This window comes from Micromonospora sp. DT53, assembly GCF_049841535.1.
GTDB lineage: Bacteria > Actinomycetota > Actinomycetes > Mycobacteriales > Micromonosporaceae > Micromonospora.
Genome location: NZ_JBNCKM010000004.1, coordinates 1 through 56,219, shown reverse-complemented (window position 1 = coordinate 56,219; position 56,219 = coordinate 1). Strand labels below are relative to the sequence as shown.

Here is a 56,219-nt window from a genome sequence, read left to right as displayed (position 1 = left end):
ACCCACCGTGTCGGCGATGTGCCGGACCACCGCCAGGTCGTGCGCGATGATCAGGTACGTCAGGCCGCGCTCGTTCTGAAGATCCTCCAGCAGGTTGAGCACCTGGGCCTGGATCGACACGTCAAGCGCGGAGACCGGCTCGTCGGCGACGATCAGGTCCGGGTTGAGCACCAGCGCCCGGGCGATGCCGATCCGCTGGCGCTGGCCGCCGGAGAACTCGTGCGGGTACTTGCTGAGGGCCGACGCCGGCAGGCCGACCGCCTCCAGCGTCTCGCGCAACCGTCGGTTGGTCTCCACCTTGTCGCCGGCCAACCCGTGTGCCTTGAGGCCCTCCACCAGCAGCGACTCCACCGACTGTCGGGGGTCCAGGCTGGAGAGTGGGTCCTGGAAGATCATCTGCATGCGGCGGCGGGCGTGCCGCATCGCCTCGCCCTTCAGCGCACGGACGTCGGTGCCGTCAAAGATGATCTCACCGTCGGTGGGCTCGACGAGCCGCAACAACCCCCGACCCAACGTCGACTTGCCGCAGCCCGACTCGCCGACCAGCCCGTAGGTCTCGCCCTTGCGGATGCTCAGCGACACGCCGTCCACGGCGTAGACATAGCCGACGGTCCGGTCGAAGAGCAGGCCACTCTTGATCGGAAAGTGGACCTTGATGTCGCGCAGTTCGATCAGGGGTTCGGTCTGTTCGGTCATCGGACCGCCACCTCCTCGGAGACGGGGTTGTTGCAGCGGAGGTCGCCGCCGGCGGCGGTGGGTTCGAGCGGCGGAGGCCCTTCCAGGCACGCGTCCACGACGTTGTCGCAGCGCGGCGCGAACGCACACCCCTCGGCCCACGGGATGTTGTCGGAGACCGACCCACGGATGGCGTGCAGCCGCTCACCCCGGGGTGAGTCGAGCCGGGGCACCGAACTGAGCAGCCCGTGCGTGTACGGGTGCCGGGCGTGCGCGAACAGTTGGTGCCGCCGCTCCCGCTCGACGACCTTTCCGCCGTAGAGCACGTTGACGGTGTCACAGAGTCCGGCCACCACGCCCAGGTCGTGAGTGATCATGACGAGCGCGGTGCCGGTCTCGTCCACCAACTGCTTGAGCAGGGTGAGGATCTGCGCCTGGATGGTCACGTCGAGCGCGGTGGTCGGCTCATCGGCGATCAGCAGTCGAGGCTTGCAGGCCAACGCGATGGCGATGAGCGCGCGCTGACGCATCCCGCCGGAGATCTGGTGCGGGTACTCGGAGAGTCGCCGTTGCGGGTCGGGGATACCGACGGCGTCCAGCAGTTCCCGCGACTCCCGCAGCGCCTGCTTGCGGTCCCGGCCCTGGTGGCGCTCCAACACCTCGGCGACCTGGATGCCGATCGGGATGACCGGGTTCAGCGAGGAGAGCGGGTCCTGGAAGATCATGCTGATCTCCCGACCCCGCCGGTCGCGCATGTCGTCCGGCCGCAGCTTCAGCAGGTCGGTGCCCTCGAAGAGCACCTCCCCGGTGACCTTGTTACCCCGTTTGGGCAGCAGGCCCATGATGGCCAGGCTGGTCACGCTCTTGCCACAGCCGGACTCACCGACCAGGCCGACGGTCTGCCCGGGTTCCACGGTGAAGCTGACCTTGTCGACGGCGGTGAAGGGCCGCTCGCCCCGCCGCTGGAACACGACGCTCAGGTCACGGACGTCGAGCAGGCTCATCGGGTCACTTCCTCACTGCTGTGGTCCTTCGCTCGCGAGTGCGGGGCTCGCAAGCTCACTCCTCGCGCTCGCCACGGGCGGGCGCCGGACGTGCTGGTTGCGCGCACCGTGGTCACCGCCGGTTCTTCGGGTCGATCGCCTCGCGCATCGCCTCACCCAGCAGGGTGAAGCCGAGCGCGACCACGACGATGGCGAGCGCGGGGTAGTACGCCAACTCCGGGCGGACCTCGAAATAACGTTGTCCGTCCACGCCGAGCATGAGACCCCACTCGGCCCGGTTGATGTCCGGATCGCCGAGGCCCAGGAAGGACAGCGCCGCCGCGTCCAGGATGGCTACCGCGAAGGTCAGGGTGGCCTGCACGATCACCGCGGTCAGCGAGTTGGGCAGCATGTGCCGCAGCACGATGTTGCGCTCCTTGACGCCGAGCGCACGGGCGGCGAGCACGTGGTCGCTCTCCCGCTGGGCCAGCATCGAGCCACGCAGCAACCGGGCGAAGATCGGCACACTCACGATGGCCACCGCGAAGATGACGGTCCACTGGCTCGACCGGCTGGCCATCGCGACCAGGGTGATCGCGAGCAGCAGGCTCGGCAGGGCCAGCATCACGTCGGTGAGGCGCATCAGGACCACGTCGACCCAGCCGCCGAAGGCGCCGGCGATCGCGCCGATCAGCACACCGAGCGCGAGGCCGATGAGAGTGGCGAGCACGCCCACGAAGAGCGTCTGCCGGGCCCCGTAGATCATGCGGGACAGGAAGTCCCGGCCCAACGGGTCGGAGCCGAACGGGAAGTCACCGCTGGCACCCGGAATGGTGTCCACGGTGAGGTCCTTCGTCAGCTCGTCGAAGCGCTGCACCGGATCGTGCGGCGCGATCAGCGGGGCGAAGATCGCCACCAGGACGAACAGCCCCACGATGACGGCCCCGATGATGGCGACCGGGTTGCGTCGCAACCGGCGTACGGCGTCCCGGACGAGGCTGACTCCGCCCCGATCGGACGCACTCGCCCGGGCCAGTTCGTCCAGCCGCGCCTTCTTGCGGTCGCCGAGCACGCCGATGCTGCGCTCGCTCATGCCGGGGCGTGGCTTGTCGTCCCCGCTGCGGGGGGCCGGCGTACCGGCCTGGGTGGTCGGATCACTCATCGCACACGCACCCTCGGGTCGATGAAGGCGTAGGAGAGGTCGACCAGCAGGTTGACCACCACGAAGACCAGGGCGGCGAGCAGGATGATCGCCTGGAGCACCGGGTAGTCCCGGCCGCCGCTGATCGAGTCGGTGATCAGCGTGCCGATGCCACCCCAGTTGTAGACCTTCTCGGTGAGCACCGCCCCGGAGAGCAGCGCGCCGGTCTGCAGACCGATGGTGGTGACCACCGGCAGCAACGCGTTGCGCAGGATGTGTCGACCACGGATGGTGCGGTGCCGTAGGCCCTTCGCCTCGGCGGTCCGCACATAGTCCTCATTGAGGACGTCGAGCACGCTGGCTCGGGTGATGCGCACGATCACCGCCAGCGGAATGGTCGCGAGCGTGATCGCCGGCAGGATCAGGTGCCACAGCGCGTCGGCGCTGGCATCGAACTCGCGAGTGAGTAGGCCGTCGAGCACGAAGAAGCCGGTGACGTTCGTGTTGTCCAGACCGGTGGTGAGCCGGCCGGACGGCGGGAACCAGTGGATGTTCTGTGTGAAGACATCCTTGAGCAGGTAACCCAGGAAGAAGATCGGGATCGAGATGCCGAGCAGGGTGCCCGCGATGGTGAGGTTGTCCAGCGCCCGTCCGCGCCAGCGGGCGGCGAGGTAGCCGAGCGGCACCCCGAGGCCGACCGCGATGATCATCGCGGCGAGGGCCAGCTCGATGGTGGCCGGGAAGGCGCGGCTGATGACCTCGGTGACCGGGTCACCGGTCCGGATCGAGTTGCCGAAGTCGCCGGTAACCACCCGCTGCATGAACTTGCCGTACTGCACCAGGATCGGCTGGTCGTAGCCGAGCGCCTTGGTCAGCAGGGCCCGGCGCTCGGGCGTGGCCCGCTCACCGAGCAGCGCCTCGACCGGGCCACCGGGCAGGTTCCGCAGCCAGATGAAGATCAGCGCCGACAGCGCTATCAGGGTCACCACCAACTGCAGCAGGCGGCGGACTATGACTCGCAACATCTTTCACACACCAGACTCTCAATGGATCGCGGATCGGCCCGGGCCGGGGAGGAGCCCCGGACCCGGGCCGATCACGCCTACGGCGTCAGCCGACGGAGGTCACTTGCTGATGCTGACCGTGTTGAACCGCTCGTCGGTCAGCGGGCTGGCCACGAGCCCCTTGACGTCCTTGGTGACGACGATGGCCGGCGGGGCGTGCCAGAGCGGCACGGCCGGCAGCCACTTGGCGGCGATGTCCCGGTTGACCTGCTCCCAGGCCGCCTTCTTGCCCGCGTCGTCCACGGTGGCGTCGGCCTTGGTGATGGCCTCGAACATGTCGTTCATCGCCTGGTCGCCGAACTCGGCCTTGCCGCGGCCGAAGAACGTGCCGACGAAGTTGCCCGGGTCGTTGTAGTCACCGGTCCAGCCCAGGATGTGCAGGTCGTGCTTGCCGAACTGCTGCACGTCGTCCTTGAAGCCACCGTTCCACGGGCGAGGCACACCGTTGACCTTGATGCCCACGGCCTGGAGGTCGTTGGCCAGGACGGTGAAGATCTCCTGCGGGTTCGGCATGTACGGCCGGGTGACGTCCGGCGGGTAGTAGAAGTTCAGCGTCAGACCCTCGGCGCCGGCGTCCTTCAGCAGCTGCTTCGCCTTCTCCGGGTTGTAGTCGTACTTCTGCACGTCCGGGGCGTAGCCGAGCACGGTGTCCGGCATGAACTCGTCGGCGACCTTCGCGCCACCCGGGCCCTTGGTCTGCACCAGCTGCTGACGGTTGAGCGCGTAGGCGATCGCCTGGCGCACCCGCAGGTCCTTCAGCTTCGGGTTCTTCTGGTTGATGCCCAGGTAGAGGATGTTGAACGCCGGGCGGTTGACGACCTGGAAGCCCTCACCCTCGAGCGCCTTGCGGTCGGCCGGGGCCGGGAAGTCGATGCCCTGGACGGTGCCGGCACGGAGCTCCTGCTTACGGGTGCTCTCGTCCTTGATGACCTTGATGATCATCTTGTCCACCTTGGCCTTCTCGCCAAAGTAGTCCGGGTTCCGGTTCAGGGTGATCTCGTTCTTGGCCTTGTCCCACCCACCGAAGGTGAACGGACCGGTGCCGACCGGGTGCTCGTTGGCGAACGCGCTGTACGAGAACGAGTCACCGTTCTGCGTGACCGTGTTGCCGTCGTACTTCTTGAGCGCCTCGGGGCTCGCGATCGACAGCGAGGTCAGCGCGAAGGCGCCGGGGAACGCGCCCTTGTACTTGTTGAGGGTCAGGACGGCGGTGCCTTCGTCCGTGGCCTCACACTTGTTGTAGATCGACTCGCCGGCGCCCTCGGCCTCGTTCTTGGCGAACCCGCCGAAGGTGTCCATGTAGTAGATCATCTGGGACTGGGCGGCAGCGCCCTTCATGTTGTACCAGCGGTCGAAGTTGAAGCAGACCGCGGCAGCGTTGAACGGCGTGCCGTCGTGGAACTTCACGCCCTGACGGAGCTTGAACGTCCAGACCTTGCCGGCCGGGTCGTGCTCCCAGCTCTCAGCCAGACCGCCCTGAAGCTCCGCGGTGCCCGGCTTGTGACTCACCAGGGTGTCGAACATCTGCCGAACCGGCCGGAACGACTCACCGTCATCGTTGAAGATCGGATCGAAGTTCTTCGGGTCGCCGGCACCCGCGAAGATGAAGGTGCCGCCAGTCTTGGCCTCGCCAGTGTCACCGTCGCGATCGCTCTCCGCGCAGCCGGCCGCGCCGACCGCCAGAGCGGCAACGGCCGCGATGGCCACAGCCGTTTTAAGCCTTCTCGCCTGCATCTCTCACCTCTGTCATGCGGATGACCACACCGAGTTGTGGCTCGGTCCGTGTGCGGGAGGCTATGACATGTCACACGTGCAGCGGAACGGGCGTTAGGCAATCGCTATCAAGCCGACACCTTGCGCGGGGGTCTGACAGTCGACGGCACGGCGAATACATTGGGCGACACATCGATCCGTGCGGGGCTGGGCACCGCGACGGGGGTGGCATCGTCACGGACGACACCACCCCCGGGGGTACGAATCAGACGGCCCGGCGCCCCTCGAAGGCGCGACCGAGGGTGATCTCGTCGGCATACTCCAGATCGCCGCCGACCGGCAGCCCGCTGGCCAGCCGGGTCACCGAGATGCCCATCGGCTTCACCATCAACGCCAGGTAGGTGGCGGTCGCCTCGCCCTCGGTGTTCGGGTCGGTGGCCAGGATCAGCTCCCGTACCCCGCCACCACCGAGCCGGATCATCAGCTCCCGGATGCGCAGATTGTCGGGGCCGATCCCCTCCAGCGGATTGATCGCGCCGCCCAGCACGTGGTAGCGACCGCGGAACTCACCCGTCCGCTCGACGGCCACCACGTCCTTGGGCTCCTCCACCACGCACAGCACCTCGTCGGTGCGGCGCGGGTCGCGGCAGATCCGGCACTGCTCGGACTCGGCCACGTTGTAACAGGTCGTGCAGAACCGCACCAGCTCCTTGACCTTGCGCAGCGCGCCGGCCAGCCGGTTGACGTCGGCCGGATCCGCCGAGAGAACGTGGAACGCGATCCGCTGAGCGCTCTTCGGACCCACGCCCGGCAGTCGACCCAACTCGTCGATCAGATCCTGGATGGCACCTTCGTACATCTGCCGGCTCAGAAACCGGGCAGGCCGAGGCCGCCCATGCCGCCGGCGACCGGACCCATCTTGCGCTCGGTCAACTCCCGGGCCGCCTCAGCGGCGTTGTGCACGGCCGCGACGACCAGATCCTCAAGCGTCTCCACGTCGTCCGGGTCGACGGCCTTCGGGTCGATCTTGATGGCCTTCAGCTCACCGGAGCCGGAGACGGTCGCGGTGACCAGCCCGCCACCGGCGGTGCCGGTCAGCTCGGCCTCGGCCAGCTCGGCCTGGGCGGCGGCGATCTGCTGCTGCATCTTCTGCGCCTGCTTCAGCATCTGCTGCATGTTCGGCTGTCCACCTGGGCGCACGGGATGGCTCCTTCTCACACTCGTCTGCTCGACCGTCGCTCAGCCTATCCGCTGGGACCGACCTCGCCCCGCCCGGTTCGTCCGCCCACGCGCCGAGCCTCGGGTACGGCTACCCCTACCCCGAACCGGCCATCTGCGGGTAGTGCGCCGGGACCCGCCGCACTGGTCTGCTCATGGCATGAACCTCAACCGCACCGGCCGGGTCGGCGCGCTGTGCTGGCTCGCGGCCGCGCCCGTCTTCCTCGTCGCCAGCCTGATCACCGGGCTGCGGTGGCGCGAGCCCACCTACAGCTGGGCCACCCACAACATCAGCGACCTCGGCAACGCCCACTGCGGCGTCTGGGACACCACCCGCCCCCGCCACGTCTGCTCGCCATGGCATCCACTGATGAACACCGCGATGCTGACCGTCGCCGTACTGCTCGCCGTCGGGCTCCTGCTGACCTGGCGGATCCTCGGCCGTGGCCCGGTGGTGCGCTCGGCCCAGACACTCCTGCTGCTGGCCACCGGCGGATACGCCCTCGCGGCCGTCTACCCGGCCGACGTGGACGAGAACCTGCACGTCCTCGGCGCATTCCTGATCATGGGGATGGGAAACGTCGGCCTGCTCCTCGCCGGCTTCGCCCCACGCTCCACGACGCTCGGCCGGTGGCGACCGCTCACCCTCACCGCCGGGCTCATCGCGCTGGTCGGCACGACACTGTTCTTCGCCCGACAGGGCGTCGGGATCGGCGTAGGAGGCATGGAACGCCTAGCCGTCCTACCCTTCCCCCTCTGGGCCTGCGCCCTGGGAGTCCTCCTAGCCGAAACCCCCACCCCCGCCCCCGCTCGCGTCGATCATGGAGTTGTGGTGCCGGAATAGATCAGCAACGGGCGTTTTGTCACCCACCACAACTCCATGATCGACGGAGGGGCTGTTAGCGGGCGTCGATCTCGTTGATCTTTTCGGCGCCGAAGGTCTCCCGGAGCAGCCGTACCGCCTGCTCCTCGCTGGACTCTCGCGCCGTCTTCTCGTCGATGATCTCGTCCAACGGCTCGTCGCCCGGGTCGAACCCCTCATAGGCCGGGGCCGCCGCCGGTGCCGCGCCGCCGGGCCGGCCGGCCCGCGCCGGGCCGTCGAAGTCCGGGTCGTAGGGCGGCTCGCCGGCCCATTCGGCGTCCGCGACGGGCCGGGCTGCCGCTCCGGTACGCGCACCACGCCCCGCCGCCGCCGCACGAGCTGCGGCGATGGCGCTGCTCACCGGGGCGCCACCGGCTGTCGCCGGCTGCCGGGCCGCCGGTGTCGGGTTACCCCGCCCGCCCGGCTTACCGCCACCGGCCGCCGCCCCGGAACCGCCCGAACCACCCGGTCCCATGCCGTTCGCGCCACCGCCATTGGTGCCGCCACCGTTCGCGGCACTGCCGTTCGAGCCACCGCTGTTGGCGCCGCCACCGTTCGCGGCGCCGCCGTTCGCGCCACCGCCGTTCGCGCCACCGCCGTTCGCGCCACCGCCGTTCGCGCCACCGCCACCGTTCACGGCGCTGCCGTTGGCACCCGTCGACGTCGGCGCGGAGTGGGAGCTCAACTCGTTTCCGGCCGACGCTCCGCCGGGTCGGGCGGGCTCCGGCCAGTCCTCGTCATCCGTCGCCTCGGCGACCGGGGCGCCGCCGCCAGGGCGGGCCGCCTCGGGCCAGTCGCCCTCGTCGTCCGCCGGCGGGGCGGTCGGCCCTGCGCCCTGCCGACCGGCACCGTGACCACCGGAACCCGCGCCGACACCGCCACGCGAAGCCGGGCCGGCCGGGTTCGCCGCGGTCGGCGGGGCGTTCGTCGGATCAGGAGCGGCGGTCGAGGCGTTGGGTGCCGCACTCCCCCACCCGGCGGCGTTCGAGCCGGACGCATCGTTCGAGCCGTGCGCAGCGTTCGAACCGGACGCAACGTTCGAACCGGACGCAACGTTCGAACCGGACGCAACGTTCGAACCGGACGCAACGTTCGAGCCATGCACTGCGTTCGAACCGGACGCAACGTTCGAGCCGTGCGCAGCGTTCGAACCGTGCGCAGCGTTCGAGCCGTGGGCAACGTTCGAACCGTGGGCAACGTTCGAACCGTGCGCAACGTTCGAACCGGACGCATCGTTCGAACCATGTACTGCGTTCGAACCAGACGCATCGTTCGAACCGTGCACTGCGTTCGAGCCGGACGCAGCGCTCGAGCTTTGCGCAGGATTCGAGCCAGACGCGGCGTTCGAGCTTTGCGCAGGGTTCGGGCCCGACGCAGGGTTCGAGTTCGCTGCGGCTGGCGGAGCGCTTGTCGGACCGGCTGCGGCAGTCGGGGTCGCGGCGTTCGCAGCGGGCGGGGTGTCCGGCCCGGAGGACGGCGCGGCGGGTCGGGCGGCGGGCTGCGAGCGCGGTGAGCCGGACAGCGACACGCCACCGCGCTCGCCGGCCACCTCGCACCGGATCTGCCAGCGCCCGCCCAACTCCTCGTAGAGCGCGTCGGTGAGCACCGCCGCGTGGTCGGCCATCATCTTGGCCAGCACTGTGGACTTCACCGTCAGCACCAGCGTGTCGCCGTCGAGTTCGCGGACGACCGCGTCCCGCATCAGGGCGGCGATCCGCTTGTTGGTCCGGTTGACCTTGCCGACTACGTCGGGCCAGACGCGGCGGACCGCGACCGCGTCCAGCGCGGCGGCCGGTGCCCCCGGTCGGGGCGGCGCGGGCGTGGCCGGGTCGGGCAGCACCGCCGACGGTGGTACCACGCGACGCGGGGCCGGCCCGGCGGGCGAGACGGGTATGGCCTGGTCAGCGGGTGCCGACCCGGTCGACGCACCTGGTGACGCCGGGATCGGCGAGTCGGCCGCCGAGACGTACGAGGCCGGCGCGCCGGAGGTCGGTGCGTGCGAGGCGGATGCGCCGGAGGTCGGTGCGTGCGAGACGGGAGCCTCGGTGACCGAAGCGGCCGGGGCGGGAGCGCCCGAGGGCGCGGCGGTCTGGGTCGGGGACGCTGCCGGGTCGACCGCCCACGGCGGTGCGGAGGTCGGGGCGTTCGCGGGTGCCGGGGTGGCGGCAGCCGGGACCGGGGTGGCTGGCTGTGGGCGTACCCCTGGGTTGTTGGTTGGCGCGGAGCCGGCGGCGGCCGGCGGCGCGTCGGTGCCGCTCAGGGTGAGCCGGCGTTCCATCCGCTCCAGGCGCTGGAGGAGGCCGCCGGTGGAGTCGTCGACGCCGGGCAGCAGCATCCGGGCGCAGATCAGCTCCAGCAGCAGGCGGGGCGCGGTGGTGCCGCGCATCTCGACCAGCCCGTTGTGCACGATGTCGGCGCAGCGGGAGAGCGTGGCCGAGCCGAGTTGCGAAGCCTGGGCGGCCATCCGCTCGATCTGGTCGGCGGGGCCGTCGATCAGACCCTTCGCGGCGGCGTCCGGCACCTGCTGGATGACGATCAGGTCGCGCAGCCGCTCCAGCAGGTCGGAGGCGAACCGGCGCATGTCGTGCCCGGCCTCGGCGACCCGGTCGACGGTGGCGTACGCGGCCGCGCCGTCACCGGCGGCCAGCGCGTCGCACATCTCGTCGATCAGCGCCGAGTCGGTGACCCCGAGCAGCGCGACGGCCCGGGCATAGCTGACCCCCTCCGCGCCGGCGCCGGCGATGAGCTGGTCGAGCACGGAGAGGCTGTCCCGCATGCTGCCGCCACCGGCGCGCACCACCAGCGGAAAGACCGCCGGCTCGACGGCGACGCCCTCGGCCTGGGTGAGCTGCTCCAGGTACGGGCGGACCACCTTCGGCGGAAACAGCCGGAACGGGTAGTGGTGGGTCCGCGACCGGATCGTGCCGAGGACCTTCTCCGGCTCGGTGGTGGCGAAGATGAACTTGACGTATTCCGGGGGCTCCTCGACCAGCTTGAGCAGGGCGTTGAAGCCCTGGGTCGAGACCATGTGCGCCTCGTCGATGATGTAGATCTTGAAGCGGCTGCTGGCTGGCGCGAAGAAGGCGCGCTCGCGCAGCTCGCGGGCGTCGTCGACGCCGCCGTGGCTGGCCGCGTCGATCTCGATCACGTCGATCGAGCCGGTGCCGTCGGCGGCCAGCGAGCGGCAGGACTCACACTTGCCGCACGGCTCCGGGGTGGGGCCCTGCTCACAGTTGAGCGAGCGGGCCATGATCCGGGCGCTGGTGGTCTTGCCGCAGCCTCGCGGGCCGGAGAAGAGGTAGGCGTGGTTGAGCCGTCCGCTACGCAGCGCCTGCGACAGCGGCTCGGTCACGTGCTCCTGACCGATGACCTCAGCGAAGGTACGCGGCCGGTACTTGCGGTAGAGCGCCAGCGTCACTCGTCCCGCCTCCTCTCGACCGAGCCATTCTGCGCCGCTCGGGCGCGGGTGACCACCCACCACCCCGGGGCGCCTGGGCCTTCGGGCTTGATCGACTCGGCTATCGGCCTTGATCGACTCGGCTTCCTGGAAACCGCGGTGTCCGCGTGGCCGGGACACCGCGACATCACGGATGTCGAGTGGATCAACCGGCCCACAGACAAAAAGGCCTCCCGTGCACCCGGCAGAGCTCGCTTATCCTTGCTGCCTTCCGGCCCTGGGGAGGTTCACGAGATACCGCCGCACGGGAGGTGACGCCCAGCCTACCCGACCGCCCGTCGATCTTCAGGGGGTGGTGGGGTGGCCCGGCCGACGCGGGCCTGTATCCTGGCTCGCGGAGGATTCGCCTAGAGGCCTAGGGCGCACGCTTGGAAAGCGTGTTGGGTTTACACCCTCACGAGTTCGAATCTCGTATCCTCCGCTCGCCTGAGCAGCACCAACGACAGGGCCGGCCCCAACGGGGACCGGCCCTGAGTCGTCTGCGGGGTGGCGTCAGCCCACCACCTGGACGTGCCCCGCGCCCTGCGCCGAGACCCACCCTTCGAGTTCGGCGCCGCCGAGGGACCGGGTCGCTTCCTCGTCGACGAGGACGGGGCTGACGACGGCACCCTTCGCGCCCTCGAACTGGCAGCCGAGGCGGTGTCGCTTCGCTGGTTCGAGTTGACAGTGCTGCCGGGGTTGCTCCAGACCGAGGCGTACGCCCGGGCGGTGCTGAGCGGCGCGGGCCTGATCCCCCGGGGTGAGCTCGACCGACACCTCACGGTCCGACTCGGCCGGCAGGGTGTGCTCAAGCGGGACGACCCGCCGCAGTTCACGGCGGTGCTCGACGAGGCGGTCATCCGCCGCCCGGTGGGCGGCCGGGCGACGATGCGCGATCAACTGTTGGCCGTGGCGGCGGCGTGCGCCGAGCCGCACATCCGGGTGCACGTCGTGCCCAGCACGGTCGGCGCCTACGCCGGCCTCAACGGACCTTTCGTGATCGCGCACAGCCATGACCACCGGGTCGCCGGCTATCTCGACAACCAACTCCAGGGACAAGTCGCTAGCGACCCCGAGGACATCGCCGCCATGATGGCGGCATGGGAGAACGTGCGCGGGGAGGCGTTGTCCCACTGGCAGTCGGTCGAACTCATCACGGAAGTGGCGGAGTCATGGAGCTGAACGGCGCCCGGTGGCGCAAGAGCAGCCGCAGCAGCGGCAACGGCGGCGCCTGCGTCGAGGTCGCCGACAACCTGCTCGGCGTCATCGGCGTACGGGATTCGAAGGACCCGACCGGCCCGGCGCTCGCCTTCGCGCCCGCGGCCTGGCGCGCGTTCGTCACCCAGCTCGCCCGGCGGGCCTGAACGGCCCCGACGATCCGTCACCCCTCCGGCCGACCGCACGCTCACGGCCGGGACTCGCGCGAACGCCCGGCCGGTCCAACGACAGACCGACCGGGCGTTGCCTCGCACCACTCAGAACAGCGGGCCACCACTTTGCGGCCCAGCGATCCGGAGACCGAAGCGCTGGGGCCAGACGATCTCAGTGCGCGCGGAGAGACCGCTCCACGTCTTGTTCTGCGGCGCCAGCCCGCCGCCAGCACTGTAGAACGGGTTGATGACCCCGGACGCGTATCCGGCGTAGTCGCCCTTCACCTCTTCACCGGGGGACGCCACGACGGCGTCCAACCCAGTGGCGCGGGTGAGGTTCAGCAGTGCGATGGCGGTACCGAACTTGTCGCCGTTCTCGGCCCCGTCCGGGACGGCCGAGTTGTTCTGGTCGAACGCCTGCGCCCCGGCACCCGTCAGCCCACCGGCGGAGCCCTTGAGCAGGGTGATGTTGCCGGCGTCGACCCGCGAGCCGATGTCCTCACCGGGGGCACCGACCAGGACATCCGCTCTACCGTCGCCGGTCACATCACCGACAGCGAGCGCACCACCGAAGCGGTCTTCATCCTCGGGGCTGTCCGGCACGCCGGCCGTACGCTGGGTGATGATCTGCACCGCGCTGCTGGACAGGCCGCCGGAGCGGCCGGCGAAGACCGCGATGAGGCCACCGTTGAGGTGCGGAGTCTGCGCGCCGGGGGCGCCGACGACCACCTCGCCCAGCCCGTCGCCGTTCACGTCGCCGACCGCGAGCGTGTCACCCAGGTACCAGACGTAGGTGCCGGTCCCATCGTTGGGTTCGATTGCCCCACCGGTGACCGAGGTCGCGCCGGTGGATGACACACCACTCGCCGAGCCCCACATCAGGGTGACCATGCCGCTGCCGTCAAAGCTCGTGCCGTCGTTTTCCCGAGGAGCGCCGATGACCAGATCCTGGTAACGGTTGTTGTCGACCTTTCCGATCGCGAGCGTGAAGCCGAACTGGTCGTTGCTCTCGGCCGACCCGGGCACCGCGGCCTGGTCCTGATGAAGGAGCTGAGCCCCGGCGGATGTCAGGCCAGCCGACCCACCGAAGAGGACGGTGACCGCCCCGGCGATCGCCTTGCTTCCGATCGACTCACCCCAGGCGCCGATGGCGAGATCGTCGCGACCATCCCCGTTGATGTCTCCGGCCGCGAGGGCACCACCGAACTGGTCGAATTCCTCCGGACTATCCGGAACACCCGGCGAGTCCTGGTTGAAGTGAATGGCCGAGCCGACAACCAGACCGTTTCGGCCACCCGGAATGACCCAGACCCCGCCGGCGTGGGTCTTGTTCCGGGGATCCGGCTCGTCAGGGCTGCCGATCGCCAGGTCGTCGTAGCTGTCACCGTTGAAGTCCCCGGCCACGAGAGCCATACCGAAAGCGACGGCACCGCCGTCCCCCGGAATGACACCTATCAGGTAGTCGACCTTTGGCGCCGAGGAGTACCGCACGTTGACCACGCCCGCCGGGGACAGCGGCAAGCTGTACTCGAACGGGTCGCCAAAGGCCGCGATGTCGTCGATGCCGTCGCCGTCGAAGTCGGATCGGCCGACACCCGTGCCCCGCAACCGGGGCGTCGCCTTCCGGATGGCCACCGAATGGTGCTGGATTACGACGCCGTCCCGGGTGATGGTCTGGACGCCTTCCGCAGCCTGCGCGGGGGCGCCGACCGCCAGGCTGGCCAGGACAGTTGGAAAAACCAGAAGAGACGCGCTTCTTCGCACAGAGACCCCGTTTCCATAGGCGCCTGGACACGATAGGCGGCCGGCTCGTCCGCCAACATGAGTCGAACGGGCAGTGCAAGCGCAACTGATTCGAGGGCGAGCCCGGACGGCGGGTACCGTCCGGAGACGGCTCGGCAAGTCCGGAGCCGTCGTACACATGTTCTATCCACAGGCTGTGGACGGCGGAGGACTCGATGGCTTACCGGCTCAGCGCGATCGTCGCGGACGCTGAGCTGCTTCGAGAGCAGACCGCCGAGCTGGACCACGCGGTCCTCGGCGAGCTGCGCCAGGACTTCGCGTTACTGCCGGTCACCCCGCAGTTGGTGATCGAGCTGACCGGGTCGTTGCCGGATTTCGCGGCGGACGACCGGAGCGCCGCGCGCCCGTTCGACCTGGTGTTGTCGACGGCGCTGGTCGAGGTGCTGACCCGCTGGTCGCAGTCGGGGCCGGTGGCCTATCTGGAGGCGGAGTTCGGTGGTGGCGTTGGCCACCAGTCGGCGGCGGTGTGGCTGGGCGGGACGCTGTCCTGGGGTCCATGCTTCGACGACGAGTTGGACGCGCCGCGCGAGCGGTGGCCGATCAACGCGGCTCTGACCCGACTCGGCGTCGAGCCCGGCACCTGGATCGACAGGTTCGCCGAACTGGGGTTGCACCTGGAGCGGAACACCGACGGCTGGCTGGCGCACGGGCGACGTCGACTCAGCGCCGACTACTGGGATGAGCTGGTCGAACAGTGGGAAAACCAGTAATTCCGCCACCGGCAGCAACCTGAACGCTCCCGTTCCGTTGGGGACTGGGGGATTCCATGAAATTGCGACAATTTGCGTTTATCACCACGCTGATGGCGGCTGCCTCGATCGCTGGCAGTGGCGTACCGCCAACCGGGCCGATCCCGGATGGCCGGCCCGCCGGCAGCGTGGAGGTCATCGGTCTGAACGGCCTACAGAACATCGAGTTCGGTGCCACCGAGGACGAGCTGACCCGACGCGGCATCCTGCGTACCAGTCTGGATGCCTGCGGGCCGGTGCTGGCCGGCCACGACACGGTCAGCCCGGTGTTCGTCGAGGACAAACTCGTGCTGCTCTGGGTCGGCGACCCGATGCGGACACCGGAGGGCATAACGGCGGGCTCGCCCGTCGACCAGGTCTGGGACCGCTATCCAGAGGTCAGCCGACTTCGTGCTCCACAGGGGACACGCCGCCTCGATGGGCTACTCGCCCGCAGCGGCGACCGCGCGTACCTGTTCCTGCACGACGGGCGCACGGTCCGAAAAACCATCGCCGGGTACGCGGACTGGGCCCGCCGCCTCTTCGACGAGGGTGCGGGCCCGTGCTGACCGGCGCGGTCTGATCAGGGCGACGTGTGGCCGCCACAGTCGAGGTCTCTGGCCGGCAACTGTCCGTCGGCAAGATAGGCGACGACTGCGTCGTCCACGCACCTGTTGCCGTAGTTGCCGAAGACACCGTGGATCCGAGCGTCGCGCAGGGTGAGCAGCCGGGAGCCGGTGAGCGCTCGGTGCATGGCCTGCCCGTGTCGGTAGATCGTGCGGGTGTCGCCAGTGGACTGCACGATCAGCGCTGGCACGTCGTTCTGCACCACCGTCGGCCGTTCCCGGGACTGCCGTGGCCAGAATGCGCACGGGCTGATCGACCTGGTCAACTCCCCGAATCGGGGTTCGCTGCTCCGGTGCTGGCGAATGTCACGCCAATAGTGCTCGGGATCGCGGGGCACCGGCACGTCCCCGCAGAGGATCGCGGCCTGCACGCTGCCGGTCGCCGACTCGGCACCTGTGAACAGAAACGACAGCGTGTCCGCCAATGATGCGGTAGGTGTCGCCGAGCCCGACACCACGGCTTGCCGAAGCACCCTTACCGTCTCCGCGAGGTCGGCCTGGGTCTCGTCCCGGTCGTCGCTGAGCCGATTGAGCAGCAGATACGGCACCGACTGCCGGTCAACCTCATAGCCACCCACCCGGAGCGGGCGGCGCGCTGCCGCTGCGAGAATCCCGTCCACCACGGCCAGCACCTGGCCGCCCGTGCCGCCCAGGCCGTACCGGTCATGGCGGCGGGCCGCCCATTCCGCCCAGTCGCTCAGTGCGACCTCGTTGGCGGGTCCGGCCTCGCGCACCACCCGCGCGCCATACTCGGCGGGGTCGACAGCGCTGTCCAGGACGACCCGATCCGCGCGCCCGGGGAACATCTGCGTGTAGACCGCGCCGAGGTAGGTGCCGTACGAATAGCCGAGGTAGGACAGCTTGTGCTCGCCGAGAACGGCTCGGAGGAGGTCCATGTCGCGGGCCGTATTCCGCGTGGTGACGTGCGGCAGTAGATCGGCATGACGGCGGGCGCACCGGGCAGCCAGGTCCCGTTGGAATGCGGTCAGCTGATCGAAGGTCGCACGGCCTGGCCCCGCGGAGCGGGTCCAGGTGCCGGTGGGCCAGCCGCAATCCAGTGGGGTGCTGCGACCGACGAACCGAGGGTCCAGCCCGATGAGGTCGAACCGCGCCCCGACGTCACCCAGCCACTGTCGGATCGGCAGGACGTCCGACATCCCCGGCGCACCCGGACCGCCGGTGTTCAACAGAAGGACTCCGCGCCGGTGCGCGATGTCGGTCGCCGCCAGCCGGGACAATGCCAGGGTGATGGTGCGGCCGTGCGGACGGGCGTAATCCAGCGGAACGGTCAGCTCGGTGCAGCTCGCGCCGGCCCGATCCAGCTCGGCGCCAGCCGGGTCGGCCGAGCCCCGCTGGCAGGTGTGCCAGTCCAGTCGTTGTCGCTGGGCGCCGGCCACGTCGTCGGCACCAGCCGCGGCCGACACCGGCCCGGCGGCGGTGACGGTGATTGCCAGCGCGGTCAACGCGGCCACCGTTCTCATCGTCGTCGCGGCGCGTCTGTTCCAGGTCATCGTCATCTCCTCGGTTGGGGACTCGGCTCGGTGGCGGATCACCGGGCCGCACACAGGGCGGTGTGCAGAGTCGTGGACAGCGCCTGCCAGCTCTCGTACGACGCCGGCTCGTCGTTCACCACCAACTGGGCCCGGCGACCGTCGGCGGTGACCCCGCCCAGGGTGCGAAAGCCTGGCGTCGTGCCACCGTGGCCCCAGTACAGGGCGCCGCCGCAGCCGGCCAACGGCGTCGAGATGATCCCCAGCCCGTATCGCGCGCCGGGCCACAGCCGGTCCGGATCGGTCGGCACGGTCTGCGTCATCTCGGCAAGGCGGACGGGGCCCAACAGTTGACCGCCGAGCAGCGCGGCGAAGAACCGGTTCTGGTCGGCGAGGGTCGAGACCAGCGCCCCACCAGCGCCGCCGTACGACATGTTGAACTCGGTGACGTCGCGCCGCCGCTCGGCGTCGACCAACGCGTAGCCGCGCGGATGGGCCCCCCGGATCCGCACCGAGTCGCCCGGCCAGTAGGTGTCGTGCAGGCCCAACGGCCCGATGATCCGCCGGGCGATCTCCACGTTGATGTCGTGGCCGGTGACCCGCTCGACGATCAGGCCGGCGAGGACGTAGTTGGTGGTCGAGTAGTGCCAGCTCGTGACGGGTGCCGGCTGGGCCAGTGCCAGCGCGATCAACTCCTCCGGCGCGAAGTGTCGATACCGCCATCGATCTATTCGGTCCCAGTCGAGCGCGTCGACGTGATCGGCCAGCCCGCTGGTGTGCCGCAGCAGATCGCGGACGGTGATCCGTCGGCCGTCGGACCCGTGGCCCCGGACCCGACCCGGCAGGTATCTCTCGATCGGGGCGTCCAGGACGAGCCGGCCCTCCGCGACGAGTTGCAGCACCACGGTCGCGGTGAATGTCTTCGTCGAACTGCCGATCCGGATCCGTTCGTCGACCCGCATCGGCCGGCCCGTTCGCAGGTCGGCCCTTCCGCTGGCAGCAGACCAGCGGCCGCACCGGGGCCCGTCCACCTCGATCGCCGCGCCGACCAGACGATGGGTGCCGGTCAGGTCGTGCAGCGCGGCGCTCGTCACCGGTCGGCCGGAACACGCCGGCCCTGGTTGACGGGCCGCGGCTGGTGCACCCGCGGCGGCGAGGGTGAGCAGGACAACTCCGGCGAGCACGCCGAATGTGTGCCGTCGTGTCGGTCTTCTCATGTCGTCGACGCTAGGGACGGCCCGGCGGAGCCACGAGGGAGTAGAGACCCGGATCAATGGTGTAGCTGGCTACACTGCCCGGCCGCCTCTGTGGACGGAGAATATGACGATGCGGCGGGCATGGTTCGCGACGACGTACCTGGTGACCGGCGGGGCCACTGCGGTGGCGTCGGCGGTCGCGATCGGCGCGCTCGCCGGTGCACTTGGCCTGAGCCTCCTCGTGGTCGGCGTCGCACTGCTGCCGCCAGCCGTGCGTGTCCTCCGCTCGCTCGCTCGCCTGGAACGGCGCCGCGCGGACCGGCTGCTGGGTTTGGCGGCTCCGGCCGAGCCTCGGGTGTCGTGTGCCAGTCGGGCCGCCTGGCTGCGCGTCGCCGCCGGCGATCCGGCCACCTACCGAAGTGCCGTCTGGCTGACCGTGCATGCCGTCGCCGGTGTGCCGCTCGCTGCTGGTGTGTTGCTGCTCTGGCTGCTCGCGCTGGGTGGGTTGGTCGTGCCGTTGATGTGGTGGGCCGTGCCGGTCGAGGCACCGCTCACCTTCGTCGTGCCGATCCGGAGCTGGGCCCAGGCGCTGCTGGTGCCGCCCCTGCTCGGGCTCGCCGCGCTGGCACTTCTCCGGTGGGCCGTCCCGGCCTGTGCCGTGGCGTACGCCCGGGCGGCACGGGTGTCGTTCGCGCCGTCTTCGCGGAGCCGGTTGGAGCGGCGAGTCACGGAGCTCACCGCCACCCGGGCCGGCGCACTCGACGCCCACGCGGCGGAGCTGCGGCGAATCGAGCGCGACCTGCACGACGGCACCCAGGCCCGGTTGGTGGCGATCGCCATCCAGCTCGGCGTCGCGCAACGTCAACGGGCGGCCGACCCGGCGCTGGCGGACCAGCTGGTCGACCGGGCGCGGACGAGCGTCGAGGCAGCGCTGACCGAGCTGCGCGCGGTGGTGCGGGGCATCTACCCGCCGATTCTGGCGGACCGGGGGCTCCCTGGCGCGGTGCACGCGCTCGCCGCCGACTGTCCGGTGCCGCTCACGGTCCAGGTCACCCCGCTGCAACGACTGCCGGCGGCGTTGGAGAGCGCGGCCTACTTCGTCGTGGCGGAAGCGCTGACCAACATCACCCGGCACAGCAGGGCCACCGGTGGTGACCTGCGGGTGGAGCACCGGGCGGGTCAGCTGGTGGTCAACGTGACCGACGACGGCATCGGCGGCGCACAGTCGTCGACCGGCACCGGTCTGACCGGCATCCGGCGCCGGGTCGCGGCACTGGACGGCAGGGTCGAGCTGAGCAGCCCGGTCGGCGGGCCGACCGTGTTACGGGTGGAGTTGCCGTGCGCGTCCTGATCGCCGAGGACAACGTCCTGCTCCAGGAAGGGCTCAGCCTGCTACTCAGCACCGCCGGCTTCGAGGTGACGGCCGCGGTCGACACACCGGACGACGTCATCGCGGCGATCGACCGGCAGCGGCCCGACATCGCCATCATGGACATCCGACTGCCACCGACGTTCCGCGACGAGGGGTTGCAGACCGCGTTGGCCGCCCGCCGGCTGCACCCCGGGCTGCCGGTGCTGCTGCTGTCCCAGTACGTCGAGCGCGCCTACGCGACCGAGCTGCTCACCGACGGGCAAGGCGGCGTCGGCTACCTGCTCAAGGACCGGGTGTCCCGGGTCGAGGAGTTCCTCGACGCGTTGCGCCGGGTCGCCGCCGGCGGCACCGTACTGGACCCGCAGGTCGTGGCCCAACTCGTCACCGCCCGGCGCAACCCGCTCACCGATCTCACCGCCCGCGAACGCGAGGTGCTCGCGCTGATGGCCGGAGGCAGCACCAATACGGGCATCGCCGCCCAGCTCGTGATCACCGAGCGCGCGGTGAGCAAGCACATCGGGAACATCTTCACGAAGCTCGACCTGCTACCCGACAGCGACGTGCATCGCCGGGTCGCCGCCGTGCTCACCTTCCTTAAGGATGCGGGCCGGTGAGCGGGCCGGCCCCACCGAGGACCAGCCCACCCGTGGTGGCCACGAGATCAGTCCAACGACCGCCAGAACTCATACGAGTGGGCGGCCGCGAGGTCCGTCGTGCCCGATCCCCCGGCGAACACCCGCACGTACGGGGCATCAGCGCGCAACCGGGGCCAGCCCGCCCGACCCGTCCGGGCGAAATCGCTCCAGGTCCGGACCATATCGCTGGAGAGCCGCCGCTGAGTCGAGGTGAGCGCCTCGGCGTAGTCGACCGTGAACAGGTACGGCAGTTCGGCGCAGTGGTACGCCCCGACGGGGAAGGTCGGCTCGGGCCCCGCGGTGAAGAACGGGAGCCCGTGCCGTGCCGGCGCAGGGATACGCGCGGCGAAGCGGCGCGCGAGCGATCAGGTGTCCTAGCCGAGTTGATCCCCGCGCGGCTGGTCGGCGCTCGACAGATTGACCGCCATGTCCTCGCTGATGAAGCTCGACGGGTGGGAGTCGCTGTCGCCGGAGTTGCGGGAACAGTTGGCCAGCGTCGACCTGCCGGAATCGCTGCGCCTCGACGAGTACGACCTGTTTCTGCTCGGCCCGGATTTGATTCTTCGGGCTGGCATGTTGCGATTCGGTTACGCCACGGACGGGTTGGGTGGCGAATTCTGCCTTGATCTGGACACGGGTGCCGTGCTCGGCGGGTCATCGAGGAGTGGGACGCGCCGGCGATGATCGACGACAACCACTGGGAATTCCTCTCGCCCGGCCGATCCTCGCGGATCGACCGGGCGTTTCTGCATTTCATGAGCGGTGGCGGAGGGATTTGAACCCTCGGAGGGCGTTAACTTGCCGTCCGCGCTCATCCGATTTAGGTACGGGGTGTCATCGCCCAGCCGCGAAGAGTAGCAAGAACTGTCGATCGGAATGCGGACTCGGCCGTGGCCGCGTCAAGTGCCCCGGCCAGTTCGAGAGTCACGAGTCCGTGCAGGGTCACCCAGATCGAGAGGGCGATAGATGTCGCATCGCCAACAAGCGCGGACGCCGACAAGGCACGACCTATCGCCTCCAGGAGCGGTCGGACGGGGTCGCCCGTACCGACCACGCCCGATGGGTCGAAGGACTGCACGCCACCGAACAACACCGTGTAGAGGTGGCGGTGCTCGCGCCCCCAGTGCCGGTAGGCGACAGCGAGCCCGTAGATGTCGGCAAGGGGCTCGTCGGAGGCTGGCACCGCCGACAGTTCCTGGAACAACCCGGCGACCGCTCTGTTGCGTACCTCGCCGATCAGCGCGTCCTTACTGCCGAACAGCGAGTACACCGCCGCGGTCGCGGTCCCTGCGGCAGCAGCCAGGGCGCGAACAGTGATCGAGTCTCGGGGATGGGTGGCGAACATTTCTGTCGCGGACGCTACAAGACGCTCCTTGACGGCGTCGTCGTTCGTCCTCGGCCTACCCATGGCGACCATCCTAGGCCTGCCTGATACGTTGTTTCGAAACAACGTTTGGAAACTATTGGAGATGCCGTGATGCCACCCTCCATCCGCCTTGCCCGCTTCGCCGGCCGCCTGGGCCTGGCCCTGGCCGTCATCGTGGGACTGCTCGTCCTGTTTCTCGCACTGATCGTCCTGACGGACGGGGCAGGATCGGGGCTCGCCGCATGGCTGACGACCCTCGGAGTTGGGACCGTGGCGACGCTGTGGCGGGGCCGCCGCCAGAGGTGGCCGACCCGACTCGTGCGGCTCCTGCCGGTGGTCGTCGCCTCAGCGCTGGCGGCGTCGGTCTGCATCCCGACCGTATCCACGCAGCGGCGATACCCGACCGATCTACCGTTCGTGGCAACGCAGCATTGGAGCCTGACCACCGGGAGCCGGGTCGCGGTGTACCACTACCCGCCCTCCCCGAACGGCACGGCGTACGCGAGGCCCTTCGTGTACCTCAACGGCGGGCCCGTCCGCAGCATCTCGCTGCTCGACCACCAATTCCTGCAACTCCTGGCACGGCAGGGCTACGACGTCTACGCCTACGAGCAGGCCGGCGGCGGGCGAAGCGACCTGTTACCCATGGACCAATACACCGTCTCCAGGTCGGTCCGCGACCTCGACGCCTTCATCGACCACCTGGGCAAGGGTCCGGTCGACGTCCTCGGATTCTCCTCAGGCGCGGTCGTGCTCACCCAAGCCCTGGCCGACCCGGGCGTCGCCGCAAACATGCACCGAGCGATCATTGGCGAGCCTGGCCCGATGGACGGCCCCACGGCGCGGATCAACGGGCAACAGGGGCGACCATCTGCACGCGGCCTCGCACCGGCCACGAGCGGACCACGGTCGACATATGTCCCCAGGTATGGGGTCGCATTCGGCCTCATGCGCCTCGGGCTCCTCTCACCCGACACCGCCCTGATCGGGCAGGCCGAAGGCGCCAACGCCTTCACGGCCGCCGATCTCGGCAGCGACACCGCGTCCGGCTACTGCGCGCGGGACGCGCACCGCATCCCCACTGAGGACACGGCGCAGAACTTCTCCTTCAGCGCCGCCGCGAGCCTGAACGTCCAGCAGACGATCAAGGACTCGCCCTCCATTGCCCCGCAGCTCAGGCTCTCCCGCACCCCGGCAATGCTGATGATTGCGGAGTGCTCCGCACAGATCCGTCAATGGGCGACCACCGTCCTTGACAACGACCCCGCCATCCAGCGCACCCAGTACATGCCTGGCGTCGGACACCACATGTGGAACGGCCTCGACGACAACAATGAACGGGCCGCCGCCGTCATCACCGCGTTCCTTCAAGACAAGACGGCACCCCTGCCGAATTACCCGACCCGCGCCGAAATCTCCACATTCCTTGATGACCACAAATGACAGCGCCAGAACACCCGCCGTTGCGGCCTTGTCGCCCGTACTGATTCGTGACGGTGAACCGGCGGCCACATTCGTATGGCTGAGAACTATCCGATGCTCGAGATGACGAACATGGACGAAGAGGAGGGCCAACCATGCGGCTGACCGCACTGCGAGCGAGCACTCGGTAAGCCACCGTGCCCACGCGGCCGGCAAGACGTCGCCCATGAACGGTCGAGGCCAACTGCCCCGCGGAGAACACGGAGACCACAGGCGAAACGCTTGGCAGGTCCTTCCGGACCTGCCAAGCGTTCTGCCTGTTCATGAGCGGTGGCGGAGGGATTTGAACCCTCGGAGGGCGTTAACCCTCACACGCTTTCGAGGCGTGCTCCTTAGGCCGCTCGGACACGCCACCGCCGACGAGGGTACAGGACCGCGGGTTCTGACGCCGAACCGGTATCGCCCAAGCCGGCCTGGCAGGATCTTTGCCATGAGTACGCACATCGGCGCGAAGCCGGGCGAGATCGCCGAGCGGGTCCTGATGCCGGGTGACCCCCTGCGGGCCAAGTGGATCGCGGAGACCTACCTCGAGGGCGCTTCCTGCTACTCGACGGTTCGGGGCATGCTGGGCTTCACCGGCCGCTGGAACGGTGTCGAGGTTTCCGTCCAGGGCTCCGGCATGGGCATGCCGTCGGCCTCCATCTACGCCCACGAGTTGATCAACGAGTACGGCGTGAAGACGCTGATCCGGGTCGGCTCCTGTGGTGCCCTCAGCACCGACCTCCAACTGCGGGACGTGGTGGCGGCGATCGGGTCGTCCACCGACTCGAACATGAACCGGATGCGCTTCGACGGGCTGATCGACTACGCCCCGGTGGCCGACTTCGGGCTGCTGCGTACGTCGGTCGAGGTGGCCGAGCGGCGCGGCATCACCATGCACGTCGGGCCGATTCTGGCGGCGGACGCCTTCTACACCGACCGGCCGGACCTGTACGACACCCTCGCCGACTATGGCGTGCTGGCGGTGGAGATGGAGTCGGCGGCGCTGTACACGATCGCCGCCCGGTTCAAGGCCCGCGCGCTTACCGTGTTGACCGTCAGCGACCACATCAAGACCGGTGAGAAGACCACCTCGGAGGAGCGCGAGCAGACCTTCAGTCAGATGGTCGAGATCGCCCTGGACACGATCATCGCCTGAGCCGGCTGACCGGGCGGGCAACACCGCAGAGAGCGTGATGACGGTGGGGCATCAAGATGCCGCACAGTCATCACGCTCTTTAGCGTTCGACCCGCCCGACCCGTCCGCCCGCAAAGGCCGCGGAGGTCAGGCGGCGGCCAGCGCCTCGGTCGGCGCGAGGCGGGCGGCGCGCACGGCGGGGTAGAGGCCCGCGAAGCCGCCGATGACAACTGTCGCGCCCACCCCGCCGAGCATCGCCCAGGCCGGCACCACTGTCGGCCAGTTCTGCGACAGCGCGTAGCCCGAGGTGACCAGGATGCCCAGCACCACCCCACCGATCCCGCCGAACGCGGAGAGCAGCAGCGACTCGGTGAGGAACTGGGTCCGTACCTGACCGCGGGTTGCGCCGAGTGACCGGCGCAGGCCGATCTCGGCGCGGCGTTCCAGCACCGAGATCACCATGGTGTTCGCCACACCGACCCCACCGACCAGCAGGGCGACCGCGCCCAGCCCCAGCAACAGCCCGGTGAACGCGTCGTCGGTCGCCTCGGCGGCGGCCAGCGCGTCCGAGGGCCGGGACACCTCGACCTCGTTCGGCGCCTCCGGGTTGGTGGTCGCGCCGAGCACCGACCGGACCGCCTCGACCTGGGACTCCTGCGCCCGGGTGTAGACGGTGGTCGGGTGGCCGTCGAAGCCCAGGTATTCGGTCGCCGCCGGCCAGCCGATCAACGCCGAGGTGTCCAGTTCCGGGGCGAGTGGTGCGGCGGTGAGGGTTCCGACCACGGTGAACGGCCGTCCGCCCAGCCACACCTGCACCTGTGGGTCCGCCGTGGTGATCCCGAGCCGCTGCGCCGCGGTGGCCCCGAGCACGACCGCCGGGTAGCGGGCGGTCGCATCGTTGAGCCAGGTGCCGGTGGCCACTACTGCCCCCACGGTGTCGAGCAGGTCCAGCCGGGCCGCCCGGGTGGCGATGCCACCGGTCTCCGCCACCGGAATCCGGTCCGAGCGGTACACCTTGGCGTCGGAGACCTGCCCGGTCGCGGACACCTCGGTCACCGGGCCGATCCGCCCGATCATGGCGATCGACTCCTCGGGCAGTTGCGCGTCCGCGCCGAACAGGGTGCTGCCGGGCTCGACGGTGAGCAGGTTGGTGCCGAGCGCGTCGAGCGCCCGGTCCAGCTCGGCCCGGGACGACGAGGAGATGCCGACCACCGCGATCATCGCGGCGATGCCGATCGCGATGCCCAACGCGGAGAGGAACGCCCGTAGCGGACGGGTCCGCAGCCCCACCCCACCAACTCGCAGGACGTCCGCCGGTCCCAGTCGGGCCGGGGTCAGCGTCGCCATCAGCCCACCCCGCCCGAGGCGAGGGCCGAGTCGTGCCGAACCGCGCCGTCGCGCATCCGCACCTGCCGGGGCAGGCTGCCCGCGATCTCCCGGTCGTGGGTGATCACCACGACTGTGGTGCCGGCCCGGTGCAGATCGTGCAGCAGCTCCAACACCCCGGCACCGGAGTGGGAGTCCAGGTTGCCGGTCGGCTCGTCGGCGAGCAGCACCGCGGGCTCGCCGACCACCGCGCGGGCCACGGCCACCCGCTGCCGTTCCCCGCCGGACAGCTCGTGCGGCCGGTGCCCCAACCGGTGGCCCAGGCCGACCCGGACCAGCGCGGCCTCCGCGCGGTCGCGCCGCCGCCGCAGCGGTACGCCGGAGTAGAGCAACCCGTCGGCCACGTTGTCCACAACCCGGACGCCGGGGGCGAGGTGGAACTGCTGGAAGACGAAGCCGATCCGGGTGGCCCGCAGGGCGGACAGCTCCCGGTCGGTCAGCTTCGCCGCGTCGTAACCGTCGATGAGCACGCTGCCCGACGACGGCCGGTCCAGGGTGCCGATCAGGTGCAGCATTGTCGACTTGCCCGATCCGGACGGGCCGACGATCGCCACCAACTCGCCACGGCCGATCCCCAGCGACACGTCGTCCAACGCGACGACACCGCCGGCGTACCGCTTGCTGACCCGGTCGAGCACGATCACCTCGCCGCTCACGTCGGCACCACCACGGTCGTGCCCTCGGTGATGCCCGTACCGGTGACCTCCACCCGGCCGTCGGCGAACAGCCCGGTGGTCACGGCGAGGACCCGGTTCGCGCCGTCGTCGGCGACCTGGACGCCGTAGCCGCCCTCGGCGAGCGCCAACAGCGCCGCCACCGGCACGGTGAGCACGTCGCGGCGCTCCGATACGGTGAACGTGACGTCCGCGCTGGCCTGGTCGAAGTCGGTGAGGGCCTTCGGGTCGGTCACCGCGACGGTCACCTCGATCTTCGTCTCGGGGTCGTCGGACTGCCCGTTGGCGCCGGCCGTGCCGGCCTGGACGACCGTCTCGACAGTGCTGATGGTGCCCGCCTCCGTCCGGCCGTCCGGCAGCCGCACGGTGACCTTCGCGTCGCGCTTGGCCAACCGCTGGTCGTCCATGTCCAGCTCGACGGTGACGACCCGGTTGGTGCCGGAGTAGGCAAGCACAGCCTGGCCGGGCTTCGTGAGATCACCGACGTCGGCCTGGTGGCTCTCCACCCGGACCTCCCGGTCGGCGTACACGATCCGCCCCGGCTCGACCCGACCGGTCTCGGTCAGGCCCAGGTCCTCCTGCCAGTCCCGGACGGCGTCCGCGGTGGCGCCTGTGTACTCGTCGTCGGCGGTGAAGCCGGTGTAGCCCAGCGCTTCGAGGTTCCGCTCGAACTGGGCGACATCGGCACCCTCCATCCCGGGGGCGAGGGTCCGGTACGCGGGCAACGTGCCGTAGAGGAGCACCACTTCCTCGTTGTCGACCAGGTAGAGCGCCTTGCCCCGCCGCACCGTCGACCCGGTCGCCGGCAGGGCGGTGACGGTGCCGCTGACCTTCGCCGTGGCGGTACGCGTCGTGCCGTACCCCAGCTCGCCGTCTGCGGTCTCCGAGTCGGCGAGGGTCTGCCGGGTGACCGTGGCGGTGGCCGGTGGCGCGCTGCCGGCCTGGGCGTGGCCCCCGTCGGCGCCGCCGCCGAAGCCCACCGCGGCGACCACGCCCACGGCGGCGATCAGCAGGACGACGCCTCCGGTGACGGCGGCGCGCAGCCGCGAGCGTCGGATGGTGCCGGTCACCGGCCACCGCCGAACTGCGGCGCGTGCTGCCGGCACTTCTCCAGTGCGGTCTTCATGGCCGGATCGCCGATGTCGATGGCGTTGCCCCCCGTCCCGATCCGGACCCGCCCGTCGGCGTCCGGGTCGGGGAAGTCCGGCACCCCGTTCTCCCGCATGCACTTGGCCAGTGCGCGCATCTGCTCGGCCTGCTCGGGGTTGAGCTGTGGTCCCTGCCCGCCGTTGGGCAGCTTGTCCTGGCATTTCTCCATGGCCGCCTGGACCTTCTGCTGGTCCACGTCCGCGCCGAACCGGAAGCCGGGACGACCGCCCGCCTCCGGGTCGGGCATGTCCACCCCGTTCTCCCGCATGCACCTGGCGAAGGCGAGTTGCCGGTCATGGTCACTGACCGGCGTGCCGCTCGCCGTGGCCTCGGCCTTCGCCCCACCGGCGGTCGCGACCCCACCGCCGTCGTCGCCTCCCCCGCCGCACCCGGACAGCGCCAGGGCGAGCAGGACGGGGATCGCAAGCATCTGTCGTCGCATGGTGTCCGCTTCCGCTCAGGTCCGGCGTGGTTCGCCGAACGTGACACCAAGTGCACGGCAACGGGCGTATCCGTGGCGTTACCGTCGGCGGTTATGCCGCCGTTACCGCACCCCGAGCACCATGGAGGGGTGAGAGTGCTTGTGGTCGAGGACGAGAGTGTGCTGGCGGACGCCATCGCCGAGTGGCTGCGTCGGGAGTCGTTCGCGGTCGACGTGGCATACGACGGGGACGCCGCACTGGAACGGCTCGGCGTCAACGAGTACGCCGTGGTGGTCCTGGACCGGGACCTGCCGGTGGTGCACGGCGACGACGTGTGCCGGGCGATCGTGGACGCGGGCGGGGAGACCCGGGTGCTGATGCTCACCGCGTCGGCGGCGGTCCGGGAGCGGGTGGCGGGGTTGGCGCTCGGCGCCGACGACTACCTGACCAAGCCGTTCGCCCTGGTCGAGCTGTCGGCTCGGGTGCACGCGCTGACCCGCCGGTCCCGTCCGGCGGCACCGCCGACGCTGCGTCGCGCCGGCATCCAGCTCGACCCGGCCCGACACGAGGTACGCCGGGACGACCGGCACGTGGCGCTGTCCCGCAAGGAGTTCGCGGTGCTGGCCGAGCTGCTGCGCGCCGACGGCGCGGTGGTCTCCGCCGAGGATCTGCTGGAACGCGCGTGGGACGAGCACATCGACCCGTTCACAAACGTGGTCCGGGTGACAGTCATGAAGCTGCGCCGCAAACTCGGCGACCCGCCGGTGATCGAGACGGTCCCCGGAGCGGGGTACCAGATCCGATGAAACGCCTGACGATCCGCGCCCGCCTCACCGTCATCTACGGGGGGCTCTTCCTGTTGGCCGGCGTGGTCCTGCTCGCCGTCACGTACGTGCTTGTGGATCAGCGGATGCCGCAGCCGTTCGGGGTGAGCCTGCGGGACCTGCCGAAGATCTCCCCCACCACGCCCAGCGGGCAGAACGTCGACACCCTGCGCGCGCTCATGCAGCAGGTGCAGGACGAGGCGAAGCGCAACGCGTTGGAGTCGCTGCTCACCCAGGGCGGCATCGCGTTGATCGTGGTGTCGACGGTGGCGATCGCGTTCGGCTGGCTGCTCGCCGGCCGGGCGTTGCAGCCGCTGCACCAGATCACCGGCACGGCCCGCCGGATCGCCGGCGCGGACACCGCCGGCCGGGGCCTGCACGAGCGGATCGCGCTGACCGGCCCTCCCGACGAGGTACGTGAACTCGCCGACACGTTCGACGAGATGCTGGAACGGCTGGACCGCTCCTTCGACGGGCAACGCCGGTTCGTGGCGAACGCCTCGCACGAGCTGCGTACGCCGTTGGCGCTCAACCGCGCCCTGGTGGAGCTGGCGGTCACCCGCCCGGACGCGTCGGCCGAGACCCGGCGACTGGGCGAGTCGCTGCTGGCGGTCAACGAACGCCACGAGCGGCTGATCGACGGCCTGCTGACCCTGGCCGACTCGGAGAACGAGCTGACCGAGCGTACGCCTGTCGACCTGGCCGAGGTCTGCGCGCACACGACCGACCAGGCCGGGAAGCAGGCACCCGGGGTGCGGGTTCGGCGGGCCCTGGCCCCGGCGCCGACCAGCGGCGACCCGGTGCTGTTGGAGCGGCTCACGTTCAACCTCGTGGAGAACGCGTTGCGCCACAACCTGCCCGCCGACGGGTGGGTGGAGGTGCGCACCGGGCTGGTCGACGGCTGGCCCACCCTCACGGTGACCAACACCGGCCCGGTCATCCCCGGTTACGACGTCGAGACGATGTTCCAGCCCTTCCGTCGGCTGTCGCGGGAGCGGGTCGCCGGGGCGCGGGGCTTCGGGTTGGGGTTGTCCATCGTCCGCGCGGTGGCCCGGGCCCACGGCGGCACCGCCGAGGCGCAGCCCCGCCCGGCCGGTGGCCTGATCGTCACGGTCACCCTGCCGCCGGCCTGACCGGCGGCCCGGCCTCAGCGGAAGAACGCGCGCAGGACGGTGGCGGTCTCGGCCTCCAACACCCCGCCGTAGACCTCGGGGCGGTGGTTGAGCCGACGGTCCCGCAGCACGTCCCACAGCGACCCGGCCGCGCCGGTCTTGGGCTCCCAGGCGCCGAACACGACTGTGGAGACGCGGGCCAGCACCAGGGCCCCGGCGCACATGGTGCACGGTTCCAGGGTGACCACCAGGGTGCAGCCGTCCAGCCGCCACCGGCCGGTGCGTTCGGCGCCCCGGCGCAGGGCCAGCACCTCGGCGTGGGCGGTGGGGTCGCCTGTCAACTCCCGCTCGTTGCGTCCGGTGGCCAACTCGGTGCCGTCCGGCCCGTAGAGCACCGCCCCCACCGGCACGTCGTCGACGTCGGTGCTGACCGCGTCGTCAACGGGAGGACCCGCGACGGCGATTTCCAGCGCGCGGCGCATCCACAGCTCGTGCCGCTGCCGTCGGCCGACCTCACCCGGGTCGGCGAGGCCCTCGTGGGCGCCGGGTCCGGCGCGGCCCACCGCACCGGGGGTCGGCTGGCCCGGCCGGATCGACTCCAAGGAAGGATCGGTGGCGTCGGCCGGCTCAGACCTCACGCAGCTCCTCGACCTCGTCGACGCAGCCGAGCACCTGGCAGATCTCGGCGGTGACGTCCGCCGGCATCATTCCCTCGTGGCTGCAGAGGGTCAGCAGCTTCTGCGCGGAGATGCCCAGGTTGGCCAGCAGGTCGGCGTCGCCGACCGGGTCGGCTTCCGGGTCGACGACGGGCTGCTCGCTCTCCTCGTCGCCGGTGCTCACCGGGCGTGGCTCGTCGTCACCGTCGAGCCCGGTGACCGAGGTCTTGAGGTCACCGACCAGCAGCGACCCCAGCTGCGACTCCTCGGCGTACGCGGAGTCCGAGCCGAACACCCGCAGGTCCTCGCCCTCGTCGAGACGCAGGATCACCAGGTACGCGTCATCGGCCTCGACGAAGAGCAACGACACGTCGGCCTCCAGGTCGACGTCTCGTAGCCGGTCGGCAACCTCGTCGATGTCGGTGGCGCCACGCAGGCTGACCTCGGCGGCGGTCCAGCCACTGTCGTCGCGCACCACGGCCGCAGCGAAGTACGACACGGTCCCCCCAATAGCCCTCGACACTGCGTCGACTCGTTACGCGTGCACGTTAGCCGGTCGAGTCGGCGGGCGACCCGTCAACGCCCCGAAGGGCGGGTCATTCCTGACAAAGTCGGATCAGCCGACCACTCGACGGCGGGTGGCGATGAGCTGGCGCAGACGCTCGGTGCGCTGCCGCTGCGGTCGGCTGCGCTGGCGGACCGCCCGGGCGCCCGCCAACTCGGCCAGCAACTGCAGGCGACGGCGACTGCGATCGGGATCCTGCCGGGGAGTGGTCCAGGCCATAGCCCCGAGCGTGCCGAGTCTGGGCGGCCACGTCAAGACGGCGTTCGCTACGCAGCCAACCGGGCACACGGTGCAGTCGACGGGGGCCATTTCGGGGCCTGTCCGTGCCGGTCACCACAGCGGCCAGTCACCACCTGTCGCCCAGCGGACCGCCACCACGGCGGCGGCGATGCTCCAGCCACCAGCCGTGACGATGGCGACCCCGGTGGCCACCCCTCGGTCGCCGTAGCGGACCAACACCAGGGCGCTGACCCAGGCCAACAGGCCGGCGATCACCGTCCACCACGCGTAGCTGGCCACGTCGGTGCCGAGCAGGCCGAACAGCAGCAGCCAACCGGCCGCCGCGCCGCCGCCGGCGGCGACACCACCGCCGGTGATCGGGTGCGGCTCACGGTAGGCGGGCCGGGTCGGTGGCCCGGAGGGGAAGAGACCCGACGGGGTACGCGGCACCGGGCGGACGGCACCGAAATCCGGGCCAGGTTCGGGTCGGGCAATGGTCACCGTCGCTGCCCTCCCTCACGCGTGCCGCTCGTGTCCACGGTACCGGCTCTGCCAGGATGACCGGATGTCCTCGCCGACGATCAGCCGCCGCGCTCGTCCGGCGTACCCGGTCCTGCTGCTGCTCGCCCCGGTGCTGGCCGCCGGCTGCGCGACCACCAGGCCGGGGGTGCCCGACGGCGCCGCCCCGACGCCACCGGCGGTCTGGGCGACCGCCGACCAGCCGACGCCGCAGTCGCCCGCGCCGGCGGCGACCGACCCGAGCCCCCCGCCGCCGTCGTCGGCCCGGCCGTCGGCGACGGCGCCCCGCGCCGGGCTGAAGCATGTCTTCCCGGTACGCGCCGACGACGTCGACTACCACCCGACCCACGGGGCGTACCCGGCGACGGACCTCTTCGCCGACTGCGGCGAGTCGTTCGTGGCGGTGACCGACGGGACGGTGCTGGAGGTGAGCCGCGTCGACAGGTACCGCAAGCGTGGGCCACAGGGCCCGGACAACGGCGGCCTGTCGGTTTCGCTGCTCGGCGACGACGGGGTGCGCTACTACGGCTCGCACCTGAGCGTGGTGACCAGCGGCGTCGACGCCGGGGTGCGGGTCCGCGCCGGGCAGCAGCTCGGCAAGGTGGGCCGCACCGGCAACGCGAACAACGTCTGCCACGTGCACTTCGGCATCTCGCCGGCGTGCGCCGACAAGGACGGCTGGTGGATCCGGCGCGGGGTGATCTGGCCGGCGCGGTACCTGGACTCCTGGCGGCGCGGCGGCAATCGCGAACCGGCCGCCGAGGTCACCGCGTGGCAACGCAGGCACGGCTGCCCGAAGGCGCCCTGATCATGGCTCGCGCGAGAGATCCCATCGCCGACCTGCGCCGGATCGCGTTTCTCCTGGAGCGCGCCAACGAGGCCACCTACCGGGTGCGCGCGTTCCGGTCGGCGGCGAAGGCGCTGGCCGGCCTGTCGGCGACCGAGCTGACCGAACGGGCCGGCAACGGGACGCTCACCGAGCTGGCCGGGGTGGGTGACGTCACGGCTCGCTGCGTGGCGGAGTCCCTCGCCGGTGAGGAGCCGGTCTACCTCCGCCGGCTGGTGGCGACCGAGGGCAGCGACCTGGACGCCGAGGCCACGGCGCTGCGCGCCGCCCTGCGCGGCGACTGTCACACCCACTCGGACTGGTCCGACGGCGGCTCGCCCATCGAGGAGATGGCCCTGGCCGCGGTGGAGCTGGGCCACGAGTACCTGGTGCTGACCGACCACTCGCCTCGGCTGACGGTGGCCCGGGGGCTGACCGCGGAACGCCTGCGCCGGCAGCTCGACCATGTGGCGCAGGTCAACGCGGCACTGCCCGAGGGTTTCCGGATCCTCACCGGGATCGAGGTGGACATCCTCGCCGACGGCTCCCTGGACCAGGACGAGGAGCTGCTGGCGCGACTCGATGTGGTGGTCGGGTCGGTGCACAGCGGCCTGAAGGACGAACGGGCGAAGATGACCCGCCGCATGCTGAAGGCGGTCGCCAACCCCCACCTGGACATCCTGGGCCACGTCACCGGCCGGATGGTGTCGTCCCGCCCGGCCGGGGTGACCGGTCCGGGCGATCGGGGGCACCGCGCGCGTACCCGGGCGGAGAGCGACTTCGACGCGGACGCCGTCTTCGCCGCCTGCGCCGAGCACGACACCGCTGTCGAGATCAACTCTCGGCCGGAGCGGCAGGACCCTCCGAAGCGCCTGATCCGCCGTGCGCTGGAGGCTGGCTGCCGGTTCGCCATCAACACCGATGCGCATGCGCCCGGCCAACTCGACTGGCAACGCTTCGGCTGCGAACGCGCCGCCCTCTGCGGCGTCCCCGCCGACCGTGTCATCAACACCTGGTCGGCAGAGCAACTGGTGGCCTGGACGCACCACCGCCCCTGACCAGCCCACCCGCCGCCGCCTCAGCTCGGCGTCGATCACGTGCCCGATGGGTGTGGTGGTCTGTCAGCCGCGGACGGGTTCGGCAACGGGTGTGGCAGGCGCGGCGGGTGCGCTGACGCCGCCGACCGGGCTGGTCCGACGGCGACCGAACATCCCCTGCGAGACCGCGACCCCGAGCAGCACGATCAGCGCGCCGACCGGTTGGTGCCAGTTGAGGCGTTCGTCGAGCGCCACGGCACCGATCAGCACCGCGAAGATCGGGATCAGGTACGTGACGGTGGACGCCGTGCTCGCGCCGGCCAGCCGGATGTTGCGCATGTTGATCACGAACGCGAGGCCGGTGCCGAGCGCGCCGAGGGTCAGCACACTTGCCACCACCCCCGTGGACAGCTCGGTGGGCAGCGGCGGCAGGCCGGCGACGAAGGGCGTGACGATGGCCAACTGCGCGGCGGCGAGCAGCAGTTGCGCGGTGGAGAGCGACAGACCCGAGTACGAGCTGCCGGCGACGAATCGCTTCTGGTACGGGATGGCCACGCCGTAACAGGCCGCCGCACCGAAGCACATGAGCTGGCCGGTGAAGTGCGCCCCGCCGATGCCCTCCCAGACCCCGAGCACCACAAGCACCCCGACGAAGCCCAGCCCGAGCCCGACCGCCCGGCGCGGGGTGAGCCGCTCGGTGCGGAAGACCAGCACCGCCAGCGGCAGCACGATCAACGGCGTGGTGGCGTTCCAGATGCCGGCCAGCATCGACTCGACCCGCTGCTCGCCGTAGCCGAAGAGGGTGAACGGCACGGCCACGCCGAAGGCGGCGACGACTGTCAGGTGCGCCCAGACCCGGGGCTCGCGGGGCAGCCGGTCGCGCAGCACGGCGAGCACCACCAGCAGGGTCAAGGCGCCGGCGACGACCCGGTAGAGGGTGAGTTGAACCGGGTGCAGCTCGGCCACCCCGACCTTGATGAACAGGAAGCTGGAACCCCAGATCGCGGCGAGGGCGACGAAGCCGGGCAACCAGGCGCGGACCGGCGCTCTGTCAGGAGTGGTATCGGTGGTCACCCCTGACACTCTGCCGCATCCGTACGACAAAGTCGCGCGCGTTTGGCCCGTCGCCGCGTGCCCGAACCCGCAGCTCCAACACGACAAACGTCGGCGACAACGGGGTGGGGTGGTCACGTAGGGTCGCAGCGTGGGACGAATTGATGAACTCGCCAATCGCTACGTGGCCGAGTGGGCGCCGTTGAGCCCCACCGGCGCGACCTTCGTCGGCATCGCCGGCCATGACGACCAGCTCGACGATCTGTCGCCCGACGGCTACGCGGCGCGCGCGGATCTCACCCGCCGGACCCTCGCCGGGCTGGAGGTGATCGAGCCGGAGACCGAGTCGGAACGGACCGCCAAGGAAGCCATGCAGGAACGGCTCGGCCTGGACCTCGCCCGGTACGACGCCGGCGAGGTGACAAGCGAGGTCAGTGTGATCACCAGCGGGCTGCACGAGATCCGCATGGTGTTCGACCTGATGCCCATGGCGACCAGCGACGATCAGGCCAACATCGCTGCTCGGCTCAACGGTTTCAGCGCCGCACTGGAGGGCTACAAGACCACGCTGCGTGAGGCGCTCGCCGCCGGCGATGTCAGCTCGAAGGTGCAGCTGGTCGAGGTGGCCAAGCAGTGCGACATCTGGGTCGACCCGACCGGGGACAACTTCTTCCACGGGCTGGTCGAGCGGTTGGGGGCGGAGGGCACGCTCGGCGCGGAGCTGCGCCGGGGCGCGGCGGCGGCGACCGCGGCGACCGCCGAGTTCGGTCAGTTCCTGCGGACCGAGCTGGCCCCGCACGGGCGGGACAAGCAGGCCGCCGGCCGGGAGCGCTACGAGCTCGCCTCGCAGTACTTCCTCGGCGCCAAGATCGACCTGGACGAGACGTACGCCTGGGGCTTCGCGGAGCTGGCCCGCCTGGAGGCGGAGATGCGGGTCGTGGCGGGGCGAATCTCCGGCTCCGGTGCCACGGTCGACGAGGCCGTGGCCACGTTGGACGCCGACCCGGCCCGGACCATCCAGGGCAAGGAGGCATTCCGGGACTGGATGCAGGCGCTGGCCGACAAGGCGATCGCCGAGCTGCACGGCACCCACTTCGACATCCCGGAGCAGGTCCGCCGCATCGAGTGCTGCCTCGCCCCGACCAGCGACGGCGCCATCTACTACACCGGCCCGAGTGAGGACTTCTCCCGTCCGGGTCGAATGTGGTGGGCGGTGCCGCAGGGCATCAGCGACTTCTCCACCTGGCGAGAGGTGACCACGGTCTACCACGAGGGCGTGCCGGGTCACCATCTCCAGGTGGCGCAGACCGCCGTCCGGGCCGACCTGCTCAACCGCTGGCAGCGGCTGCTCTGCTGGGTCTCCGGGCACGGCGAGGGCTGGGCGCTCTACTCGGAGCGGCTGATGGACGAGCTGGGTTACCTGGAGGACCCGGGCGACAAGCTGGGCATGCTCGACGGCCAGGCGATGCGCGCCGCCCGGGTGATCGTGGACATCGGCTTGCACCTGGAGCTGGAGATCCCGAAGGACAACCCCTTCGGCTTCCGCCCGGGCGAGCGGTGGACGCCCGAGCTGGGCTGGGAGTTCATGCGGGCGCACTGCCGGGTTCCGGACGAGAACCTGCGCTTCGAGCTGAACCGCTACCTGGGTTGGCCGGGGCAGGCGCCGTCGTACAAGGTGGGTGAGCGGATCTGGCTCCAGGCCCGCGAGGACGCCAAGGCCCGCAAGGGCGCCGATTTCGACCTACGGGAGTTCCACCGGCAGGCGTTGGACCTGGGCGCGCTGGGTCTCGACCCGCTGCGCCGGGCGCTGGCCCGGCTCTGACCTGGTCACGGTTGCGCGCGCCGACGGTACGGCGAGTCCGTCGCCGCGCGCAGCCACGCCCTCGCGCGGCTGTGGCTCAGCCGAGGGTGAGCGCCAACGCCGGGCGGGCGGTAAGCGTGTCGCTTGTGACGTAGGCCAGGTCGATGGCCGGGTCGGTGAACGTGATCGGGATGGGCGAGGTGACCGGAAGGCCGTCCGGTAGCGGCAGGTCCGGAGTCAACGTGATCTTGATGCCGAGTAGTCGCCCGACGAACCGGGTCGCGTAGAAGGCCACGTCTCCCCGGACGGTCAGCTGATTCGTCGCGTACCGCTGATTGCGCCCTGCGGGGCCGTCGGCGCGCAGCAGGAAGTCGCTGGTCACCGCCTCCCGCATGCTGAACTTCAGCACCTTGAGGTCGCCCCGCACGGTGTGCAGGTCGGTGACTCCCTCGAAGCGCAGCCCGGTCATCCGCACCGACGACCCGGTGAGCTTCGACGGCGTCTGGGCCACCGTCGGCAGGGCCGGGTCGGCGGCGATGCGTGGCAGGGGCTTGCCCGGCTGCGCCGTTTCCGGCGTGTCGGGTGCCGTCGTGCCGGGCCTGCCCGGGGTCGGCGTGCTCGGCGACTGCGGCGGGCAGTCGGCGGGGCCGGGGCGGGGCGTCGCCGTGCTGGTCGGCCGGCTTGCCGGTGTGGCGGCGGGGGGAACCGAGGGCGCGGGGTCCTTCCCGCCTCCGAGGCCGAGCAGATCGCCGATTCCGTCCAGGATGTCCGTGATCACGTTGCCGTCCCGCTCCGGGCTCGGGGTGGGCGTCGGCGTGGTCGCGCCGCGGCTGGGTGACGGGGTGACGGGCCGGGGCGACGTGGGACAGCCGGTCGGAGTCGGCCGGCTGGGCGCGGCCTGCACCGCTCGGGGCTGGCCGGCCAGGCCGACGGCCGCCAAGCCGAGGACCACGAGAGCGATGGCGAAGGCGCGCGGATCGGCGGCTCGGCCCGGCGGCTCGGGCGGCACACCCTCGTCGGCCGCCCGGACCGCCGGATCGGCCGGCTCGACGCCGTCCTGGTCGACACCGTCCTGGTCGACGCCGTCCTGGTCGACACTGCTCAGGCCAAGGGCGTCCTGCTCGATCTCGGCCGGTCGTTGGGCGGGTGGTGCCTGGCGGATCGGCGTCCAGGCGAAGGCGAGCGCGCTGCCGACGATGCCGAGCAGCAGACCGACGAAGAAGCCGCCGAGGTTGAGCCCGATCAGCGAATAGATCGCGGTGACCGCCGCGACCACCGAGTAGAACAGCCGCTGTGCCGGGGTGAACCAGAGCAGCAGACCACAGGTCACCAGGATGATCGGGATCAGCAGCGAGAGCAGGCCGGTCGCGCCGCTGTGGAAGCTGAGTCCGTTGAGGGTCATCCGGGTGGAGGCGAACATCTCCAGCCCGGCCAGGGCGACGAGCAGACCGCCCCAGAACGGCCGGCTGCGCCGCCAGCGGCGGAAGAGCAGCCACGCCTGAGCCGGACCACCGGGCCGGGCGTGGGACGGATTCGCGGTTGTCACGTACTCCTCCTGGCCGAGCGGGGACGGGGACGTGAGCCCGCAGCCCGCGGTGCCGACCACCGCGGGCCACGGCTCACCTCAGAAGCACTCCTTGCCCTTGGCGTCGTCACCCACGTTGACCTTGAGCCGGAGGCCGACCAGGTTGAACGTGGCCGCCGTGGTGTAGCGGGACACCTGTTGCAGGTTGGTGATGGTGACGTGGTCGGAGTTCTGGCCGAACGAGCCGGCCTGGGCGGTCGGGTTCAGGTCGGTGGCGTCCCGACCGATCCTGATGTTGGTGAAGGTCGCGTTGCCGTTCAACGAGTCCATCGCGATCAGCAGGTCCTTGGCGCGGGCGGGTTCCTTGCCCTCGCCGGCGTTGATGGTGAGCACCACCGGCAGGCCCGGCAGGTCGGCGCGGACGGACTGGCAGAGGCTGTACAGCTCGGCGCTGCTGATCTCGGAGAGCGCGATCGGGTGGACCTGGCCGGACTTCCCGTCCTTGCCCTTCTCGCGGACGACGCCTCCGTACTGCTTGAAACCGTCGCCCTCCAGGCGGTCGGCGCCAATCTTGAACGTCTGCCCGGAGACCGTGATGTCTGACGCGATCGCGCCTGTCGACATTCCGAAAAGGATCGCGCCGGCGGCCGCCGTGGCGGGCACCATCATGGCGGCGAAACGCCACCATCGGGTACGACCCTCACTGTCAAACCGATCCTGCACGGGTTCCTCCTCGGGTCGATGCGCGCGAGTGGCCGGTCCCGAACGGGCGGCCCGCACCGGGAGCCCGTGGTCTGTTACCGGCTGGTAACCATCGCGCTTGATGGTGCACCCGTTGCGGCGCAGGTCACAACCCCCCGCTTACCTGCCGGTAACGGCCGAGCGACCAGACGGAGGCGCGACATCACGGATCGTCAACGGAGGTGCCGCCGCGATCCTCCGATATGGCCGCAAGGCGGGCATAGTTCCGCCGAGAAGGCAGCCCAGAGTGATGCTACATCGACTAATTACAATCGAGTAACAAATGTAAAGTGAGCCTCTCGCACGGGTGGCACATGGACGAGGGGTGGACCGAGTCACGGTCCACCCCTCGTCGTCCATCCGGTAGTACGCGCGTCAGCGCTGTTCCACCTCGCCCGGAGCCGGGCGCTGGGTCGGCACCGTCGGGTCCTCCGACTTCCAGTTCGTCGAAGCCGGCGGGATCTCGTCGGTCAGTAGCCCGCCGACCGGCTGCGGCCTGGGCTGCTCGACGGTCTCCACGTCACGTACCGGCTCCTGGTCCACCCGGGTCGGAGTCGGGTCGTCGACCGCGGGCTCGGCGCGGTGCCGGGCCGTCCCGCCCTCGGGGCGGGTCACCAACCACACACCGAAGACCACCGCGAGCAGGCCGAGGACACCAGCCACGATCGGGCCCCAGAAACTGATCAGGCCGATCTTGAAGCGGTTGTCCTTGACCGTCTCGACGCTGCGACTGACCGTGTCGTCGGTGTAGTTGAAGTCCGCGTCCAGCAGCACCGTCGGGGTGCCGGTGTTGGGGCGCAACTCCTTGTGCTGCTGCTCCCGCACGTTCACGTAGGAGCCGGTGACCGGGTCCACCCAGAGCGTACGGATGTTGCTGTAGACGATCTGGCCGCTGGTGGCGCCGGGGGCGAACTTGCCGACCAGGGTCTGGAGGCTGCTCTCCGGGGTGGCCAGCACCTCGTTCTCGATCCGCTGCTCGAAGCGGTACGCCTCGATGCCCTTGATCTTCTCGGTGCCGACGAACTTGGCCGGGACGGCCCGCTTCAGGTCACGGTCGAAGACCTGGTAGTCACGCTTGGCGGTGCCGAACGGAAACTTGTAGATCTGGCCGGAGTACTTCACGTTGCCGACCGGAGTCCCGTCCGCGCCGGTCTCGTTGAGCCACTGGTCCTTCCACGAGGCGGCCGCGCCGGAGATCCGATAGAGAGCGAGTTCGGTGCTGTACTGGCTGACCACCACCTCCGGGTTGTCGGCACGCGTGACCGTCTGGTAGACGTCCCAGATGACCGCGTCGCCCTTGAGATCCTTGGGCAGCCGGTCCTTCGTGTCGTCGGCCTGCGGAATGACCTCGACATTGGACCTCAGGTCGCCCTGGAGGACCTCGATGGTCGGCGAATCTCCGACACGGGTGATCTTCAGGAAACTGGCGTTCTTCGCCTCGGCGACGGACGTCGTCGGCTCAAGATCGTAGGGGAGCTTGGTCACGGCGGGGGCCACGTAAAACGGCAGCCCGGCCGCGAAGACCAGCAATAAGACGCCAAGCCCGAAGAGCGCGGCGCCCACGCGAAGCTTCACTCATCCTCCTGTAACCTGCCGCCCTACGACCTGTTGTCCGGGGCACCCGATCCTTAACATGGCGGGAGGTTACTCCCCGGTCACCTTCAAAGCGACCCCCTGGATGTCCAGATGTCCACAGCCGCCGCGCCAACAGTTTCGGAGCCTTCGCTAACCGGCCGACTCCCCGCCCTCGACGCGCTGCGAGCAATCGGCGCGGTGGCGGTCGTCGGTCACCACGTCGGGTTCCAGACCGCCGTCACCATGAACACCACCTGGGGCGGCTGGCTGGCGCGGCTGGATGTCGGCGTCGCCATCTTCTTCGTACTGTCCGGGTTTCTGCTGTTCCGGCCGTGGGCCCTCAACGCCGCGACCGGCCGGGCCCGGCCCCGCGCCAAGCGCTACCTGTGGCGGCGGGCCCTCCGCATCCTGCCCGCCTACTGGTTGGCGGTCGTGGTCTGCCTGATCGTCCTGCCGCAGAACGGGAAGGCGACCGCCGCCGACTGGATCCGCCACCTCACCTTCACCCAGATCTACCAGGCGGGGCAGTTGCGTGCCGGGCTCAGCCAGACCTGGAGTCTCGCCACCGAGGTCGTGTTCTACCTGATCCTGCCGCTGGTCGCGGTGCTCGCCGTCGGTCGGTCCTGGCGTCCTGTCCGGACCATCGTGATCGTCAGCGGGAGCGCGCTACTGACCGCGGCGTGGCTCACCATGATGGGGCTCGGCTGGCTCGACACCGCCCTGCACACCATGTGGTTCCCCTCGTACGCCACCTGGTTCGGCGCGGGCATGGCACTGGCGGCGGCGCACGTCGCCCTGCGCACCGGGACCGCGCCGGCGGTCTTCCGGGTCCTGGACGACCTCGCCTCGGCGCCTGTCACCTGCTGGGCCGCGGCCGTCGGCCTGATGGCGATCGCGACGACGCCCGTCGCCGGCCCCCGCGACCTCACCGAGCCGACGGCCGCCGAGTTCGGCGTCAAGCTGGCCCTGTACCTGGTGATCGCGGCCCTGATTCTGATCCCGGTGGCCTTCGGCGGGCCGAGCCGGGCCAAGGAGATCTTCGGCAGCTCGTCCGCTCGGTGGCTCGGCGCGGTCTCGTACGGACTGTTCCTGTGGCACCCCATGGTCATCGAACTCATCTACCTGGTCGACGACCGACCACTGTTCTCCGGCGGACTGCTCAACACCTTCGCCCTCACCATGGCCTTCGGTCTTGTGTACGCCTCGGTCAGTTACTACGGCGTCGAGCGGCCCCTGCAACTGCTCGGGTCGCAGCGCCGGCGCCGATCAACCGCGCGTGGGCAGGCATCCGGGGCCCCCGCCGCCGAGGTGGCCGCGCCGGCCACCACGCCGCCGACCGTCGCGGCCGGCACGCCGGTGCCCACGGTCGGCGGGTAGCGCCCAGCGCTGGCCCATCGGGGCATTGCCGGCCGGCACACCAGCCCCTAGTGTGACGCGGGTCGCTAAATTACTTGAGAGTAGGGTTCGCGTGGAGCGTCGCTTCGGCATGCCCGGACACGTGTTGTTCCTCAACTGGCGAGACACCCGCAACCCCGAGGGCGGCGGTTCCGAGGTGTACGTCGAGCGGATCGCCGCCGAGCTGGTGGCGCGCGGTTTCCGCGCCACCCTCTTCTGCGCCGCCCACAGCCAGGCTCCCGCCGACGAGGTCAACGAGGCGGGCGTACGGCTGGTCCGGCGCGGCGGTCGACACAGCGTCTACCTCTGGGCGGCCCTCTGTTACGTCGCGGGCGCGCTGGGCATCGGCCCGCTGGCGGCCCGTCGAGGCGGCCGGCCCGATGTCCTGGTCGACGTCTGCAACGGGTTGCCGTTCCTCGCCCCGCTGTGGGCCCGACGCCCGGTGGTCAAGCTGATCCACCACGTGCACCGCGAGCAGTGGCCGGTGGTGCTTCCACAGTGGGCGGCCCGGTTCGGATGGTGGATCGAGTCGTCGCTCGCCATACGCCTCTACCAGCGGTGCCGGTACGTCACCGTCTCCGAGGCGACCCGCCGAGAGTTGGCAGTGCTCGGCGTGCCGCCGGAGCAGGTCTCCGTGGTGCACAACGGCACCCCGGCGCTGCCCCCGACCGACGTCGAGCGGGCGACGTTCCCGCTGCTCGTGACCCTGAACCGGCTGGTGCCCCACAAGCGGGTCGAGGTGGCGCTGCGAGCCGTCGCGGCCCTCGCCGACGAGCTGCCCCAACTACGCCTGGTGGTCGCCGGCCAGGGCTGGTGGGAGTCACACCTGCGGGAACTCGCCGCGGAACTGGACATCACCGAGCGGGTGGACTTTCGAGGCTTCGTGACCGAGGAGGAGAAGGCCGCCCTGCTCGCCTCGGCCTGGGTGGCCCTGACCCCGTCGCTCAAGGAGGGCTGGGGGCTCACCATCGTGGAGGCCGGTTCGGCGGGCACCCCCACCGTCGCGTTCCGGGGAGCGGGCGGAGTCGCCGAAGCGGTCGTCGACGGGCGTACCGGCCTGCTGGCCGACGACATCGACGACTACCTGCTGAAGGTGCGCACGCTTCTGCACCGGGACGAGCTGCGGCGGGAAATGGGCGCACAGGCCCGGGAGCACGCGGCGAGCTTCACCTGGCAGGCTGCGGGTGGACGCTTCGAGGCGATCCTCAAGGGTGTGGAGTCGCCCCGCCCAGTGCAGCGGCGGGGCGAGCCGTCCTACCTGTCGCCGTAGACCGCGGGGGCGTACGGGTCCTTCTTTCCGGCCCGCTTGGCCGCATCCGAGGCGAGCTTGGCCTCGCTTGCGGCCTCCTCGTCGGTGGCGGTCGCGGCGGCCGAGATCCCGCCGAGAGCCAGGATCCCCAGCAACGCCGCCACCAGGCCAGACACGACCAGGGTCAGAGCTCTACGCATGCCAATCCTCCAATGGCGAGACGTGCGAGCGGACGTTACCACGCGGTAGCTCGCCGGTGTAGTGCCGAAACGGCGGCAGCGATGACCACCAGAAGGGCAGCTCCGAGCGCCGCGACGACCGCCAGTCGGGCCGGCCCGGACCCGCCCGGTTCCCGCACGGTCGCCGGGTTGCGGTACAGCGTCAGGGACGGTCCGTCGTGGACCGTCACCAGGCCGCCGAGCACCTGAGGGTCCACCTCGCCGGAGATCTCGTGCTGCACCAGGACCCAGCGCACCCCGGTGGTCCAGACGGGCCGCCCGTCGGCCAGCGCCCGGCGCATCTCGCGCACGCGCGGGTTCTCGCCAGCCACGACGACGTCGCCGACCCGGAGCGTGTCGTCGGTCAGGACCGTCCCCGGCAGGTAGCGGGGCGCCGGGTCCAGGACGACCCGACCGGGATTCCACGGGTACGCACGGTAGGCGCTCAACGGCAGGGCGAGGATCTCCCCCGGCTCCTCGTCGATGTGCTCGGCCACCCGCTGCCACTCCACCGGGTAGCTCACCGGACGAAGCCGACCGGCACCGCCGAACGCGAGGTCGGGCAGGACGGCCACCGGCAGGAACAGCAGCCCGACCAGGACCACCCCGGCCACCTCCCGGTCGACCCGGGCCACCAGCCGCTCGGCCCCCAACGCTGCGCACACCACAAGCAGCAGCGCGTACGGAGCCAGGAACTTCTGACCATCGCGCAGCAGCCCCGCGCCCGGCAGGTGCACCACCGCCCAGCGCAGCGCGGCGTCCCCGCCGGGAAGCACCCCGAAGGCGGCGAGCAGACAACCGATCCCGACGAGCACCACCAGCCGTGCCGCCCCGCCCGGTGGCAGCCGCCGCCGCAGCAGACCCGCACCGACACCGGCCAGGACCAGCAGCACCACTGTCGCCACCGGCACCAGCGGCGCGGCGCGACTGGCCGGGGTGGCCTGTGCGCTCCAGATGCCGCCGGTGCCGGCCAGCGCCACCAGCGGGCCGGCCCAGTTCTCCGAACGCGCCGCGAACGCCGCCACCCCCGCCGGGTCCGAGGCACCCCCGGCACCGGTGACCAGGGCGGCGACCACCCAGGGGGCGTTGAGCACCCCGACAGCTGCCAACGCCTGCCGAGGCCGGTGCGGATGCATCCGCTGCGACACCAACAGTGATCGGGGCGCGCGCATCCGGCCCGACGTCAGCACCAGCACCGTGCCCAGCGCGATCAACCCGCCGGTCGGCGTGATCGCGGCGGGAGCGGCGGCGAGCACCACCCGGGCCAACGCGCCGGCCCGCCCCGCCCGCAGGTCCAGCGCCGCCCGCACCAGCCAGGGCAGCGCGGCGTACGCGAGGAGCAGACCCCACTGCCCGATCAGCAGCCGCTCGGCGAGGTACGGCGTCCACGCGTACGCCACCGCGGCGAACAGTCGGACCGCCCGTCGGTCGGTCGGCACCAACCGGCCGGCGCCGACCGCGGCGAGGAAGACCGCCCCGACCAGCGCCAGTCGCTGCACCAACCAGCCCGGCACGACCTGGGTGACCAGCGAGACCACCGCGTCCATCGGCACCGCCCGGGGCAGGCTCTGCGCCGGGGCGACGAGATCCCAGGTCAACGGCTGCCGGGGTACGAACACCATGTCGTACAGCAACGCGTAGCCGGGTGCCGCCAACGGGGCCAGCACCAGCACCGTGACCGCCGCGGCAACGGCGTACAGCGGGAGCGTGTCCCGCGCCCGCCGAACCGGCGCCGCCTCGACGCCGTCGGCCGGCTCAGCCATTCACGACGCCGGCACCGCCCGGCCGACGGTGATCAGTTCGGTGCACACCCCGACCCCTGGCGTCCGTACGGTGACCTCGACGGCGTCCCCCGCGCCCTCCAGCAGGAAGAACAGGTCGTTCAGCCCGCGTCGCAGGGTGATCTCGCGCGTGGCGTCCCCGAGCCGGAACAGGGCTGTCGAGTCACCCGAGCTGAGGTACCCGAAGTGCACGACGTACGGCCACTCCACCAGGTACCCGTCCAACGGGATCCGGGTGGGGCGACCCCCCTCGGCCAGGTGCCCGCAGCCGTTCACCGGGCCGGGCACGATCTTCCGGCCCTGGACCACGACCGGGCGGATCCGGCCGAGCTCGTCGAACGTCGACGGCCGCGCGGCCTCCGTCACGAAGGTGGGCCGGCGCTCGGCCGGGCGGAAGAAGTGCGACTGGAGATTGTCCGGCCAGAAGTAACCGGCGACGACCCGGTCCGGGACTGCGGTGTCGAAGAAGACGGTGCCCGGCGGCGCGGCGGCCAGCTCGGCCTGCGTCGTCGCGAGATAGTCCCGCCCGTACTTCGTACTCCAGTTGTCCCCGAAACGGGCCGTGCTCCACAGGGTGCCCACGCCGATGGTCGCCAGGACGACGATCATCGAGACCAGGCCGACCGCGAAGGCGCCCGGCTCCCGCAGGACCGTCGGCACCGGCCACGTCGACACCTCGTCCTCGTCGGTGTCCTTGATCCCCAGCAGGGCCGCACCGACACAGATCGCGGCGACCAGCACCACGTCGGCGACGTACCGGGGGACGATGCCGATCAGTGAGCCGAGCGGGCCGCCGAGTCGGGTGACCGCGAAGAGCGTGGCGACCAGCCCGAGGTAGGAGGTGAGCAGCAGCCAGGCCCGTCCGGCCGATGGCCGCCGTCGAACGGTGACCACGACCAGCGTCGCCAGCACCGCCCAGGACAACCACTTGGCGATGTCGTACGGGTCGACGAGCGGGGGACCGTCACCGGCGTAACTCCAGCGCCAGGGGCCTCCGAGCAGACCCGGCACCATGGTCTTGCCGATCAGGTCACTGAGGAAGTTGAGGACCGGACCGACCGAGGTCGGGTCCCGCAGTTCACCCGAGGGCCGGGTCAGGTAGAGCGCCAGGTACGCCCCCGACAGCGCACTGAGCATCAGCCAGGCCGGCCAGTGCCGGCGGAGCGCCGTCCCGAGGCTGCGCCACACGCCACCTGACGTGAAGAGGAAGACGGTCAGCAGGAACAGCAGCGGCACGATCAGCAGGGACTTGGTGTCGAAGAACAGGCCGAACACCAGCCAGAGCGCGACCGCCACGAGGTGCCGCAGACGGCCGGTCCGCACGTACCGGACCTGGGCTGTCACCGCCATGACCAGGGCCAACTGCATCGGCAGCACGAGCAACCCGACCAGCCACAGCGAGGAGACCTCGAGCGTCAGCGGGCTGAACACGAACAGGCACAGCGGGATGAGCAGGCCCCAGCCGGGCCGGAGCAGATCGCGCAGCAGCCGGTAGACGGCGATCCCGGTCACCGCCTGGCCCACAGCCAGCAGCAACACCCACGGCCAGGTGGCGAAGCCCGCCGCCCGCACCATCGCCCACGCCACCAGCAGGCCGCCGGGCATGAGGTGGTTGTTGAACGTACGCAGCAGATAGTCCGCGTCAAGCCCGGTGTCGAGAACCTGGGCGGCGATGACGAACTCGTCCTGCGAGAACCAGCCACGGGCAGCGAGGCCGGCGCGCCACGCGACGGACACGGCGATGAGGGCGATCGCCACGGCGCGAACCGGGTCGGCGCGCAGCCATCGGCCGATCGGACCCGGCCCGTCGCCATCGGACGCGACGCGTTCCGGATGCGTCTCGGCCTCAGCTTCTGGCATTGACATGGTCGGCAGCCTGCCACACGCTTACACGCCGTGGGGACGGCCGTTCTCCCGATAACGCCACCGCAGCGCCCCTGGTCGCCCGTCCGTGCCCGGTCCGGATAACGTCGCGCGACAGTCGTCGGCTGAAGGTGCGCGTCCGGCCGGTGCAGACAGGAGCCGAAATGCGTGCAGAGGTGGCCAGTGGCGCCGCTCCGGGGTCCAGCCGGAGCCGGCACACCGCCCGACGGTTTCGGCACCTGGTCATCTGCATCGCTCTCACCGCCCTCGCGTTCCAGCAGGCCCCCGGCCAGGTCGTGCCGGACACCAAGGTCGACCTGAACGTCAACCCGGCCGGGTGGCTGCTCCGCTCGCTGCACCTGTGGGACCCCACCGGCACGTTCGGCCAACTACAGAACCAGGCGTACGGCTACCTCTGGCCGATGGGCCCGTTCTTCCTGCTCGGATCGGAGGCCGGCCTCGCGCCGTGGGTGGTGCAGCGGCTGTGGTGGGCACTGCTCTTCTGCGTCGCCTACCTGGGCGCCGTACGCCTGGCGGGCCGGCTCGGCATCGGGACGCCCGCCGGGCGCATGATCGCCGGCGTCGCCTTCGCGCTGTCGCCACGCATCCTCACCCAGCTCGGCTGGTCCTCGGTGGAGGCCTGGCCCAGCGCCGTAGCCCCCTGGGTGCTCATTCCGCTTGTCGGGCTCGCCGCCGGCACGCGACTGCGGCGTGCCGTCGCCGCGTCGGCCCTCGCCGTCGCCTGCGCCGGTGGGGTCAACGCCACAGCCGTCTTCGCGGTGGTGCCACTCGCCCTGCTCTGGCTCGCCACCCTCCAGCCGGTACGCCGCCGGGTCACCGCCATCGCCGCCTGGTGTGGCGCGGTGGCCCTGGCCACCGCTTGGTGGTTGGTTCCGCTGCTGGTCCTCGGCCGGTACAGCCCGCCCTTCCTGGACTACATCGAGACCGCCCGAAACACCACGAGCGTCACCGACGCGGTGACCACGCTCCGCGGCGCCTCCTACTGGGTCGCCTACCTTGCCTCCCCGTTCGGGCCGACCATCCCGTCCGGGGCGCGACTCGCCAACGACGCGGTTCTGGTCGCCGCCACCCTGGCGGTCGCCGCCCTCGGTGTCCTCGGGCTGTCCCGACGCGGGATGCCGCACCGCCGGTTCCTCATCACCGGTCTGGTGCTCGGCGTCGCGCTCGTCGGCCTCGGGCACGTCGGCGACCTGCCGAACATCCTCGCCGGGCCACAGCGGGAGTTCCTCGACGGCGTCGGCGCACCCCTGCGCAACGTGCACAAGTTCGACGTCCTGCTCCGCCTACCCCTGTGCCTGGGCATGGCGCACCTGATCGGTCTGGCGGTCCGCGCGGCGCGCACCGCGCCCGCGCGGCACCGTCCCCGAACCGTCGCACGCGCCTGGCTGACCGCTGGCGCCGCCATCGTCGCCGTCACGGCGGTCGCCTCGCCCGCGCTCGCGGGCGGCCTCGCCACACCGGGCAGCGTGAAGGAGGTACCCGGCTACTGGCACGAGGCCGCCGACTGGCTCGATGCGAACACGGGGCGTGGGCGGGTGCTCGTCGTACCCGGGGCCCGCTTTCCGTCGTACGACTGGGGCAGCACCACCGACGAGATCACCCAGCCGTTGCTGAACAGCCGGTGGGCGGTGCGCAACGCCATCCCCTTCACCCCACCGACCACGATCCGACTGCTGGACGTGATCGAGTCGGCGCTCGCCACCGGCGCCGGGTCGACCGGCCTGGCGGACCTGCTGGCCCGATCCGGGATCAGCCACGTCCTGTTCCGCGCCGACCTCGACCACGGCCGCTCCGACACGGCCCGCCCAGCGGTGGTCCGCCAGGCGCTGGAGCGCTCACCCGGACTGACCCGCGTCACGTCCTTCGGCCCCCTGCGCGGCGGGCCGTCGTCCCCCGACGAGTTCCGCGACCATGGGCTCGACGTGCCCGTCCGGGCGCTGGAGGTCTACCGGGTCGACCGGCCCGTCGAGCCGGTGGTCGCCTACGACCGGGCCGACGTGACCACAGTGGTGGGCGGCCCCGAATCCCTCCTCGACCTCGCCGCGGCAGGGCAACTCGGCTCGGCGCCCACCATCCTGGCCGGCGACGCACCGACCGCCGACGTCGCCGGGCCGGTGGCGATGACCGATGGGCTCCGCAGGCGCGACGTGTCGTTCGGCGGGCTGCGCGACAACACTTCCCAGACGCTGACCGCCGACGACACCTTCGAGGTCACGGCACCCGCACACGACTACCTGCCGGAGTGGGCCGCACAGCATTCCACTGTCGCTCGTTTCGAGGGCATCGACTCGATCCGCACCTCCACCGCCCGCTCGCAGGTGGACTCCCCTGGCGGTGCCCGCCCCGAGCACCAGCCGTACGCGGCGATGGACGGCAACCCGGCAACCTCCTGGCAGTCCGCGCCGTACTCGCCCAGCGACAGGCAATGGGTCGAGGTGGGCCTCGCCACCCCGACGACTGTCACACGCGTCGAGGTGTGGTTCGACCTGAAGGCCGACGCCCTGCCCACGACGGTGACCGTCAGCGCCGGTTACGAGAGCAGCACCATCGAACAGTTCGCCGACCACATGGTGTTCGAGTTGCCCGGCGTGCACGCCACCCGCGAGGTCCGGGTCTCGGTCGACGGCGCGTACGACCTCCGCCCGTTCGGGAACGGCTCGGTCGGCATCGCCGAGATCAAGATTCCGGGCATCCAGACCAGCCGCACGCTGGTCCTTCCCGCCGCACCGGTCACCGACCGGCCGGCGACCGTCGTCGTGTCGGCGGCACCCACCACGCCTGCCTGCTTCTCCGTCGACGGGAAGCCCCGCTGCTCCACCGACGCCATCCGTGGCTCCGAGGACGCGTCCACCATCGACCGGACCCTGACCCTGCCGGCATCCGGCGCGTACGACGCGAAGCTGTGGGCGCGGCCGACGGCCGGCCCCGACCTGGACAACGCCCTCGACAAGCTGGTGACCGACGCGCAGCCGCTGCGCCTCGCGGCGCAGATCAGCGCCTCCTCGACGGCCGTGCCCGACCCGACCGGCCGGGCCGGCGCGGCGCTCGACGGGAACCCGGCCACCGGTTGGTCACCGGCGATCGACGACGAGGCGCCGATCCTGCGACTCAAGTGGCTCGAGCCGCAGACCATCACCGGGCTCCGCTTCTCGGTCGACGAAAAGATCGCCGCGACCCGCCTTGGCAGTGTGCGGGTGGTCGGCGACGACGGCTTCCGCAGCAGCCTGCTCGGCGACGACGGGCTGCTCCGCCTGGACCCGCCGATGCGCACCGACGAGATCACCATCCAGTTCCTCGACAAGCCGTCCGCCACCAGCACCGATCCCTACAAGCTGCGGTTGCCGGAGAAGCTGCCCATCGCGGTCGGTGAGGTGACAGTGCTACCCGGAGCGCCCACCGTCGGGCCGAGCCTCGACACACCCGTGTCGCTGGCCTGCGGATCGGGTCCCACGCTGCAGGTCGGCGCGGCCCGGGTGACCACCTCGCTGCGTGGCACGCTCCGCGACCTGCTGGAATTGCGCGAGATGCCGGTGACGCCGTGCGGCCGGGACACGCCCCGGCAGCTTGACCTGGGCCGCGGGGAGCACCGCATCGTCGCCACAGCGAGCCAGTTGGCCTCGCCCACCAGGGTCGCCCTGGTGCCACGGACGCCCACGCCGACCTCGGCGGCCGCCAGCGCCACCGAGGTCGAATCCTGGGCGGCCACCGAACGACGGGTACGGGTGGCCAGTCACCCCGTCGACCGGGTGCTCGCCGTGCGGGAGAACACCAACACCGGCTGGCAGGCGACCCTCGGCGGGCGAACGCTGAAGCCGCTTGTGGTGGACGGGTGGCAGCAGGGCTGGATCCTTCCCGCCGGCGCCTCCGGAGAGGTCCTGTTGCGTTTCGCCCCGGACACCCCGTACCGGGCGGGGCTCCTCCTCGGCGGCATCCTGCTCGCGGTGGTGGTCCTGCTCGCGGTGGTGCCGGCCCGACAGCCCACCGGGCGAACCTCGGCGACCGCCGTACCGGGCGGCCGACGCCGGGTCACCCGCTCGCTGCCGCTGCTCGCCGTCGGGGCCGCCGCGCTCGTGTTGTCGAGCGGCCTCATCGGTGGGCTGCTGGTCGCGGCGGGGTTCATGCTGGCGGTGCCCGGCCCCCGCCGCCTGCCCTGGCCGGCGGACCCGCGTCGGGCCAGGACGATCAGCCGGGCCGTCGAGACGTGGCTCCCGGGCGCGCTCGTCCTGCTCGCCGGGTGGCTCTACCTCGACTCGACGCGACGGAACACCGACGTGCTCGTGCAACTCACGATCGTCGTCGCCCTGGGTGCCCTCTGGCTCTCCACCGCCGCCCGACGACGGCCGGTACGCCGGCCCACGCCAACCGCCGGGACCCCAGCCGTCGCGACGGCCGCGCCGGTCGCGGAGGGACCGAAGCCGGACCCGGCCGAGCACGACCCGGCCGAGCACGACGCGCCCGAGCCCGACGCGGCCGAGCCCGACGCGGCCGAGCACAACGCGGCCGAGCCGGCGAGGCCCGGCCAGTCGGCCGGGCCAGCCGACGGGCAGCTTCCGACCTTCTCCGAGATCACGTGAGCCGCCGACGAACCGTCCGTCGGGAGGGGACGGCCCAGACCGAGCTGACACGCGGATGGAGTACGGGCCTCGGTGCCGCCGGGGTCAGCGTCACGCTGGCCGGGGTTCTCGTCAACGGCCTGGCCTACCTGGTGCCGGTGCTGGCCGCCAGGCGGCTCGATCCGGCCGACCTCAGCGCGCTCGCCGCGGCCCTCGGTCTGGTGGCCATCGTCGGTGTGCCCGGCCTCGGCCTGCAACTGGCAGTCGCCGTGCACAGTGCCCGGCACGGACCCTCCGACACGCGGCGGCTCACCGCTGTCACCGCCGCCGTGTGCGCCGGAACCCTCGTCGCGGCGACACCGCTGCTGGTGGCCGCCCTGGATCTGCCGGTGGAGATGCCCGCGCTGCTGGCGGTCACCACCGCGGCGGTCGTGCTCTCCTCCCGTTCCCTCGGGGAGTTGCAGGGTGGCCAACGTTTCGTACGACTGGCCATCGGGATGGCCCTGCTCGCCGCCGGCCGCTACGGAGGAGTGATCGTCGGGCTGTTGCTCGGCGCGGGACCCACCGGCGCGCTGGCGGTCGGCGCGTTGACCGCCGCCCTCGCCCCGGCGGTGCTGGCCCGACTCGCCCGCGAGCCCGGACGACCGTCCACCGCACCACGGCTCAGCGTCGCTCAGGTCGTTGCCGGCTGCGGTGCGACAGTGGCGATGCTCGTCGTCTCCTACGCCGATCTGCTGCTGGCACGGCAACTGTTGTCCCCGTCGGATTCCGGGGCGTACTCGGTCGGCACGGTCCTGAGCAAGGGCGCGCTCTGGGCGCCGCAGGTCGCCGCCGTCCTCGCTCTGCCGCGTCTCGCCCGCGGCGACCGGCGCAGCCGAACTGTTGCGCTCGCGGTGACGGGCGGGTGTGGCGTGGTGCTGGTCCTCGCCTCGACGCTCGCCGGAGGGCTCGCCTTCCGCCTCGCCGGCGGGCCCGACTACGACCACCTCGGCCGGTACGCGCCCCTCTTCGCGGCGGTCGGTGCGCTCTACGCGGTGACGTTCGTGCTGCTCAACGACCGCCTCGCGGCCGGTGCACGCTGGGCGGCGGCACCGCTGTGGGTGGGCGTGGCCGGCCTGGTCACCGTCACCGCGACCCTACGGCCCCGCACCGTGCCCGGTCTTCTGGTCGCGGCCCTGGGCACGGCCATCGTCACCACCGCGATGCTGGCCGTGGCGGCCGGTCGACCCCCTCGGGCCCGGCGGTCGAGCCCAGCTAGCCCTCGGCGAGCCAGTCCGCCAGGAGCCGATGGTCGATTGCGTCCACCCGCCCGAGCGGACGACCCGAGGCCGCCCGGTCCCGCAGCTCCGCCCGGGTGAACCAGCGCGCCTCCAGCAACTCCTCGCCGTCGACGCGTACCTCGTCGGACGTGGCGGTGGCCCGGTAGCCCACCATCAGGCCGGCGGGGAACGGCCACGCCTGCGACCCCTGGTAGGTCACGTCGGTGACGGTCACGCCGGCCTCCTCGGCCATCTCCCGACGGACCGCGTCCTCCAGGCTCTCGCCGACCTCGACGAAGCCGGCCAGCGTCGAGTACGCGTCCTCGGCCGCGCCCGCGTGCCGGGCCAGCAGACAGCGCCCCGACCGGCCGGGTGCCTCGACCAACACGATGATCGCCGGCTCGATCCGGGGGAACAGCAGGCGCCCGCACTCCGCGCCGGTGCAGGTCCGCAGGTGCCCGCCGCCGCCGGCGGTGGCCGGCGCGCCGCACGTCCCGCAGAATCGCTGCTGCCGGTGCCAGTGCAGCAAACCCCTGGCGTACGCCTGGACGGCCGCGTCGCCGGGTTCGAGCCGCCCGACCAGTGCCCGCACGTCGACGGACCGCACCGCGCCGGCCATCTCGACGGCGGCCCGCTCGGGGAGTGCGGAGAGGTCCGCCGCGAACACGGCGATCTGGGCATCGAGCCCCAGGAAGACTGTCTCGCCGGCGGCGGATCGGACCAGCGCCGCGCGCTCGGCGCTGAGCCGTACCGGTCCGTGGCCGTCGACGAGACAGCGGTCCCGCCACATCGGCAGCAGGACGGTGGTCGAGTCGGTGAGCAGCGCGCTCAACCGCGCCGGATCGGTGCGCAACGGACCTGCCCGGTCCAGCCAACCGCCCCCGTACGCCAACACTCGCTCCGCAGTGCCCACCGGGCCACCGTGCCACGTCGGTGGTCCGCCGTCGGCACCGCCCCCGGGACCGGCGCGACACGCCGAACGACACGCGGTAGCAGCGCCTGGTGGGCGCAGCCACGACGACGGCCGGGCATTGGTTACCGTAGGTGCCTCCGGGAGGGAGGACCTCCCGCGGCACCCTGGCGATCGAGGTTGCAGTGACGCTGTACGGCGAAAACAGTCCACCCGCCGACGACCGGCCCACCGTGCAGGTCACCGCGGTCACCTGGCCGGACGATGGACCTGCGCCGGTCACGACGGTCGCCCCTGGCGAGCCGGACGGCGGCCCGCGCCGCTCGCGTCGGGTGCGGGTGCTGCTCGCCGCAGGCATCACCGGTGGCGTCCTGGCCGCTGTGGCGGGCGCCGGCGCCTGGGCGTACGCCGGTGACGTTCCCCGTGGCACAAGCGTGCTCGGCACCGAGCTGGGCGGCCGGAGCCGTGCGGACGCCGACCGGGAGTTGCGGGCGGAGCTGGACCGGCGGGCGGCGACACTCGCGACACCGCTGAAGGTCACCGTCGACGGGCGTACCGCCGAGATCAACCCGGCCGATGTGGGGCTGTCCGTCGACGTGCCGGCGACCGTCGCGGCAGCCGCTGAGGCCGAGGCGCACCCGGTCAGCCGGTTGGTCGGCTCCCGCACTGTCCAGCCCGTGGTGACGGTCGACGTGGGCCGGTTGGACGACACGCTCCGTAAGGTGCTCGGCGACCAGGCCCAGGGCATGACGATGCCGGCGATCACCTATCAGGGCACCACGCCGAAGGTCGTCCAGCCCAGGCCCGGGCTGGCTCTGCACCCGGAGCGCTCCGCCGAGGTGGTCCGCGCCGGCTGGTTGGCCGGCGCCCCGGTCACCGTGCCCCTGGTGGAGAGCCACCCGGCGACCACCCCGGAGGAGTTGGACCGGCTGGTCAGCGAGCTGGCGAAGCCGGCGGTCGCCGCACCTGTCACCCTGCGGACCAGCAAGGGCCAGGTGACGATCCCGCCCGCCGCCATCGCGAAGAGTCTCCGGTTCGGCGCCGACAAGACCGGCAAGCTCACCCCGTCGGTGGACGTCAAGCGGCTGCGGGCTGCGCTCGGCGACAAGCTGGCCGCCATCGAGGTGCCGCCGAAGGACGCCACGATGACAATTACCGGTGGCCGGCCCACAGCCAAGGAGGGGCGATCCGGGCAGCAGTTGGACACGGCAGCCCTCGGACGGGACCTGCTGGCCGTCCTACCGAAGGCGGACGGCCGCGAGGTGACCGGCGAGTTGAAGCCGACGCCGCCACAGCTGACCGGGGAGAAGCTCGCCGGCCTGGGCATCAAGGAACGGGTGTCCACCTTCACCACCCGGTTCACCGGCGGCATGGCCTCGTCGCGCAGCCAGAACATCGCGACCATCGCGAGGAAGGTCGACGGCACGGTCGTGCTGCCCGGCAAGACGTTCTCGCTGAACGGTCACACCGGCGAACGTGGCTACGCCCAGGGCTACCGGGACGCGCCGGTGATCCTCGACGGCAAGCTGGTGCCGGGCGTCGGCGGCGGCACTTCGCAGTTCACCACCACGCTGTTCAACGCGACCTACTACGCCGGCTTGGAGGACGTCGAGCACAAGCCGCACTCGTACTGGTTCAACAGGTACCCGGCGGTCATCGAGTCGACCATCTTCTGGCCGAGTCTGGACTTCAAGTTCCGCAACAACACCGAGTACGGCGTGCTCATCGACACGTCGTACACGTCCAGCTCGATCACCGTGTCGATCTGGAGCACGAAAATCTACGACAGCGTGAAGACGGAGTACGGGCCACGCCGCAACATCACGACGCCGAAGCAGATCCACCTGGCGCCCGGCCCCTCGTGCATCGAGACCAACGGCATCAACGGCTTCACCCAGGACGCCTTCCGGGTCATGAAGAAGGGCGGCGTGGTGGTCAAGCGGGAGAAGTTCACCTGGCGCTACGACGCGGAGCCCCGCTACGTCTGCGGTCCGTAGCGTTCCTGAGCCTGCTCCGAGGTCAACTCATCGGCGTTGCGGCCGTGTTCGTTGCGCTTGCCGCCCTGCGGTGGCATCGGGACCGTACGAGTCTCCTGCACCCGGATCTCGGCGCGGAACCGGTGCGCCGCGGGGTGCCACATCTCCTCGAACGGGCCCATGACCTCGCCACCGATACCACGACGACGGACCCGGGACGCGAGCCACCAGAGGATGCCCAGGACCGCCGCCACGCAGCCCGCGAACACCACAAATATCAGGACCTCATCCACAGGCGGAGCCTAGTCCTGGGCGCCAGACCCGGTCCTGAACCGCCGCGATCTTGCACTTTCGGTCGTTGCAACGCGAACTCTGAGCTGGTTTGTCGCCGCAGAAAGTGCAAAATCGCGGAGTGAGAGGGGTGCGGGTGCGGGGCCTGGACCGCTGACCTGCTGCCCGACGCGTGACCTTGCTGCTTCGGCGCGGCGAATCCCCGTGCACGGCCTCACCGGTCATCGGGTGACCCCGAGGCATCAGGAACCCGAGCCGATCGACAATCCGGTAAACGCAGAATAGGCCACCCCCGAAGGGGTGGCCTATTCTGAAAGATTGTCCGGCGGCGTCCTACTCTCC

The 56,219-nt window shown here is 71.0% G+C and carries 50 protein-coding genes, 2 tRNA genes and 1 other RNA gene (1 of these 53 running past the window's edge); 21 read left to right on the top strand and 32 right to left on the bottom strand.

Translation table 11 applies throughout. The features are described from left to right. From ACLQ3B_RS14455 to ACLQ3B_RS14425, 7 genes are all read right to left on the bottom strand, one after another. Positions 1-696, bottom strand: partial view of an ABC transporter ATP-binding protein gene (locus tag ACLQ3B_RS14455; RefSeq protein ID WP_425780989.1) — the 5' portion only. The gene continues 405 nt to the left of window position 1, outside the view; 696 of the gene's 1,101 nt are visible here — the first part of the coding sequence; it begins with the start codon at positions 694-696; its stop codon lies beyond the left edge, outside the window. After that, positions 693-1,679: an ABC transporter ATP-binding protein gene (locus tag ACLQ3B_RS14450; RefSeq protein WP_425780987.1), complete on the bottom strand. Its 987-nt coding sequence runs from the start codon at positions 1,677-1,679 to the stop codon at positions 693-695. The genes ACLQ3B_RS14455 and ACLQ3B_RS14450 overlap by 4 nt, the downstream gene beginning before the upstream one ends. Positions 1,680-1,791: 112 nt before the next feature. Beyond that, positions 1,792-2,751, bottom strand: a complete 960-nt coding sequence (locus ACLQ3B_RS14445) for an ABC transporter permease (protein WP_425781675.1) — start codon at positions 2,749-2,751, stop codon at positions 1,792-1,794. A 65-nt stretch (positions 2,752-2,816) separates the two neighbouring features. Then, a complete protein-coding gene (locus ACLQ3B_RS14440; protein ID WP_425780985.1) occupies positions 2,817-3,824 on the bottom strand; it encodes an ABC transporter permease in 1,008 nt (335 codons plus the stop codon). A gap of 99 nt (positions 3,825-3,923) precedes the next feature. Next, the gene (locus tag ACLQ3B_RS14435) at positions 3,924-5,597 is read right to left on the bottom strand and encodes an ABC transporter substrate-binding protein (protein ID WP_425780983.1); all 1,674 of its coding nucleotides are present in this window, start codon (positions 5,595-5,597) and stop codon (positions 3,924-3,926) included. Positions 5,598-5,841: 244 nt separating this feature from the next. Further along, positions 5,842-6,435 (bottom strand): recombination mediator RecR, encoded by a 594-nt coding sequence (gene recR, locus ACLQ3B_RS14430; protein ID WP_366635235.1) that lies wholly within the window; start codon positions 6,433-6,435, stop codon positions 5,842-5,844. 8 nt (positions 6,436-6,443) lie between these two features. After that, positions 6,444-6,752, bottom strand: a complete 309-nt coding sequence (locus ACLQ3B_RS14425; RefSeq protein ID WP_007466279.1) for a YbaB/EbfC family nucleoid-associated protein — start codon at positions 6,750-6,752, stop codon at positions 6,444-6,446. A gap of 202 nt (positions 6,753-6,954) precedes the next feature. On the opposite strand from ACLQ3B_RS14425, the gene ACLQ3B_RS14420 reads away from it, so the two are divergent. Further along, entirely contained in the window at positions 6,955-7,638 is a 684-nt protein-coding gene (locus ACLQ3B_RS14420; RefSeq protein WP_425780981.1) for a DUF998 domain-containing protein, read from the top strand. Between the two features lie 55 nt (positions 7,639-7,693). On the opposite strand, the gene ACLQ3B_RS14415 is transcribed toward ACLQ3B_RS14420, so the two are convergent. Both ACLQ3B_RS14415 and ffs read right to left on the bottom strand, forming a co-directional pair. After that, on the bottom strand, positions 7,694-11,074 hold the full coding sequence (locus ACLQ3B_RS14415; protein ID WP_425780979.1) for a DNA polymerase III subunit gamma and tau: 3,381 nt from the start codon (positions 11,072-11,074) through the stop codon (positions 7,694-7,696). A gap of 203 nt (positions 11,075-11,277) precedes the next feature. Beyond that, positions 11,278-11,367: signal recognition particle sRNA small type (gene ffs, locus ACLQ3B_RS14410), an RNA gene on the bottom strand. An 82-nt stretch (positions 11,368-11,449) separates the two neighbouring features. Between ffs and ACLQ3B_RS14405 the strand changes: the two genes are divergently transcribed. The 3 genes from ACLQ3B_RS14405 (at position 11,450) to ACLQ3B_RS14395 (ending at position 12,456) form a co-directional block, all read left to right on the top strand. After that, positions 11,450-11,534 (top strand) — tRNA-Ser (locus tag ACLQ3B_RS14405). A gap of 65 nt (positions 11,535-11,599) precedes the next feature. Then, the gene (locus tag ACLQ3B_RS14400) at positions 11,600-12,274 is read left to right on the top strand and encodes a DUF5753 domain-containing protein (protein WP_425780977.1); all 675 of its coding nucleotides are present in this window, start codon (positions 11,600-11,602) and stop codon (positions 12,272-12,274) included. Continuing rightward, positions 12,265-12,456: a DUF397 domain-containing protein gene (locus ACLQ3B_RS14395; RefSeq protein ID WP_425780975.1), complete on the top strand. Its 192-nt coding sequence runs from the start codon at positions 12,265-12,267 to the stop codon at positions 12,454-12,456. The genes ACLQ3B_RS14400 and ACLQ3B_RS14395 overlap by 10 nt, the downstream gene beginning before the upstream one ends. 111 nt (positions 12,457-12,567) lie before the next feature. Here the strand turns inward: ACLQ3B_RS14395 and ACLQ3B_RS14390 are convergent, their stop codons facing one another. Beyond that, on the bottom strand, positions 12,568-14,097 hold the full coding sequence (locus ACLQ3B_RS14390) for a hypothetical protein (RefSeq protein ID WP_425780973.1): 1,530 nt from the start codon (positions 14,095-14,097) through the stop codon (positions 12,568-12,570). Positions 14,098-14,420: 323 nt separating this feature from the next. Here ACLQ3B_RS14390 and ACLQ3B_RS14385 point away from each other — a divergent pair, with 323 nt between their 5' ends. Next, complete coding sequence (locus ACLQ3B_RS14385; RefSeq protein ID WP_425780971.1) at positions 14,421-14,975, top strand: hypothetical protein; 555 nt, start codon at positions 14,421-14,423, stop codon at positions 14,973-14,975. A gap of 92 nt (positions 14,976-15,067) precedes the next feature. Further along, complete coding sequence (locus ACLQ3B_RS14380; protein WP_425780969.1) at positions 15,068-15,562, top strand: hypothetical protein; 495 nt, start codon at positions 15,068-15,070, stop codon at positions 15,560-15,562. A gap of 14 nt (positions 15,563-15,576) precedes the next feature. On the opposite strand, the gene ACLQ3B_RS14375 is transcribed toward ACLQ3B_RS14380, so the two are convergent. Then, entirely contained in the window at positions 15,577-17,130 is a 1,554-nt protein-coding gene (locus tag ACLQ3B_RS14375) for an alpha/beta hydrolase (protein ID WP_425780968.1), read from the bottom strand. 38 nt (positions 17,131-17,168) lie between these two features. After that, positions 17,169-18,326: a serine hydrolase domain-containing protein gene (locus tag ACLQ3B_RS14370; protein ID WP_425780966.1), complete on the bottom strand. Its 1,158-nt coding sequence runs from the start codon at positions 18,324-18,326 to the stop codon at positions 17,169-17,171. A 109-nt stretch (positions 18,327-18,435) separates the two neighbouring features. On the opposite strand from ACLQ3B_RS14370, the gene ACLQ3B_RS14365 reads away from it, so the two are divergent. Then, complete coding sequence (locus tag ACLQ3B_RS14365) at positions 18,436-19,656, top strand: sensor histidine kinase (RefSeq protein ID WP_425780964.1); 1,221 nt, start codon at positions 18,436-18,438, stop codon at positions 19,654-19,656. Beyond that, on the top strand, positions 19,644-20,291 hold the full coding sequence (locus ACLQ3B_RS14360) for a response regulator (protein ID WP_425780962.1): 648 nt from the start codon (positions 19,644-19,646) through the stop codon (positions 20,289-20,291). Before ACLQ3B_RS14365 ends, ACLQ3B_RS14360 begins: the two co-directional genes overlap by 13 nt. Before the next feature lie 47 nt (positions 20,292-20,338). On the opposite strand, the gene ACLQ3B_RS14355 is transcribed toward ACLQ3B_RS14360, so the two are convergent. Beyond that, a complete protein-coding gene (locus tag ACLQ3B_RS14355; RefSeq protein ID WP_425781673.1) occupies positions 20,339-20,650 on the bottom strand; it encodes a carboxylesterase family protein in 312 nt (103 codons plus the stop codon). Positions 20,651-20,738: 88 nt separating this feature from the next. On the opposite strand from ACLQ3B_RS14355, the gene ACLQ3B_RS14350 reads away from it, so the two are divergent. After that, entirely contained in the window at positions 20,739-20,996 is a 258-nt protein-coding gene (locus ACLQ3B_RS14350; protein WP_425780960.1) for a hypothetical protein, read from the top strand. A gap of 136 nt (positions 20,997-21,132) precedes the next feature. On the opposite strand, the gene ACLQ3B_RS14345 is transcribed toward ACLQ3B_RS14350, so the two are convergent. Continuing rightward, positions 21,133-21,720 (bottom strand): TetR/AcrR family transcriptional regulator, encoded by a 588-nt coding sequence (locus tag ACLQ3B_RS14345; RefSeq protein ID WP_425780958.1) that lies wholly within the window; start codon positions 21,718-21,720, stop codon positions 21,133-21,135. A gap of 69 nt (positions 21,721-21,789) precedes the next feature. On the opposite strand from ACLQ3B_RS14345, the gene ACLQ3B_RS14340 reads away from it, so the two are divergent. Then, positions 21,790-23,121 (top strand): alpha/beta hydrolase, encoded by a 1,332-nt coding sequence (locus tag ACLQ3B_RS14340; protein ID WP_425780956.1) that lies wholly within the window; start codon positions 21,790-21,792, stop codon positions 23,119-23,121. 307 nt (positions 23,122-23,428) lie between these two features. Here ACLQ3B_RS14340 and ACLQ3B_RS14335 read toward each other — a convergent pair. Continuing rightward, a tRNA-Ser gene (locus ACLQ3B_RS14335) sits at positions 23,429-23,515 on the bottom strand. 75 nt (positions 23,516-23,590) lie between these two features. On the opposite strand from ACLQ3B_RS14335, the gene deoD reads away from it, so the two are divergent. Then, positions 23,591-24,298 (top strand): purine-nucleoside phosphorylase, encoded by a 708-nt coding sequence (gene deoD / locus ACLQ3B_RS14330; protein WP_425780954.1) that lies wholly within the window; start codon positions 23,591-23,593, stop codon positions 24,296-24,298. Positions 24,299-24,424: 126 nt separating this feature from the next. On the opposite strand, the gene ACLQ3B_RS14325 is transcribed toward deoD, so the two are convergent. Genes ACLQ3B_RS14325 through ACLQ3B_RS14310 form a run of 4 tightly spaced genes read right to left on the bottom strand, consistent with a single transcriptional unit; the run spans position 24,425 to position 27,916 of the window. Next, positions 24,425-25,624, bottom strand: coding sequence for an ABC transporter permease (locus tag ACLQ3B_RS14325; RefSeq protein WP_425780952.1), 1,200 nt, complete (start codon positions 25,622-25,624; stop codon positions 24,425-24,427). Then, the gene (locus ACLQ3B_RS14320; RefSeq protein WP_425781671.1) at positions 25,624-26,307 is read right to left on the bottom strand and encodes an ABC transporter ATP-binding protein; all 684 of its coding nucleotides are present in this window, start codon (positions 26,305-26,307) and stop codon (positions 25,624-25,626) included. Before ACLQ3B_RS14320 ends, ACLQ3B_RS14325 begins: the two co-directional genes overlap by 1 nt. A gap of 8 nt (positions 26,308-26,315) precedes the next feature. Next, on the bottom strand, positions 26,316-27,407 hold the full coding sequence (locus ACLQ3B_RS14315) for a peptidoglycan-binding protein (protein ID WP_425780950.1): 1,092 nt from the start codon (positions 27,405-27,407) through the stop codon (positions 26,316-26,318). Further along, the gene (locus ACLQ3B_RS14310) at positions 27,404-27,916 is read right to left on the bottom strand and encodes a hypothetical protein (RefSeq protein ID WP_425780948.1); all 513 of its coding nucleotides are present in this window, start codon (positions 27,914-27,916) and stop codon (positions 27,404-27,406) included. The genes ACLQ3B_RS14315 and ACLQ3B_RS14310 overlap by 4 nt, the downstream gene beginning before the upstream one ends. 141 nt (positions 27,917-28,057) lie before the next feature. Here ACLQ3B_RS14310 and ACLQ3B_RS14305 point away from each other — a divergent pair, with 141 nt between their 5' ends. Both ACLQ3B_RS14305 and ACLQ3B_RS14300 read left to right on the top strand, forming a co-directional pair. Beyond that, positions 28,058-28,714 carry a response regulator transcription factor gene (locus ACLQ3B_RS14305; RefSeq protein ID WP_396713781.1) on the top strand — a complete coding sequence of 219 codons (657 nt, stop codon included), beginning with the start codon at positions 28,058-28,060 and terminating at the stop codon, positions 28,712-28,714. After that, positions 28,711-29,865 (top strand): sensor histidine kinase, encoded by a 1,155-nt coding sequence (locus ACLQ3B_RS14300; RefSeq protein ID WP_425780945.1) that lies wholly within the window; start codon positions 28,711-28,713, stop codon positions 29,863-29,865. Before ACLQ3B_RS14305 ends, ACLQ3B_RS14300 begins: the two co-directional genes overlap by 4 nt. Positions 29,866-29,879: 14 nt before the next feature. On the opposite strand, the gene ACLQ3B_RS14295 is transcribed toward ACLQ3B_RS14300, so the two are convergent. The 4 genes from ACLQ3B_RS14295 to ACLQ3B_RS14280 form a co-directional block, all read right to left on the bottom strand. Next, positions 29,880-30,326 (bottom strand): nucleoside deaminase, encoded by a 447-nt coding sequence (locus ACLQ3B_RS14295; RefSeq protein ID WP_327036568.1) that lies wholly within the window; start codon positions 30,324-30,326, stop codon positions 29,880-29,882. Between the two features lie 145 nt (positions 30,327-30,471). Further along, positions 30,472-30,999, bottom strand: coding sequence for a tRNA adenosine deaminase-associated protein (locus tag ACLQ3B_RS14290; RefSeq protein ID WP_425780943.1), 528 nt, complete (start codon positions 30,997-30,999; stop codon positions 30,472-30,474). A 117-nt stretch (positions 31,000-31,116) separates the two neighbouring features. Beyond that, positions 31,117-31,284: a hypothetical protein gene (locus ACLQ3B_RS14285; RefSeq protein WP_167493094.1), complete on the bottom strand. Its 168-nt coding sequence runs from the start codon at positions 31,282-31,284 to the stop codon at positions 31,117-31,119. Between the two features lie 111 nt (positions 31,285-31,395). Next, entirely contained in the window at positions 31,396-31,785 is a 390-nt protein-coding gene (locus ACLQ3B_RS14280) for a hypothetical protein (protein ID WP_425780941.1), read from the bottom strand. A 64-nt stretch (positions 31,786-31,849) separates the two neighbouring features. Between ACLQ3B_RS14280 and ACLQ3B_RS14275 the strand changes: the two genes are divergently transcribed. Together ACLQ3B_RS14275 and ACLQ3B_RS14270 are read left to right on the top strand one after the other, a co-directional pair. Next, complete coding sequence (locus tag ACLQ3B_RS14275) at positions 31,850-32,611, top strand: M23 family metallopeptidase (protein WP_425780939.1); 762 nt, start codon at positions 31,850-31,852, stop codon at positions 32,609-32,611. A 2-nt stretch (positions 32,612-32,613) separates the two neighbouring features. Then, positions 32,614-33,687, top strand: coding sequence for a PHP domain-containing protein (locus ACLQ3B_RS14270; RefSeq protein ID WP_425781668.1), 1,074 nt, complete (start codon positions 32,614-32,616; stop codon positions 33,685-33,687). 63 nt (positions 33,688-33,750) lie between these two features. Here ACLQ3B_RS14270 and ACLQ3B_RS14265 read toward each other — a convergent pair whose 3' ends face one another. Further along, the gene (locus ACLQ3B_RS14265; protein ID WP_425780937.1) at positions 33,751-34,740 is read right to left on the bottom strand and encodes a DMT family transporter; all 990 of its coding nucleotides are present in this window, start codon (positions 34,738-34,740) and stop codon (positions 33,751-33,753) included. Between the two features lie 130 nt (positions 34,741-34,870). On the opposite strand from ACLQ3B_RS14265, the gene ACLQ3B_RS14260 reads away from it, so the two are divergent. Beyond that, positions 34,871-36,541, top strand: a complete 1,671-nt coding sequence (locus ACLQ3B_RS14260; RefSeq protein ID WP_425780936.1) for a DUF885 domain-containing protein — start codon at positions 34,871-34,873, stop codon at positions 36,539-36,541. 76 nt (positions 36,542-36,617) lie between these two features. Here ACLQ3B_RS14260 and ACLQ3B_RS14255 read toward each other — a convergent pair whose 3' ends face one another. The 3 genes from ACLQ3B_RS14255 to ACLQ3B_RS14245 all read right to left on the bottom strand — a co-directional run bounded on the left by ACLQ3B_RS14255 (position 36,618) and on the right by ACLQ3B_RS14245 (position 40,361). Next, a complete protein-coding gene (locus ACLQ3B_RS14255; protein WP_425780934.1) occupies positions 36,618-38,066 on the bottom strand; it encodes a DUF6114 domain-containing protein in 1,449 nt (482 codons plus the stop codon). 78 nt (positions 38,067-38,144) lie between these two features. Then, a complete protein-coding gene (locus ACLQ3B_RS14250) occupies positions 38,145-38,768 on the bottom strand; it encodes a DUF6230 family protein (RefSeq protein WP_425780932.1) in 624 nt (207 codons plus the stop codon). 393 nt (positions 38,769-39,161) lie between these two features. Beyond that, the gene (locus tag ACLQ3B_RS14245; protein ID WP_425780931.1) at positions 39,162-40,361 is read right to left on the bottom strand and encodes a DUF3068 domain-containing protein; all 1,200 of its coding nucleotides are present in this window, start codon (positions 40,359-40,361) and stop codon (positions 39,162-39,164) included. A 111-nt stretch (positions 40,362-40,472) separates the two neighbouring features. On the opposite strand from ACLQ3B_RS14245, the gene ACLQ3B_RS14240 reads away from it, so the two are divergent. Together ACLQ3B_RS14240 and ACLQ3B_RS14235 are read left to right on the top strand one after the other, a co-directional pair. After that, positions 40,473-41,738 carry an acyltransferase family protein gene (locus tag ACLQ3B_RS14240; protein WP_425780929.1) on the top strand — a complete coding sequence of 422 codons (1,266 nt, stop codon included), beginning with the start codon at positions 40,473-40,475 and terminating at the stop codon, positions 41,736-41,738. Between the two features lie 109 nt (positions 41,739-41,847). Further along, entirely contained in the window at positions 41,848-43,026 is a 1,179-nt protein-coding gene (locus ACLQ3B_RS14235; protein ID WP_425781666.1) for a glycosyltransferase family 4 protein, read from the top strand. On the opposite strand, the gene ACLQ3B_RS14230 is transcribed toward ACLQ3B_RS14235, so the two are convergent. The 3 genes from ACLQ3B_RS14230 to ACLQ3B_RS14220 are packed head-to-tail and all read right to left on the bottom strand — an operon-like array spanning position 43,011 to position 46,864. Beyond that, positions 43,011-43,205 (bottom strand): hypothetical protein, encoded by a 195-nt coding sequence (locus ACLQ3B_RS14230; protein WP_425780927.1) that lies wholly within the window; start codon positions 43,203-43,205, stop codon positions 43,011-43,013. The genes ACLQ3B_RS14235 and ACLQ3B_RS14230 overlap by 16 nt on opposite strands. Before the next feature lie 35 nt (positions 43,206-43,240). Further along, entirely contained in the window at positions 43,241-44,986 is a 1,746-nt protein-coding gene (locus ACLQ3B_RS14225; RefSeq protein WP_425780926.1) for a hypothetical protein, read from the bottom strand. Next, on the bottom strand, positions 44,987-46,864 hold the full coding sequence (locus ACLQ3B_RS14220) for a hypothetical protein (RefSeq protein ID WP_425781664.1): 1,878 nt from the start codon (positions 46,862-46,864) through the stop codon (positions 44,987-44,989). A 167-nt stretch (positions 46,865-47,031) separates the two neighbouring features. Between ACLQ3B_RS14220 and ACLQ3B_RS14215 the strand changes: the two genes are divergently transcribed. Together ACLQ3B_RS14215 and ACLQ3B_RS14210 are read left to right on the top strand one after the other, a co-directional pair. Further along, on the top strand, positions 47,032-51,462 hold the full coding sequence (locus ACLQ3B_RS14215) for an alpha-(1->3)-arabinofuranosyltransferase (RefSeq protein WP_425780924.1): 4,431 nt from the start codon (positions 47,032-47,034) through the stop codon (positions 51,460-51,462). Beyond that, entirely contained in the window at positions 51,459-52,799 is a 1,341-nt protein-coding gene (locus ACLQ3B_RS14210; protein ID WP_425780922.1) for a lipopolysaccharide biosynthesis protein, read from the top strand. The genes ACLQ3B_RS14215 and ACLQ3B_RS14210 overlap by 4 nt, the downstream gene beginning before the upstream one ends. Here the strand turns inward: ACLQ3B_RS14210 and nudC are convergent. Continuing rightward, positions 52,696-53,613, bottom strand: coding sequence for an NAD(+) diphosphatase (gene nudC / locus ACLQ3B_RS14205; RefSeq protein WP_425780920.1), 918 nt, complete (start codon positions 53,611-53,613; stop codon positions 52,696-52,698). The genes ACLQ3B_RS14210 and nudC overlap by 104 nt on opposite strands. A 182-nt stretch (positions 53,614-53,795) precedes the next feature. On the opposite strand from nudC, the gene ACLQ3B_RS14200 reads away from it, so the two are divergent. Continuing rightward, the gene (locus ACLQ3B_RS14200) at positions 53,796-55,607 is read left to right on the top strand and encodes a VanW family protein (protein ID WP_425780918.1); all 1,812 of its coding nucleotides are present in this window, start codon (positions 53,796-53,798) and stop codon (positions 55,605-55,607) included. Here the strand turns inward: ACLQ3B_RS14200 and ACLQ3B_RS14195 are convergent. Then, positions 55,589-55,879 (bottom strand): hypothetical protein, encoded by a 291-nt coding sequence (locus ACLQ3B_RS14195; RefSeq protein WP_425780916.1) that lies wholly within the window; start codon positions 55,877-55,879, stop codon positions 55,589-55,591. The genes ACLQ3B_RS14200 and ACLQ3B_RS14195 overlap by 19 nt on opposite strands. Positions 55,880-56,219 lie beyond the last annotated feature (340 nt).

Coding starts and splice junctions, on each gene's coding strand:
- recR (WP_366635235.1), bottom strand. CDS start 6,435: ATGTACGAAGGTGCCATCCAGGATCTGATCGACGAGTTGGGTCGACTG.
- ACLQ3B_RS14295 (WP_327036568.1), bottom strand. CDS start 30,326: ATGCGCCGCGCGCTGGAAATCGCCGTCGCGGGTCCTCCCGTTGACGAC.
- ACLQ3B_RS14435 (WP_425780983.1), bottom strand. CDS start 5,597: ATGCAGGCGAGAAGGCTTAAAACGGCTGTGGCCATCGCGGCCGTTGCC.
- ACLQ3B_RS14310 (WP_425780948.1), bottom strand. CDS start 27,916: ATGCTTGCGATCCCCGTCCTGCTCGCCCTGGCGCTGTCCGGGTGCGGC.
- ACLQ3B_RS14395 (WP_425780975.1), top strand. CDS start 12,265: ATGGAGCTGAACGGCGCCCGGTGGCGCAAGAGCAGCCGCAGCAGCGGC.
- ACLQ3B_RS14425 (WP_007466279.1), bottom strand. CDS start 6,752: ATGCAGCAGATGCTGAAGCAGGCGCAGAAGATGCAGCAGCAGATCGCC.
- ACLQ3B_RS14230 (WP_425780927.1), bottom strand. CDS start 43,205: ATGCGTAGAGCTCTGACCCTGGTCGTGTCTGGCCTGGTGGCGGCGTTG.
- ACLQ3B_RS14285 (WP_167493094.1), bottom strand. CDS start 31,284: ATGGCCTGGACCACTCCCCGGCAGGATCCCGATCGCAGTCGCCGTCGC.
- ACLQ3B_RS14380 (WP_425780969.1), top strand. CDS start 15,068: ATGGCGGCTGCCTCGATCGCTGGCAGTGGCGTACCGCCAACCGGGCCG.
- ACLQ3B_RS14375 (WP_425780968.1), bottom strand. CDS start 17,130: ATGACCTGGAACAGACGCGCCGCGACGACGATGAGAACGGTGGCCGCG.
- deoD (WP_425780954.1), top strand. CDS start 23,591: ATGAGTACGCACATCGGCGCGAAGCCGGGCGAGATCGCCGAGCGGGTC.
- ACLQ3B_RS14340 (WP_425780956.1), top strand. CDS start 21,790: ATGCCACCCTCCATCCGCCTTGCCCGCTTCGCCGGCCGCCTGGGCCTG.
- ACLQ3B_RS14445 (WP_425781675.1), bottom strand. CDS start 2,751: ATGAGCGAGCGCAGCATCGGCGTGCTCGGCGACCGCAAGAAGGCGCGG.
- ACLQ3B_RS14240 (WP_425780929.1), top strand. CDS start 40,473: ATGTCCACAGCCGCCGCGCCAACAGTTTCGGAGCCTTCGCTAACCGGC.
- ACLQ3B_RS14345 (WP_425780958.1), bottom strand. CDS start 21,720: ATGGGTAGGCCGAGGACGAACGACGACGCCGTCAAGGAGCGTCTTGTA.
- ACLQ3B_RS14215 (WP_425780924.1), top strand. CDS start 47,032: ATGCGTGCAGAGGTGGCCAGTGGCGCCGCTCCGGGGTCCAGCCGGAGC.
- ACLQ3B_RS14365 (WP_425780964.1), top strand. CDS start 18,436: ATGCGGCGGGCATGGTTCGCGACGACGTACCTGGTGACCGGCGGGGCC.
- ACLQ3B_RS14220 (WP_425781664.1), bottom strand. CDS start 46,864: ATGCCAGAAGCTGAGGCCGAGACGCATCCGGAACGCGTCGCGTCCGAT.
- ACLQ3B_RS14385 (WP_425780971.1), top strand. CDS start 14,421: ATGGCTTACCGGCTCAGCGCGATCGTCGCGGACGCTGAGCTGCTTCGA.
- ACLQ3B_RS14420 (WP_425780981.1), top strand. CDS start 6,955: ATGAACCTCAACCGCACCGGCCGGGTCGGCGCGCTGTGCTGGCTCGCG.
- ACLQ3B_RS14370 (WP_425780966.1), bottom strand. CDS start 18,326: ATGAGAAGACCGACACGACGGCACACATTCGGCGTGCTCGCCGGAGTT.
- ACLQ3B_RS14440 (WP_425780985.1), bottom strand. CDS start 3,824: ATGTTGCGAGTCATAGTCCGCCGCCTGCTGCAGTTGGTGGTGACCCTG.
- ACLQ3B_RS14270 (WP_425781668.1), top strand. CDS start 32,614: ATGGCTCGCGCGAGAGATCCCATCGCCGACCTGCGCCGGATCGCGTTT.
- ACLQ3B_RS14325 (WP_425780952.1), bottom strand. CDS start 25,624: ATGGCGACGCTGACCCCGGCCCGACTGGGACCGGCGGACGTCCTGCGA.
- ACLQ3B_RS14450 (WP_425780987.1), bottom strand. CDS start 1,679: ATGAGCCTGCTCGACGTCCGTGACCTGAGCGTCGTGTTCCAGCGGCGG.
- ACLQ3B_RS14235 (WP_425781666.1), top strand. CDS start 41,848: ATGCCCGGACACGTGTTGTTCCTCAACTGGCGAGACACCCGCAACCCC.
- ACLQ3B_RS14225 (WP_425780926.1), bottom strand. CDS start 44,986: ATGGCTGAGCCGGCCGACGGCGTCGAGGCGGCGCCGGTTCGGCGGGCG.
- ACLQ3B_RS14300 (WP_425780945.1), top strand. CDS start 28,711: ATGAAACGCCTGACGATCCGCGCCCGCCTCACCGTCATCTACGGGGGG.
- ACLQ3B_RS14350 (WP_425780960.1), top strand. CDS start 20,739: ATGTCCTCGCTGATGAAGCTCGACGGGTGGGAGTCGCTGTCGCCGGAG.
- ACLQ3B_RS14275 (WP_425780939.1), top strand. CDS start 31,850: ATGTCCTCGCCGACGATCAGCCGCCGCGCTCGTCCGGCGTACCCGGTC.